41 protein-coding genes (1 of these 41 running past the window's edge) are annotated in these 57,671 nt (G+C 58.4%); 20 read left to right on the top strand and 21 right to left on the bottom strand.

What is annotated here, in order from left to right:
• Nucleotides 1–137 precede the first annotated feature (137 nt).
• Nucleotides 138–1,259: a PP2C family protein-serine/threonine phosphatase gene (locus tag ACVWZU_RS06540; RefSeq protein WP_011434461.1), complete on the bottom strand. Its 1,122-nt coding sequence runs from the start codon at nucleotides 1,257–1,259 to the stop codon at nucleotides 138–140.
• Nucleotides 1,260–1,701: 442 nt separating this feature from the next.
• Here ACVWZU_RS06540 and ACVWZU_RS06545 point away from each other — a divergent pair, with 442 nt between their 5' ends.
• The 11 genes from ACVWZU_RS06545 to rsgA all read left to right on the top strand — a co-directional run bounded on the left by ACVWZU_RS06545 (nucleotide 1,702) and on the right by rsgA (nucleotide 16,060).
• Nucleotides 1,702–3,456 carry a hypothetical protein gene (locus ACVWZU_RS06545; RefSeq protein WP_457443987.1) on the top strand — a complete coding sequence of 585 codons (1,755 nt, stop codon included), beginning with the start codon at nucleotides 1,702–1,704 and terminating at the stop codon, nucleotides 3,454–3,456.
• Between the two features lie 93 nt (nucleotides 3,457–3,549).
• Nucleotides 3,550–4,590: an NADP(H)-dependent aldo-keto reductase gene (locus ACVWZU_RS06550; protein ID WP_457443989.1), complete on the top strand. Its 1,041-nt coding sequence runs from the start codon at nucleotides 3,550–3,552 to the stop codon at nucleotides 4,588–4,590.
• A gap of 174 nt (nucleotides 4,591–4,764) precedes the next feature.
• Nucleotides 4,765–6,507, top strand: a complete 1,743-nt coding sequence (locus ACVWZU_RS06555; protein WP_457443991.1) for an S-layer homology domain-containing protein — start codon at nucleotides 4,765–4,767, stop codon at nucleotides 6,505–6,507.
• A 134-nt stretch (nucleotides 6,508–6,641) separates the two neighbouring features.
• The gene (locus ACVWZU_RS06560; protein ID WP_457443993.1) at nucleotides 6,642–7,568 is read left to right on the top strand and encodes a hypothetical protein; all 927 of its coding nucleotides are present in this window, start codon (nucleotides 6,642–6,644) and stop codon (nucleotides 7,566–7,568) included.
• A 66-nt stretch (nucleotides 7,569–7,634) separates the two neighbouring features.
• Nucleotides 7,635–8,855: a DUF445 domain-containing protein gene (locus tag ACVWZU_RS06565; RefSeq protein WP_414374087.1), complete on the top strand. Its 1,221-nt coding sequence runs from the start codon at nucleotides 7,635–7,637 to the stop codon at nucleotides 8,853–8,855.
• 40 nt (nucleotides 8,856–8,895) lie between these two features.
• On the top strand, nucleotides 8,896–10,557 hold the full coding sequence (locus ACVWZU_RS06570; RefSeq protein ID WP_457443995.1) for a bifunctional metallophosphatase/5'-nucleotidase: 1,662 nt from the start codon (nucleotides 8,896–8,898) through the stop codon (nucleotides 10,555–10,557).
• 156 nt (nucleotides 10,558–10,713) lie between these two features.
• Nucleotides 10,714–11,451, top strand: a complete 738-nt coding sequence (gene grpE, locus ACVWZU_RS06575; protein ID WP_414407151.1) for a nucleotide exchange factor GrpE — start codon at nucleotides 10,714–10,716, stop codon at nucleotides 11,449–11,451.
• A gap of 179 nt (nucleotides 11,452–11,630) precedes the next feature.
• On the top strand, nucleotides 11,631–13,439 hold the full coding sequence (gene dnaK, locus ACVWZU_RS06580; protein WP_414329166.1) for a molecular chaperone DnaK: 1,809 nt from the start codon (nucleotides 11,631–11,633) through the stop codon (nucleotides 13,437–13,439).
• A 130-nt stretch (nucleotides 13,440–13,569) separates the two neighbouring features.
• Nucleotides 13,570–14,754 carry a molecular chaperone DnaJ gene (gene dnaJ, locus ACVWZU_RS06585; protein ID WP_414329167.1) on the top strand — a complete coding sequence of 395 codons (1,185 nt, stop codon included), beginning with the start codon at nucleotides 13,570–13,572 and terminating at the stop codon, nucleotides 14,752–14,754.
• Nucleotides 14,751–15,020 carry a sulfurtransferase TusA family protein gene (locus ACVWZU_RS06590; protein ID WP_414329168.1) on the top strand — a complete coding sequence of 90 codons (270 nt, stop codon included), beginning with the start codon at nucleotides 14,751–14,753 and terminating at the stop codon, nucleotides 15,018–15,020. Before dnaJ ends, ACVWZU_RS06590 begins: the two co-directional genes overlap by 4 nt.
• Nucleotides 15,017–16,060 (top strand): ribosome small subunit-dependent GTPase A, encoded by a 1,044-nt coding sequence (gene rsgA / locus ACVWZU_RS06595; RefSeq protein WP_457443997.1) that lies wholly within the window; start codon nucleotides 15,017–15,019, stop codon nucleotides 16,058–16,060. Before ACVWZU_RS06590 ends, rsgA begins: the two co-directional genes overlap by 4 nt.
• 237 nt (nucleotides 16,061–16,297) lie before the next feature.
• Here rsgA and ACVWZU_RS06600 read toward each other — a convergent pair whose 3' ends face one another.
• The 5 genes from ACVWZU_RS06600 to rpmH form a co-directional block, all read right to left on the bottom strand.
• On the bottom strand, nucleotides 16,298–16,879 hold the full coding sequence (locus ACVWZU_RS06600) for a Uma2 family endonuclease (protein ID WP_457443999.1): 582 nt from the start codon (nucleotides 16,877–16,879) through the stop codon (nucleotides 16,298–16,300).
• Between the two features lie 185 nt (nucleotides 16,880–17,064).
• On the bottom strand, nucleotides 17,065–17,646 hold the full coding sequence (locus ACVWZU_RS06605; RefSeq protein WP_011434474.1) for a Uma2 family endonuclease: 582 nt from the start codon (nucleotides 17,644–17,646) through the stop codon (nucleotides 17,065–17,067).
• 88 nt (nucleotides 17,647–17,734) lie between these two features.
• Nucleotides 17,735–21,319 (bottom strand): chromosome segregation protein SMC, encoded by a 3,585-nt coding sequence (smc, locus tag ACVWZU_RS06610; protein ID WP_457444034.1) that lies wholly within the window; start codon nucleotides 21,317–21,319, stop codon nucleotides 17,735–17,737.
• A gap of 83 nt (nucleotides 21,320–21,402) precedes the next feature.
• Nucleotides 21,403–21,804: a ribonuclease P protein component gene (gene rnpA, locus ACVWZU_RS06615; protein WP_414355543.1), complete on the bottom strand. Its 402-nt coding sequence runs from the start codon at nucleotides 21,802–21,804 to the stop codon at nucleotides 21,403–21,405.
• Between the two features lie 93 nt (nucleotides 21,805–21,897).
• A complete protein-coding gene (rpmH, locus tag ACVWZU_RS06620) occupies nucleotides 21,898–22,038 on the bottom strand; it encodes a 50S ribosomal protein L34 (protein ID WP_011434477.1) in 141 nt (46 codons plus the stop codon).
• 225 nt (nucleotides 22,039–22,263) lie between these two features.
• On the opposite strand from rpmH, the gene dnaA reads away from it, so the two are divergent.
• Both dnaA and ACVWZU_RS06630 read left to right on the top strand, forming a co-directional pair.
• Nucleotides 22,264–23,667, top strand: a complete 1,404-nt coding sequence (gene dnaA, locus ACVWZU_RS06625) for a chromosomal replication initiator protein DnaA (RefSeq protein ID WP_414382552.1) — start codon at nucleotides 22,264–22,266, stop codon at nucleotides 23,665–23,667.
• 155 nt (nucleotides 23,668–23,822) lie between these two features.
• On the top strand, nucleotides 23,823–24,506 hold the full coding sequence (locus ACVWZU_RS06630; protein ID WP_457444001.1) for a hypothetical protein: 684 nt from the start codon (nucleotides 23,823–23,825) through the stop codon (nucleotides 24,504–24,506).
• A gap of 125 nt (nucleotides 24,507–24,631) precedes the next feature.
• On the opposite strand, the gene ACVWZU_RS06635 is transcribed toward ACVWZU_RS06630, so the two are convergent.
• The 3 genes from ACVWZU_RS06635 to ACVWZU_RS06645 all read right to left on the bottom strand — a co-directional run bounded on the left by ACVWZU_RS06635 (nucleotide 24,632) and on the right by ACVWZU_RS06645 (nucleotide 28,495).
• On the bottom strand, nucleotides 24,632–25,453 hold the full coding sequence (locus tag ACVWZU_RS06635; RefSeq protein WP_414413167.1) for a class I SAM-dependent methyltransferase: 822 nt from the start codon (nucleotides 25,451–25,453) through the stop codon (nucleotides 24,632–24,634).
• A 107-nt stretch (nucleotides 25,454–25,560) separates the two neighbouring features.
• Nucleotides 25,561–27,483 (bottom strand): ATP-dependent zinc metalloprotease FtsH, encoded by a 1,923-nt coding sequence (gene ftsH / locus ACVWZU_RS06640; protein WP_457444003.1) that lies wholly within the window; start codon nucleotides 27,481–27,483, stop codon nucleotides 25,561–25,563.
• 136 nt (nucleotides 27,484–27,619) lie between these two features.
• Entirely contained in the window at nucleotides 27,620–28,495 is an 876-nt protein-coding gene (locus tag ACVWZU_RS06645; protein WP_457444005.1) for an SDR family NAD(P)-dependent oxidoreductase, read from the bottom strand.
• A gap of 226 nt (nucleotides 28,496–28,721) precedes the next feature.
• Between ACVWZU_RS06645 and ACVWZU_RS06650 the strand changes: the two genes are divergently transcribed.
• Nucleotides 28,722–29,309: a hypothetical protein gene (locus ACVWZU_RS06650; RefSeq protein ID WP_457395731.1), complete on the top strand. Its 588-nt coding sequence runs from the start codon at nucleotides 28,722–28,724 to the stop codon at nucleotides 29,307–29,309.
• Between the two features lie 22 nt (nucleotides 29,310–29,331).
• Here ACVWZU_RS06650 and ACVWZU_RS06655 read toward each other — a convergent pair whose 3' ends face one another.
• A complete protein-coding gene (locus tag ACVWZU_RS06655) occupies nucleotides 29,332–31,857 on the bottom strand; it encodes a DNA gyrase/topoisomerase IV subunit A (protein WP_457444036.1) in 2,526 nt (841 codons plus the stop codon).
• Between the two features lie 126 nt (nucleotides 31,858–31,983).
• On the opposite strand from ACVWZU_RS06655, the gene ACVWZU_RS06660 reads away from it, so the two are divergent.
• The gene (locus ACVWZU_RS06660) at nucleotides 31,984–33,006 is read left to right on the top strand and encodes an arsenic resistance protein (protein WP_457387856.1); all 1,023 of its coding nucleotides are present in this window, start codon (nucleotides 31,984–31,986) and stop codon (nucleotides 33,004–33,006) included.
• On the opposite strand, the gene ACVWZU_RS06665 is transcribed toward ACVWZU_RS06660, so the two are convergent.
• The 3 genes from ACVWZU_RS06665 to ACVWZU_RS06675 all read right to left on the bottom strand — a co-directional run bounded on the left by ACVWZU_RS06665 (nucleotide 33,003) and on the right by ACVWZU_RS06675 (nucleotide 36,964).
• A complete protein-coding gene (locus ACVWZU_RS06665; protein ID WP_457444007.1) occupies nucleotides 33,003–34,913 on the bottom strand; it encodes an ABC-F family ATP-binding cassette domain-containing protein in 1,911 nt (636 codons plus the stop codon). The genes ACVWZU_RS06660 and ACVWZU_RS06665 overlap by 4 nt on opposite strands.
• A gap of 140 nt (nucleotides 34,914–35,053) precedes the next feature.
• The gene (gene phnD / locus ACVWZU_RS06670; RefSeq protein ID WP_457403980.1) at nucleotides 35,054–36,058 is read right to left on the bottom strand and encodes a phosphate/phosphite/phosphonate ABC transporter substrate-binding protein; all 1,005 of its coding nucleotides are present in this window, start codon (nucleotides 36,056–36,058) and stop codon (nucleotides 35,054–35,056) included.
• A gap of 183 nt (nucleotides 36,059–36,241) precedes the next feature.
• On the bottom strand, nucleotides 36,242–36,964 hold the full coding sequence (locus tag ACVWZU_RS06675) for a hypothetical protein (protein WP_011431684.1): 723 nt from the start codon (nucleotides 36,962–36,964) through the stop codon (nucleotides 36,242–36,244).
• 270 nt (nucleotides 36,965–37,234) lie between these two features.
• Between ACVWZU_RS06675 and ACVWZU_RS06680 the strand changes: the two genes are divergently transcribed.
• Complete coding sequence (locus ACVWZU_RS06680; protein WP_457444009.1) at nucleotides 37,235–38,638, top strand: phosphoglucomutase/phosphomannomutase family protein; 1,404 nt, start codon at nucleotides 37,235–37,237, stop codon at nucleotides 38,636–38,638.
• A gap of 194 nt (nucleotides 38,639–38,832) precedes the next feature.
• Here ACVWZU_RS06680 and ACVWZU_RS06685 read toward each other — a convergent pair whose 3' ends face one another.
• On the bottom strand, nucleotides 38,833–39,672 hold the full coding sequence (locus ACVWZU_RS06685; protein WP_457444011.1) for a DUF7933 domain-containing protein: 840 nt from the start codon (nucleotides 39,670–39,672) through the stop codon (nucleotides 38,833–38,835).
• 291 nt (nucleotides 39,673–39,963) lie between these two features.
• The gene (locus ACVWZU_RS06690; RefSeq protein ID WP_457444013.1) at nucleotides 39,964–40,629 is read right to left on the bottom strand and encodes a hypothetical protein; all 666 of its coding nucleotides are present in this window, start codon (nucleotides 40,627–40,629) and stop codon (nucleotides 39,964–39,966) included.
• Between the two features lie 331 nt (nucleotides 40,630–40,960).
• Between ACVWZU_RS06690 and ACVWZU_RS06695 the strand changes: the two genes are divergently transcribed.
• Nucleotides 40,961–42,358, top strand: a complete 1,398-nt coding sequence (locus ACVWZU_RS06695) for a hypothetical protein (protein ID WP_457444015.1) — start codon at nucleotides 40,961–40,963, stop codon at nucleotides 42,356–42,358.
• Nucleotides 42,359–42,417: 59 nt separating this feature from the next.
• Here the strand turns inward: ACVWZU_RS06695 and ACVWZU_RS06700 are convergent, their stop codons facing one another.
• The 5 genes from ACVWZU_RS06700 to psaA all read right to left on the bottom strand — a co-directional run bounded on the left by ACVWZU_RS06700 (nucleotide 42,418) and on the right by psaA (nucleotide 50,541).
• Nucleotides 42,418–43,974, bottom strand: coding sequence for a phytoene desaturase family protein (locus tag ACVWZU_RS06700; RefSeq protein WP_099812798.1), 1,557 nt, complete (start codon nucleotides 43,972–43,974; stop codon nucleotides 42,418–42,420).
• Nucleotides 43,975–44,078: 104 nt separating this feature from the next.
• Nucleotides 44,079–45,272, bottom strand: coding sequence for an RNA-guided endonuclease InsQ/TnpB family protein (locus tag ACVWZU_RS06705; RefSeq protein ID WP_457444017.1), 1,194 nt, complete (start codon nucleotides 45,270–45,272; stop codon nucleotides 44,079–44,081).
• Entirely contained in the window at nucleotides 45,269–45,910 is a 642-nt protein-coding gene (locus ACVWZU_RS06710; RefSeq protein WP_414418193.1) for a Uma2 family endonuclease, read from the bottom strand. The genes ACVWZU_RS06705 and ACVWZU_RS06710 overlap by 4 nt, the downstream gene beginning before the upstream one ends.
• A 107-nt stretch (nucleotides 45,911–46,017) precedes the next feature.
• Nucleotides 46,018–48,252, bottom strand: coding sequence for a photosystem I core protein PsaB (gene psaB / locus ACVWZU_RS06715; protein WP_011431693.1), 2,235 nt, complete (start codon nucleotides 48,250–48,252; stop codon nucleotides 46,018–46,020).
• Nucleotides 48,253–48,273: 21 nt separating this feature from the next.
• Nucleotides 48,274–50,541, bottom strand: coding sequence for a photosystem I core protein PsaA (psaA, locus tag ACVWZU_RS06720; protein WP_457444019.1), 2,268 nt, complete (start codon nucleotides 50,539–50,541; stop codon nucleotides 48,274–48,276).
• A 327-nt stretch (nucleotides 50,542–50,868) separates the two neighbouring features.
• Between psaA and ureC the strand changes: the two genes are divergently transcribed.
• The 3 genes from ureC to ACVWZU_RS06735 all read left to right on the top strand — a co-directional run bounded on the left by ureC (nucleotide 50,869) and on the right by ACVWZU_RS06735 (nucleotide 55,061).
• Nucleotides 50,869–52,587: an urease subunit alpha gene (gene ureC / locus ACVWZU_RS06725; protein WP_414357699.1), complete on the top strand. Its 1,719-nt coding sequence runs from the start codon at nucleotides 50,869–50,871 to the stop codon at nucleotides 52,585–52,587.
• 62 nt (nucleotides 52,588–52,649) lie between these two features.
• The gene (locus tag ACVWZU_RS06730; RefSeq protein WP_457444022.1) at nucleotides 52,650–53,756 is read left to right on the top strand and encodes an ABC transporter ATP-binding protein; all 1,107 of its coding nucleotides are present in this window, start codon (nucleotides 52,650–52,652) and stop codon (nucleotides 53,754–53,756) included.
• A gap of 45 nt (nucleotides 53,757–53,801) precedes the next feature.
• On the top strand, nucleotides 53,802–55,061 hold the full coding sequence (locus ACVWZU_RS06735) for an ABC transporter substrate-binding protein (protein WP_457444024.1): 1,260 nt from the start codon (nucleotides 53,802–53,804) through the stop codon (nucleotides 55,059–55,061).
• A 3-nt stretch (nucleotides 55,062–55,064) separates the two neighbouring features.
• Here ACVWZU_RS06735 and ACVWZU_RS06740 read toward each other — a convergent pair whose 3' ends face one another.
• Nucleotides 55,065–57,671: the 3' portion of an ATP-binding protein gene (locus ACVWZU_RS06740; protein ID WP_457444026.1), read on the bottom strand. Its footprint extends 372 nt past the window's final position; the window shows 2,607 of its 2,979 coding nt (coding positions 373–2,979); its start codon lies beyond the right edge, outside the window; it ends in the stop codon at nucleotides 55,065–55,067.

The following is a 57,671-nucleotide window of genomic DNA, read 5'->3' on the forward strand; positions in this document are numbered from 1 at the left end:
CACATGGCCGACACTGCGTTTTTAAAGGGCGTCGGCTACGGTCGGCGCTATCCTTCCCTGCCCTGAAGGACGGGGCTTGCCGCGCCTTTTGGTCAGGGGATCGCCTCAAAGCAGCTTGCAATAGCCATAACTCACCTCTAACCAAAGCTGATCCGGAGCAGGGAGAAATCATCCTCAAAGTCCGTCCGCCCCTGAAAGGATTGGGCCTGATGGATCACCTGATCCAAACTATTGCCAGCGCCCTTGCTCAGCAGGGCTATCAAATTGTCCAGCCCCCAGATTTCTCTCTGGGGGTTTATGACTTCGTAAACTCCATCACTGAACAGGTAGAGATGGCTGTTCTCGGGGATCCGCACCTGATCCCTTTGAAAAGTGAGGTCGGGCAAAATGCCAATGGGCAAGTTGGCAGTCTTCAGCAGGAGCGAATCCTGACCCTGGATGAGCAGGGCAGGTGGGTGGCCGGCACTGGCAAAAGAGAGCAGACGGGATCCCGGCTGGTAAACCCCATACCAAAGGGTGAAGTACATCTCATGGTGGGATCCCATTTGAAAAGAGTGGTTGAGGGCGCGCAAGACCGCGTCCGGCTGGCGGGGATCGGCATCGGCCAAGCCTTGAGTGCGCAACTGGTTCATCACCGACACCGACAACAGAGCGGATCCCACCCCATGCCCCGACACATCCAGCAGATAGATGGCCAGGTGCTCCTCATCCAGCCAATGATAGTTAAACGAATCTCCCCCCAATTCCTGGGAGGGTAAAAAGCGCCACTCGAGGGTCACTTTGCAGTCGGGAAAATAGGCCGGCTCCGGCAGGAGAGAACGCACATAGCTGGCCGCCTCGGCCAATTCTGCCCGTAACCTGGCCGTTTGCTGCTGCAGGTCATAGCTGAGCTGGTGTAAGCGTAATCCGGCTCGCACACGTGCCCGCAACTCATTGGGGTCGATGGGCTTGCTTAGAAACTCATCTGCTCCGGCATCCAGGCCCTGGATGCGGTCTTCCACCTCAGTGCGGGCGGTGAGCAAAATAAAAAACGTCGTGGAAAACTTGGGATCGGCTTTGATGCGTCGGCAAACCTCCAGCCCATCCATGTCCGGCATCATCCAGTCACAGATGATCAGCCCCGGCACCAGCAGGTGGGCTTGCTCCAGCCCCTCGGAACCGTTGCTGGCCATCTCCACGGTGTAGCCCTGTCGTTCCAGGGATCGCTTCAACACCAGCCGAATTGTGGGATCGTCGTCAACAATCAAAATGGTCGTCATGACCGCTGCACCCCAATCCTGAAGTCAAAACGCATTCAAACCCAACTCCAGCCCGATATCCCATACCGATAGGCAGATCTTTCATCCTAGCTTAGGGGTTGCAGCAGGAAAACCGGCTCGGCAAGCAGTTCACGACAACGGGGAAGGCCTCAACAGCTTCATCCATCGGAGCTGAAGGTGCGTATCGATTTGTGGATCCTCAAAACCGTGGTTGCACGCTACCCAAAAGCTAACCGTTTCCAGATACTGGTGGCGGGAGACAATTCGAGGCAGATTCTGGGCAGATTCTTCTTGAGAGACTTTCATTGGATACAGAGATACAGATCACACTCATCCATCCTTCGCCGACTTAGAGTGAACGTTAAGATTCAATAGCCTTTACCGCATGAGCACATCTCCCCCATCCTTATCCCCTTCCGCCGTTCAGGATTCGCGGGCGAGCTTGCCTCCGGGACCTAGCGAAGCTCACAGGGGAGAAATTCGGCTGGAGGACTTGGACGAGAAGCAATTGTTGGCCTCCCTATCGTCGGTGGTGTTAAACCCGGCAGCTTGGAGTTGCTTCAGCGTCAGTGAAACCAGCCGCCTGCTACGCCCCCTGCAAATCTGCCCTGACTTGACGGGAACTCTTGTTCTCTCCCCAGGGGCCACTGCCGAAGTGGTCTATAAGTTCCTGCTGAGCGATGGTCGGATCGGGACTATGAAGGGGCTGATCTCCATCGAAGACTTCCGCAGCGAGCGGCTGCGCTCCGTTTACGATCAGCTTCACATCGAAAAGATTATACCGGTCTTCACCGAGTCGGTTGTGGTGCAAATCATCGACCATTTGAAACCGATTTTTGCCCGTGACTTGGATGAGCTGCTTTGGCAAGAAAGTTTTTACTTTACCCCTCAAGATCTGCGCCAGCAGGAGTTCTTGTTGCGCGGCCTACGGCCCGAGGCGATCCCACGCAGCTTTCGGCCTCACCTGCAAAGGGTCTACACCCAGATTATGAGGGTGTGTCGCAGCTTGCCCAACATCGCCTTCCAACTGTGTCTGCGAGCCTACCTGGAGTACAACGAGGTCAAGAACAGGCATCTGCTGGCGCTTCTGCTCAGCAAGTATTTTTACACGCTCTACCGCATCGGCGGGCTGGACGGTTGGGAAAGTGGGGATCCGGTGGAGCTGGGATCCCTGCGCTCCTCCAATCGGCAGGCTCGACTCCAGGCTCTTGCTCGCCTTCTAACCCTGGACAACGACAGCGACGCTCCCCTGGTGGGGATTGGGGGCACCGGGCCGGGGGGCAGCTATTTCAGCGGGGAACGGGAGCCTGCCGGCGTTGAGATGGTGAGCTCAGAAGAGATTGAAAAGCTGCGGCAAGATGTGGAGGTGGCCCGCGGCCAGATCGCCGAGGCCCAGCAATTGGTGGCCCAATATCAGGAGGAGAAAAAACAGGAACTGCTCAACCGCCTTCAGGATCCGGGAAAGTTTCTTCTCTTCAGCATTCATCAGTTTTTTGACACCCTCTTCGGATCCCTGCCCGGGGAGGTGAAAAGCGAGTACGGGGCAGTTTGGGTGCCGCGCACCTCCTACTTGGATGAGAAGGAGCGAGACAAGCTGACAGAGCATTTGCGCCACATCACCAGCGAAGCTTATTTGGTCAGCGTTCCCTCTGCCGAGGCCACCCTCATCGGCTATTGGCGAGTTTTGGCGGATTCCTTCTACAACCAATGGGTTTTGAATCAGTATAAGCAATTGCAGAGCTATGGGGTGGATTTGGAGCAACAGGGCATCCAGATTCTGGAACGAGAACGATTTCTGGATGAGGTTCAGTTGCGCTTTGCCGCCCGCCACCGAGAAATCGTCACCCAAAATGTGGAGAAGATCACCCAAATTGTGGTGGATAGCCTGGCCAAACGGGTGGCCCTCAACACCGGCCAGCAAAGTTTTCAGGCTATGCGGGCCAAGTTGACCACCGTTTTGGATATGGACATTTCCCGCAAAGACGTGGGGGAAGTCAAGCGGCTGATCGACTACTTTACGGATGTGTTTTTGGGCAAGCGGGAGGAGCTGCGCTCCCCCTATCCGGTGGGCACGATTTTGCAAGTCAAGGCGGCCATTGAGGCTCGCCCCCCCGATAGCCGCACCCGCATCGGTCTGGAAATTTTGGGTCAGCTCTACCGCGAGTACGTTCCTCTGCTGGGATCCGCACCGAAATAGGAACGGGGGCATAGCGGGGGATCCCGTAGGCCGACAGGTTTTGGGCACAATGGGGACTGGCGCGCTGTCTAGGGTTGGAGACGGAGATTCCCCATGCGCTACCGCCAGCTTGGCCACAGCCCTTTGCAAGTTTCCGAGATCTGCCTGGGCACCATGACCTTTGGGCAGCAGAATACTTTGTCTGAGGCTTTCGAACAGCTCGACTACGCGGTGGAGCACGGGATCAACTTCATCGATACCGCCGAGATGTACCCGGTGCCGGCGCGGGCGGAAACCCAGGGATCCACCGAGCGCTACATCGGCGAGTGGCTGCAACACCAACCGCGGCATCGCCTGATCCTGGCTACCAAGATCACCGGCCCTGGTCGGCCCTGGCATTGGATTCGCGGCGGATCCCTGTCCATCACCCGCGACAACCTCAAGCAGGCGGTGGCCGATAGCCTCAAACGCCTGAAGACCGACTACATCGACCTCTACCAGATCCACTGGCCGGATCGCTACGTGCCCCTGTTTGGGGGCGTTGCCTACGATCCCAGCCAGGAGCGGCCCACCGTTCCCATTGCCGAGCAGTTGCAGGCTCTGGCGGAATTGGTGCAAGAGGGTCTCATTCGCTACATCGGCCTGAGCAACGAAACCCCTTGGGGAGTATGCAAGTTCTGCCAGGTGGCCGAGCAACTGGGGTTGCCCAAGGTGGTCTCGATTCAGAATGCCTACAGCCTCATCAACCGCACGTTTGAAATGGGCCTGGCGGAAGTCTGCCGCCACGAGCAGGTGGGCTTGCTGGCCTACAGCCCGCTCGGATTTGGGCTGCTGACGGGCAAATATCTGGGGGGGGTGAAGCCGCCGGGATCCCGTTTGGCCTTGTTTGAAGGCTTTGGCCAGCGGTACCGCAAGCCGAATGTGGAAGAAGCGGTGGCCGCCTATGTGCAAATTGCCCGCCGGCACGGTCTGACACCGGCCCAGTTGGCTTTGGCCTTTGTGCGCAGCCGCTGGTTTGTCACCAGCACCATCATTGGGGCCACCAGCCTGACCCAACTCAAAGAGAACCTCAGTTGCCTGGATGTGGAGCTGTCCCCGCAGATCCTGGCGGAGATCGAAGCGGTTCACCAGCGCTACCCCAATCCTGCCCCTTAAGAGGTTGGCGAAACCGGTGGCCAAATAGAACTTTTCAGAAGGTTTCCTCGTCTGGATGTGCGGTTTGGATCATCCTCTCCTACACTTCTGTCCGGCCAACTTCCAGGGCCCCTCCCAACCGAGAGTGGGGATCCAAGACTGTAAATCCCGTACCCAGAACCTGAGGTGTGAACGATGCGTGAGCTTTCCCTTTGGCAGGGTTGGAAGACTGCGGCTTTGGTGATCAGTTGCAGCAGCTTGGCCTGGCTTGGGGATCCCGCTTGGGCCCAACTGTCCGATATCAGCACCTATTGGGGTGCCCAGTACATTGCTGGGTTGAATGAACGGCAGATCATCGGCGGCTTCCCGGATGGCACCTTTCGTCCCAATGAATCCATCACCCGTGCCCAATTTGCCGTTATTGTCACCAAGGCTTTTGGCCTAGATACCAACGTTCCTGTGCGCTCCTTTGCCGATCCCATTCCCAGTTGGGCGGCTCCCTCCATCGGCGCGGCGGCAGCGGCAGGGTTTGTTTCCGGCTTTCCGGACGGCACCTTTCGCCCCAACGATGTGCTCACCCGTGCGCAGGCCATCACTGTCCTGACCCGTGCCGCCACCAACAGTAGGCTCATCGAGGATCCCGGTCAAATTGACGCGATCCTATCCGCGTTCGGCGATGCCAATTTGGTTCCCAACTTTGCCCGCGCCCCCATCGCGACAGCAGTTCAGGAAGGGCTGTTGGTGCTCTACCCCAACCCCACCCAATTGAATGCCCAGGCGGTGGCCACGCGGGGGGAAGTGGCTGCTCTTACCTACCAAGCGCTGGCCAAGGTGGGCCAGGTGCCCAATTTGGATCCGCCGGTGGGGGCTGCCATTCCCGGCCCTGGGATCCGTACCGAGCTCCTTGCCCAGGTCACTCCTACGCCCGAACCCCTGACCACGCCGGACATTCCCATTGAGCCTCTGGTAGAAACGCTGCCCGCCGCTCCAGAGGTGAGAACCTTCTTCGCCCGCGAAGAGCTGGGATCCGTAAACCCAGGGGATACCGTTACCGTGTTTTTGCTGGGATCCCCAGGGGCGCAGGGATCGTTTTCCATCCCCGGCATTGCCTACAACCTGCCACTGCAGGAAACCCGCCCAGGGCAATACGAGGGCAGCTACACCTTCCGCAGCCAAGACCGGGCCTCAGAAGCGCCTGTTTTTGCCCGCTTGGAGCGGGATGGACTGGTAACCCTGGTGCAGCTGCCGGATAAGACCATCACCATCGGGCGGGTGACCGACACCACCTTCCCCACCATCAGCGAACTGGCCCCTCCCAACGGATCCCTAACCGACAACTCTCGCCCCTCCATCTCAGCCCGTTTCCAAGATGACCAAGGAATTGACCTGAATAGCTTTACCTTGCTGGTGAACAATGTGGATGTCACCGCCCAAGCCCAGCTCACCCGCACCGGCTTTACCTACACCCCAGCCGAGCCGCTGCCCACCAATCGGCCGACCTTGATCGCCGTCCAAATTGCCGATACCAGCGGCAACACCACCATCCAGCAGTGGTCTTTCCAGGTGCAGGCCGCCCAGCCCACTCCCACACCAACTCCAACACCCGCACCAACCCCAACCCCAACACCGACAGCAACACCCACTCCCACGCTGACTTCAACACCAACCCCAACACCGACAGCCACGCCCACACCGACCCCAACGCCGACTCCAGCTCTGACCCCAACGCCGGAAGCTACACCCACTCCCACTCCACAGCCTGGCGGAGAGCCTTCACCTTCTCCTTCTCCAGAAGGACGGTCTCCTGCAGAACCCAAGCCGGAGTCCAGCCCCGAGGCTCAGGAGAGTGAGGCTACAGAGTCTCCTAAGCCAGAATCCCCAGCCCCCCAGCCAGGGGATCCCGGCGGACCGACTCCTTCTCCTTCCCCCAGCCCCTAGGGAAAACTCGATCCAGACCCCGAACAGGCTCAATAGTGTTTTAAGAGCTTCCGATCCCTTAATACCTACTAAATCTAGTGGGCACAAGCGGGGCAGGATGTTAAGCTACTGCCAGTTGCGACCGGATGGGATCCATGAGCTCAACCTTGCAGCCGTTCCTGCATTTGTTGCAGAGGAGTTCCTTTTGGGGGGTGTTGATAGCCGGTGCCGTTACCCCAGTTGCTGCTCAGCAGTTCGAGTTCACCCCTCAGCCGGTGCCCCCCAGGGGGGATCCCGTCCCTACCTTGCCCTTGCTGAGCCCTCCGCCCTCCCCCAGCTCTGCCGCCCCACCGGCCCTACCGCCTGTACCTCAGGTGCCGCAAATGCCGCTGGATCCCACGGCTCCGGTTTTGGATCCGATCCCGGTGGTGCCCGTTCCAGTGGCCCCAGGTGGACAACTCCCCCAAGGCGAAGCCTATTCCTATCAACGTCGGCCCGACCTCAGCCCAGGTGGGGATCTCCCTGGAGCCACGCGGGGCGAGCTGCCTGCCGGCACCCGTATTCTCCTCACGGTCTACCGCCCCATCACTTTCCAGCCCTACCAGGCCATTAACGGCCACCTGGAAGTCTCCGAGCCGGTGGTGGATCGCTTTGGCCAGGTGGTGATCCCGGCAGGGAGTGTAGTGTGGGGCACTTTTGAGCCGGTTTACCGAGAACTGAAGTTGTCTGGCCGGGAGGCGGAGAGCGCCGATCCCCAAGAGCGGGTCGTCGGCAGCCGCTTTGTGGCCAACCGCCTCACCATCGGCTCTTCCACCTACTTGGTGAGAGGCCAATCTGCGCCGCTACCAGTCGGGTTGGATCGCAACGCCGATGTCGGCACAACTGTAGCCCGCGGGGCAGGCTATGGGGCAGCAGGTGGGTTGGCCTTGGGGATCCTCACGGGGGGATGGGGCTTTTTGCCGATCTTGGCCGGCAGCTTGGCCGGCGCTGCGGCAGGCAGTACCAATATTGACCGGGTGGTGACGCTACAGCCCAATACGCTGGTGGAGCTGGAACTGACCGATAGCCTGATCATCCAATAACTGGTCAACGCTCTCTTGCGCTGGGGCAGGTCAGTAGAGTAGAAGAGAGCACCCTCAATTGCTTCCATGGCCTTCTGGATCTACGTTGTGCCCCCGCTGGCCGGGCTGGTGATCGGCTATTTCACTAACGACATTGCCATCAAAATGCTGTTCCGGCCCTACCGCCCCTATCGGGTTTTCGGCTGGCGCATCCCCTTCACCCCCGGTTTGATCCCGCAGAACCAACCCCGTCTGGCCAAGCAGATCGCCAAGACCATCATGGGATCCCTGCTCACGCCGGAGGAACTGCACAATCTGGCCCGTAAGCTGCTGCAAACCGAGCGCATGCAAGCTGGGATCCGCTGGCTGCTGGGGGTAGCTCTGGATCGGCTGCAAAACCCTGAGCAGCAGCAGCAAACCGCCCAGGTGTTGGCGCGCATTTTGGCCGATCTGTTTAACGAGTCGTTGCCCCGCCTGGTGAAGGTGCTGGCCCGTCAAGAAACCTTTTTGGAAGGGCCGATTAACCAACTGTTCGACCAGGTGTTGCTGGAGCTGCGTCTCAGTGCCGAGCAGGCCAAGCAGCTCTCGGAGTGGATCCTGAAGCAGGCGCTGCCCCCAAAGGTGTTGCGGCAGAACTTGGTGGACTTTCTCACCGATCGCAACATCGAATCCCTTGACGAGGAGTTTCGTGAACGAGCGACCGGCTCCTACTGGGTGGTGGCCAACTTGTTCGGCCTGAAAAATGCCCTGTTGCGCCTGCGCACCTATTGTCTAGAAGAGCCGGAAGGGGCAGAAGCCATCTTGGAAGATCTGCTCAAAGACATCAACGCCTCCCGCCGCCTGACCGAGATCCTGCAGAACCTCTCGCTGCAAAACCTGCCGGTTTCCGCCGTGCGTCAGTTGCGCCGTGCCCTCCGCGACGGGATCCAAGATTACCTGCGCAGCCAAGGGCCAGAGGTTATCAAAGGGCTGGGGGAGACCATCGATTGGGAAAAAGTGGCCAGCCTGGTGTTGGGACGCCTGCGCAACTCCAAGGCGTTGATCACCTCCATCGATCAGATCAGCGCCGACCTGGCTTTGGTCTTGGAGCGCTACCTAGAACGGGATCTCGAATCCCTGATGATGCAGGTGATCCCGGTGTTGAACCTGGATCAGGTCATTGCCGATAAAGTCAACGCCACCTCCCCTGCCGACCTGGAGCAGGCCATCCAGCAGATCGTGCGCCAAGAACTCCAGGCCATCGTCAACTTAGGCGGCCTCCTCGGCTTTTTGGTGGGCTGTGTGCAGGTGCTGTTCTTGCTGGGCTGACGAGTTTGGGTTGGGCTTTGACTTTGGCTATGATATGAGAATGCGATTAACAATTCTCCACACTTCGGATCTCCATGCCAACCTGCATCCCTGGAACTACTTCACCGGGATCCCTGCGGAGCACGGTTTAGCCAAGCTGGCCACCCTCATCAAGCGCGTGCGAGCAGCCAGTGAGGATCCCGTCCTGCTCATCGACAGCGGCGACACCATTCAGGGATCCCCCTTGGGCACCTACTATGCGCAAGTGGAGCGCGTCTCTCCCCACCCCTTGGCCCATGCTCTCAACGCCTTGGGCTACGACGCCTTTACCCCCGGCAACCACGACTTTAACTTTGGGCTGCAAGTTCTCCAGGATTTTATCGGCGATCTCCGCTGTCCGGTGCTCTGCACCAACATCCTCCGCCAGAATGGGGATCCCCTCTTCCAGCCCTACCTGATCCGGGAATTGGCCGGGGTTCGCGTTGGCTTGCTAGGGCTGACCACCCCCCGCATCGACACCTGGGAGCGCCCGGACTACATCTTGGGCCTACGCTTTGCCCCCTTGTTGGAGACCGCCCGCCACTACCTATCGCTGCTGCGACCTCAGGTGGATGTTTTGATCTTGATCCTGCACAGCGGCCCCAACCAATTGCCCCCCCTGCGCACCCCTGAGCACTGGCACAACCCGGATCGCTCCGGCTGGTACAGCAACAAAAGCCTGGCAGGGGAAAACGAACTGCTGGCGCTGGCCGAGCTGGACGGCATTGACGTCATCCTCTCCGGCCATACCCACCAGACCATTGCCGGTCTGGGGGGATCCCCAGCTCTAGTGGTGCAGCCCGGCTATTGGGGCAGCCACCTCTCCCAGGTATCCCTGGAGCTGGAGCGCCAGGGCAGCCGCTGGCAAATCATCAGCAAAAGCGCACAGCTCCTCTCCGCCGAAGGGATCCCTCCCGATCCCGAACTCTTGGCCTTGACAGAGCCCTATCATCAAGCCACCCTGCGCTACATCCGTCAGCCCATTGGCCAAGCCCGTTCTGCCTATAGCGGCGGTCTGGCAGCCCGTCTGGGGGCCAACCCTCTGGCAGAGCTGCTCCATCAGGCCCAATTGCAAGCAGTGCGGGAGGCAGGATTCCCCGCAGAGCTCTCCCTGGTCAACATCTGCAGCAGCGCCGGCCTGTCAGCAGGCCCCATCTCCCTGCAAGATGCCTACAGCCTCACCGTCTACGACAACACCCTCTGCGTTTTGGAGATCACCGGAGATATTCTGCGGCGCGCCCTGGAACAGACTGCCGGCTATTTTCGCCAGTTGGATCCCAATCACCTTCCCGCCGATCCTGCTGCCGTCGTGGCCCCCGAAGCCCGCGGCTACACCTTCGACCTCTACCACGGCATCGACTACTGCTTCGATCTCACCCGCCCCGTAGGAAAGCGCCTGGTGACCTTACAATTCCGCGGACAGCCGGTGGAACCAGCACAGACCTTTCGCCTGGCCATTAACCACTACCGAGCCGGCGGCGGCGGCGGTTACAGCATGTTCCAAGAAGCCCAAACCCTGTGGATCTCAGCCGATAGCATCCGCGACTTTCTGGTCTACTATATTCACACCCACTCCCCCATTCAACCCATCTACAGCCCCAACTGGCGCCTAATCCCCGACTTGGCCAAGATCTACTTCCCCGATTGCCTGGGCCGGCCACGGGAACATCTGCTGGTCGGCTAGGAAAGAAAAGATATTGACTTCAACTGGCTGAAAGAGAACCCGGTAGAATACGATCAACACAGAGCCTGGTTTGGCTGAGTGCAGCGGCGGTTTTGAAACTGCCAAACTGGGGATATCCGAGTCACTGCTCATTGCTCACACTTGCCGACATCGCCCATGACTGCCGAAGAGAAGCAACCGATGGCCCCAGAAGATACCTATCCTGAACTACAGGAAGAAGAGATCGACGTAGAGGCAGAGCTGGAGAAGCTGATTTTGGAAGATAGCGAAGCAGAAGCCGGTACCTCCTCCGGAGAAACCGCAGCTGAGCCTTCTCCAGATCCCGGTGAAGCTCTCAAGCAGCTCCAGCACGAGTTGGAAGTTGTCCGCCAGCAACTCAAAGAGAAAGAAGACGCCTACCTGCGCCTCTACGCCGATTTTGAAAACTACCGGCGGCGTACCCAGCGGGAAAAAGAAGAGTTCAGCCAAAAAGAACGGCAGAAATTTGTGCTGGAGATCTTGCCTGTTGTGGACAGCTTTGAGCGGGCTCAGCAGCAGCTGAAGCTGGAAACCGACCGCGAGCGGGAGTTGCACAACAGCTACCAGAGCGTCTACCGCCTGCTGGTGGAATGCCTGAAGAAGATGGGCGTCTCCCGCATGAAATCGGTGGGCCAGCCCTTCGACCCCAACCTGCACGAAGCCATAGCCCGTCAGCCCAGCCCAGACTATCCCGAGGATGTGGTAGCCATCGAATATCAGCCAGGTTACAAGTTGGGGGACTTGGTGATCCGTCATGCCATGGTAGCCGTCTCGGCGGGCAGCCCCAGCTCTGAACCATCCCCCCCAGCCCAAGCCACCATCGAAGCTGGTCCGGAAAACACGCCCGCCTCTCCCCAAAACCCCCAACCTTCCTAGCCGAACTTGCTCACTTGAACCTTGACAAACAGAGCCAGAGCAGTCTCAGAAACGCTACAGTAAAGCTACGGAGACGAAAGCACCGTCTGAAGGTTTCTGCGGGATTCTGGGCAGAATGCTTTTAAGATCCGTGGAATCGCGTTCTTGGGTTGAGACTTGGCGCACGGGGAGAGGGGGCTATGGGTAAAGTCATCGGGATTGACCTGGGAACCACCAACAGTTGCGTGGCGGTTTTGGAAGGTGGTCAGCCCGTTGTGATTACCAACGCCGAGGGAGGGCGCACTACCCCCAGCATTGTCGGCTTTGCCAAGAACAACACCCGCCTTGTAGGCCAACTGGCCAAGCGCCAGGCGGTTACCAATGCTGAAAACACCATCTTCAGCATCAAACGCTTCATTGGCCGCACCTTTGCCGAGACCGAAGATGAGCGGAGGCGGGTTCCCTACAAGGTCATCCCCGGTCGAGACAACATGGTGGAAGTGGCGGTGCAAGATCGCGCCTACACTCCGCAGGAGATCTCCGCCATGATCCTGCAAAAGCTGAAGGCCGATGCGGAGGCCTATCTGGGGGAGCCGGTGACCCAAGCCGTGATCACCGTTCCCGCCTACTTCACCGATGCCCAGCGGCAGGCCACCAAAGATGCGGGCACCATTGCCGGCCTGGAGGTGCTGCGCATCATCAACGAGCCGACAGCAGCCGCCCTGGCCTATGGCCTAGACAAACAAGATCAAGACCTACGCATTCTGGTTTTCGATTTGGGTGGCGGCACCTTCGATGTCTCGGTGCTGCAACTGGGCAGCGGCGTGTTTGAGGTGCAGGCGACTGCCGGCAACAACCACCTGGGGGGGGATGATTTCGACCAAAGAATTGTCGATTGGCTCATCCGTCAGTTTTTGGAGACGGAAGGGATCGACCTCTCGCGGGATCGCATGGCCCTGCAGCGGATGCGGGAGGCTGCTGAGAAGGCCAAAATTGAGCTGTCCAGCACCCAGGTTACACTCATTAACCTGCCTTTTATCACCGCCGACGATTCGGGGCCCAAGCACCTGGAAGTGGAGCTGACCCGCGGCAAGTTTGAGGAGTTGGTGCGGGATCTGGTGGAGGCCACCGTGGAGCCTACAGAACAGGCGCTGCGGGATGCTGGCCTCTCCCCTGCAGACATCGACCGCGTGCTGCTGGTGGGCGGCTCTACTCGTATTCCCGCTGTCCAGGAGAAAATTCGGCAAATCTTCAAAAAAAACCCAGATCGCTCCGTCAACCCGGACGAGGCGGTGGCCCTTGGCGCTGCCATCCAGGCAGGCGTGGTGGGTGGAGAAGTGAAAGATCTACTGCTGCTGGACGTGATCCCTCTCTCGATTGGGGTGGAAACGCTGGGGGGAGTCTTCACCCGCATCATCGAGCGCAACACCACCATTCCCACCAGTAAAACCCAGATTTTCTCCACTGCCACCGATGGCCAGAGTGTGGTGGAGATTCACGTCCTGCAGGGAGAGCGGGCCATGGCCAAAGACAACAAAACCTTGGGCCGCTTTCAGCTGACCGGGATCCCGCCGGCTCCCCGTGGGGTGCCCCAGATCGAGGTTTCTTTTGACATCGATGCCAACGGGATCTTGAAAGTCTCGGCCCGGGAAAAGGGGACAGGAATCGAGCAGAGCGTCAAGATCACCAACAACGGTGGCTTGAGCAGCAGCGAGATCGAGCGGATGCGCCGAGAAGCGGAGGCCTATGCCGAAGAAGATCAACGCCGGCGGCAGTTGGTGGAAGCCCGCAACCAGTCAGATAGCCTGCTCTACAACTACGACAAAACCCTGCAGGAGCATGGCAATCGTCTCAGCGAAGCTCGAATCCAGCGGGGGGCTCAGGTGGCGGGCACATTGAGGGCATTGCTGGCAAATGATAACGTAGACTTAGCAACTTTACGGAACGCAATGGAAGAGCTGCGGGCTGTCCTGCTGGAGATGGGTAGCGAGATCTATGGAGCTCGCTGAGGATTCTAGGCAACTGCTTGCTCTCCCCCAGCTCCGGTGCCTTGTAGGTCTGCTTCGGTTGTGCTGCCTGACAAGTTGCATCTCAAGTGTGTCTGATGTTTTGATCTTTAACCTCTTCTGAAGCGCTTCTATGGCTCGCGACTACTATGAAATCTTGGGGGTTAGCCGCGATAGCTCCAAAGAGGAGATCAAGCGCGCCTATCGACGGTTGGCTCGTAAGTACCACCCGGATGTCAACAAGGAGCCAGGCGCCGAGGAGCGCTTCAAAGAGATCAACCGTGCCTATGAGGTGCTCTCTGATAATGAGCTGAAAGCCCGCTACGATCGCTTTGGAGAAGCGGGTTTGAGTGGAGCTGCTGCGGCAGCAAGTGGATTCCAGGATTTTGCGGGGATGGGTGGCTTTGCCGACATTTTCGAGAGCTTTTTCACCAACTTTGCAGGGGCAGGAGCCAGCTATGCCCGCAGTCGCCAGGGGCCGGTACGGGGCGATGATCTGCGCTTTGACCTAAAACTGGAGTTTCTGGAAGCCATCTTCGGCGGCGAAAAGCAGATTCGCATCAGCCACTTGGAAGTCTGCAACGTCTGTGGAGGCAGCGGGGCCAAGCCCGGTACGGAGGTGAAAACTTGCCCCACCTGCGGGGGCGGCGGTCAGGTGCGGCGGGCAACCCGCACGCCGTTTGGCAACTTTACCCAGGTCTCGGTTTGTCCCACCTGTGGTGGCAGCGGTCAGGTGTTGGAAGAGCCCTGCTACAACTGCAATGGCGAGGGCTTGGCCCAAACCACGAAGAAACTGCGCATTAACATCCCAGCCGGCGTGGATAGTGGCACCCGTTTGCGGGTTTCCGGGGAAGGCGATGCCGGTCGACGCGGTGGCCCGCCCGGGGATCTCTACGTCTACCTATTCGTGGAACCGGATCCCGACTTCCAGCGAGATGGCCTGACCATTCTCTCGGAGGTGCGGGTGAGCTATTTGCAGGCCATCTTGGGGGCCAAGGTCTCTGTGCCCACCGTGGACTCGAAAGCCGGCCTGGAGGAGGAGGTGGAGCTGACCATCCCAGCCGGATCCCAGCCGGGTACAGTGCTGACCCTGGAGGGCAAGGGGGTACCTCGCATTGGCAACCCGATGTCTCGGGGCGACCACCAAATCACCTTGGTGGTGGAGATCCCCACCCGCATCAGCTCAGAAGAGCGGGAATTGCTCATGCGCCTGGCTGAGCTGCACGGAGAACGCATCAACAAGCGGGATGGTTTCTTGGGCGGGTTGTTGCGGGGGCTGGCCCAGATGCCCGGCAACCGGGAGCGTGAGGAAGAATGACTGCAGAGGCTGTTTCGTCGGAAGAGGTCAAGTTTATCCTTGACCAGCGTGGGATCCCTTGCCCACTTAACTACGTGCGGGCGAAGCTGCGCCTGGAGCGCATGGCTCCTGGAGAACTGCTGGAGCTGTGGCTGGATGCGGGAGAACCTCTGGAGCAGGTGCCCAACAGTCTAGCCATGGCCGGGCATCGGATTGAGGGACAGGCAGCTTCCCCCGAAGGCCATTACATTCTCTGGGTGCGTCGCGGCACGCCTGCGTCGCCATGAGCCCGGTGAAACCAGAAGGAAAGGGGGATCCGGGATCCAGTTGTACCGGCTGGGTGCGCGCAGCGCAGGCCAACTTTTATCGCGTGCGGATCGATCCGAGTTTGGCCGCCCTTTTTCCCGAGATCCCGGCTCAGTTTCCGGCTCAAAAGCCCACCCCGGCGGAGATTCTCTGTACCTGTCGGGCCAAGCTGAAAAAAACGGGCCAGCAGGTGATGGTGGGGGACTGGGTGGAGGTGCGCTTGCCGCCTGCTGCCGCCGACCTCTGGCCGGAGCGGGGGGTGATCGAGGCGATCCTGCCGCGGCGCACTCAGCTGCCTCGACCCGCTATTGCCAACGCGACCCAAGTTCTGGTGGTGGTGGCCCTGGCCGAGCCCGACCCTGAGCCCAACGCCCTCAGTCGTCTGCTGGTGCAAGCCGAGGCCAGCCAACTGCGGGTTCAGGTGGTGTTGAACAAATGCGACTGCGTGGATCCAGAAGTGGCGACAACTTGGGTGGAGCGTCTGCAGAGGTGGGGATATGAGCCTCTGTTGGTCAGTGCCCACACCCAAGCTGGGATCCCCCAGTTGCAACAGTGCTGTCGAGATCAGATCTCGGTGGTGATGGGCCCTTCCGGGGTGGGCAAATCCAGCTTGCTCAATCGGCTGCTGCCGGACGTTCGGCTGGCTACTCAGGCCGTCTCCAGACGTTTGGGCTATGGTCGGCACACCACCCGCCATGTGGAGCTGTTTCCTTTGCCGGAAGGCGGTTGGATCGCCGATTCGCCGGGATTCAATGCTGGCGAAGGGATCCCGCCGGTGCATCCTTTGCAGTTGATACGGTGCTTCCCCGAAGTAAGGGATCGCTTGGGCGCCTGTCAGTTTCGCGATTGCCTGCACCATCGAGAGCCGGGCTGTGGGCTCCGAGATCTGGATTGGGAACGACGGACTTTTTACTTGCAGCTTTTGCAAGAAGTCCAGCAGGTGCAAAAGGCATCGGTGGGCCTTATCCAGCCTGGCCAAGATCCCAGTCTCGCCAGAATTGCGCGAAAGACCCCAATCTGAGGACTATAAGGACTATAGTCGTTTCAGGTTACGGTGAGACGCCTGGGCCACTGAGAAAAGCCTTCTGGCGTCCTGCATCCAACGTTTCAAGTATAGGCAAAGTGTCTTGGTTTGAATCGAAAACGCTGACGCGACGACGCAACCAACGTTGCAATCCTTGCTGCTCCGGCTTGCCGGTTCGATGAAGAGTATCAATATACAGGAATAAGGAATTGCCAATTTTAGAAAATCACCCTGTCAAGCAGACCAGATCTTGCGGATGGGCAAGGTGAAGCCCGGCAGCACGTCCTCTCCCGATAAGGTTTCCGGATCTTCGACCAATTGCGGCGCTTGCCCTTGTCGGTAGATCATCACCCGCTTGGCCTTGGGATCCAGCAGCCACCCCAGCCGGCAGCCGTTGTCCATGTATTCTTGCATCTTGGCCTGAGTTTGAATCCAAGAGTCGGTGGGCGAGAGGATCTCCACCACAAAATCGGGGCACAAGGGCAAAAATCCTTGACGGACTGAGGGATCCAAAGCTTCCCACTTTTCAATCGGGATCCAGGCCAAATCAGGGGAGCGGTCGCTGCCTGAAGGCAAGGAAAATCCGGTGGAAGAATCAAAGCTTTTCCCTCGGCCCGATTGCCGGTTCCAAACATAAACTTCCCCGGCAATTTCGAAGTTGAGGTTGCCCGTTTCCCCACCGGTTGGAGACATGATGACCAGTTCTCCTTGGGCAGTACGCTCCAGCTTCAGCTCAGGATTGGCCGCACAAAGCCGGATAAAATCTGCTCGGCTGAGGGTTATCAGGGGAGATAGATTCAGAGTCAGAGCAGCCATGGTAGTGTGACTCCGCCTGTTTTTGGCCTATCGCTCAACATTTTTACTGCAGCTGTTTCCAAGGTTGGGAGAGTTCTGCAATTGCGTGGGATCCCTGTCATGCAAGAGATCCATCAGAGTTGGCTGGGTTAAGGGTGTGGAAAAAAGCTGTATCAGGGATCGTAAATCCGTGAAAGCTACTCATATCAAGCCGACCAGATCTTGCGGATGGGCAAGGTGAAGCCCGGCAGCACGTCCTCTCCCGATAAGGTTTCCGGATCTTCGACCAATTCCGGCGCTTGCCCTTGTCGGTAGATCATCACCCGCTTGGCCTTGGGATCCAGCAGCCACCCCAGCCGGCAGCCGTTGTCCATGTATTCTTGCATCTTGGCCTGAGTTTGGATCCAAGAATCGGTGGGCGAGAGGATCTCCACCACAAAATCGGGGCACAAGGGCAAAAATCCTTGACGGACTGAGGGATCCAAAGCTTCCCACTTTTCAATCGGGATCCAGGCCAAATCAGGGGAGCGGTCGCTGCCTGAAGGCAAGGAAAATCCGGTGGAAGAATCAAAGCTTTTCCCTCGGCCCGATTGCCGATTCCAAAGGGTTAAGTCTGTGGTGATTTCGGCATTCCAGTGGCCGGTTTCCCCGCCGGTTGGAGACATGATAACCAATTCTCCTTGAGCGGTACGCTCCAGCTTCAGGTCAGGATTGGCGGCACAAAGCCGAATAAAATCTGCTCGGCTCAGGGTTGTCAGGGGGGATAGATTCAGAGTCAGAGCAACCATGGCAGGCGTTTGGACACTCCTAAACCATTCTTAGAATGAGTCTAATGGGACCTCAGGATTTGCCCTCTGCTCTTAACCAAGCCACATCTTAACTGGGGTGAGGGGCGGGTTTGGTCAGGCCGATCACCTGAGTGTATGCACCGCGGGCCTGGGTTACACCAATGGTGTGCTCAGCTTTTTCGATCATGGGGCGGCGTAAACTGACCACCAAAAACTGCGCCTGACGAGATTGCTGCCAGATCATATTGGCCAATTTTTCCACATTGGCCCCGTCCAAAAACATATCTACTTCATCAAAGGCGTAAAAGCTGGAAGGGCGGAATCGCTGCAGAGCAAAAATAAAGCTGAGGGCTGTCAAGGATTTTTCTCCTCCCGACATGGCGCTGAGACGGCGCACCGGCTTACCTTTGGGGTGGGCCACCAAGGTTAGACCGCCTGCGAAGGGATCCTCTGGGTTTTCCAATTCCAAATGACCATCCCCATCGGAAAGTTGGGCAAAGATGGTTTGAAAATGGCCGTTGACGGCATGAAAGGCATCCAAGAAGGCTTGCCGACGCAGGGTGGAAAAGTTCTCGATGCGCAGCAACAACTCGGTGCGCTCTTGGTGCAGGGTTTCCAGTTTGGCGCTGAGATCCCGCAGGCGAGCTTGGGTCTGTTCGTATTCGGCAATGGCCAGCATGTTTACCGGCTCCAGGGATCGCAATTGCTCTTCGATTTTGCGTTTTTGCCGCTGCAGCTCGTCTAAGGTCAGGGTGGCGGGCAAGTCGGGCAGCGGATCCGGCAGCTCTTGAACCACCGCTTGCAGTTGGGTTTGCAGTTGGGCCAGCAGAGCCTCTTTTTCCTGTTGTTGGGTGAGGGCGTTGTAGCGTTCCCACTCCAGGCGTTGGATTTGCTGTTGTTGGGCCCGCAATTGGAATTCTTGCCGATCCCGCTCTTGGCGCAGGTGGGAAAGTCGGGCCTCGATCTGGCTTATCTGTTGCCGTTGCTCGGCAAGGTGTTGCTGGATGTGACCAAGGGTGGCTTGGGCTTGGACGATTTGCTCCTGCAGATGGGCTTGGCGCTGTTCGCTCTCCTGCAGGCGCTCCTGGTGGTGCTGGATTTGGGCCTGTTTCAGGTGTTGTTGGCCGGAGTTCTCCTGCTGTTGCCGCTCCAGTTGGGCCAGTTGCTGCTGCAGCTCTGCCAAGCGACTTTCCTGCTGCTGCACCGTCTGCTGCAGTTGCTGCCAATGTTGGTTCACCGGGGATCCCTCCAGTTGGCTGAGCTTGAGGGCGAGATCGGCTAGGCGCTGTTGCAAGGGATCCCAACGCAGTTGAATCTGCTGGAGCCGCTGCTGGATCTGGTGGCTTTCGCTTTGCCTTTGCGCCAGGGATCCCTGCAGGTGTTGCAGGCGGGCCTGTTGCTTTTGGCAATCGGCTTGGTGACGCTCCAGATATTGCTGGGCTTGTAAGGCGTCCTGGCGGGCGAGCAGCAGGGCTTGGGCCAGTTGTTTTTCGCGGGCTTGGGCTGCTTGTAGGCGCAGGGTGAGGGCGGCCAGCAGTTCCTCCAGCTCGGCCAAGCGGGAGCGCAAGGCTTCTTCTTCCGATGGCGATAGCGAGACGGAGCCCTTGTGTCCGCCGGCAGAAAAGTGGATCCCAGCTCGCTGGGGGGCGCTGCCGCCGGTGATGGCGCCCGAAGTTTCCAACAGCTCCCCTTCCAGAGTAACCATGCGGTGCTTGCCGATGTGGGGCTGGGCCAGCTCTAGGCTTTGGAAAACCAGGGTGGAGCCGAACACAAAGCCGAAAACATCCCGGTAGCGCTCTTCAAAACGCACCAAACGAATGGCGTAGTCGATCAGGCCGTCCAATTTCAGGGGGCTGGGGGGGCGGGTGGGCTGGAGCTTATTCAAGGGCAAAAAGGTGGCGCGTCCGGCTTTTTCCCGTTTCAAAAAGTTGACAGCGCTCACGGCCACGGTGTCATCCTCCACCACCACAAAGTGCAGCCGGTTGCCTGCTGCAACCTCCAGGGCCAGTTGATACTGGGGATCCACCTGCCCCAACTGGGCCACCAACCCCAAAACCCCCGGCAGACGGGCACTCAGGATGGCTTGGGTCGCCCGGGATCCCTGGGACTCTTGCAACACTTGGCGGCGGGTTTCCCATTTGTCCAGTTGCCGCTGCTTGGCGTGCAGCTCGGCGGCCAGGCGCTCGTGGGTGGCGCGATCCAGCTCCAGGCCGGCCTGCAGTTGCGCCAGCTCTTGGGCCAAAGTTTGAACCTGAGCTTCCGACTGTCGGCAAGTGTGTTCCAGCTCGGCGGTGAGGGCCAGGTGGGATCCCAGCCACGCCTCGATCTGGGCAATCTCCGCTTGGATCTCTTGGCTTTGTCGTTCCAGTTGCCGTTGTCGCTCTTGCAGGCGAATTTGCTCCTGTTGGAGAGGCTCCTGTTCAGCGCGGAGTTCCTCAATGTGGCGGGTGAGGTAGCGCTGCTGTTTCACCCAGGCATCAGCGGATTGGGCTAGGGCGCGCAGCTGTTCGCGGCTCTGTTCCAAGCTAATTTGGGCTTTCTGAACCTGGGCCTGCAGGGATCCCTGGGCTTGGGCCAGTTGCTCTTGTTGGCTGTGCAGGTGTTCCAGCTCCGCCTGCAGATGCTGCTGTTGGGCTTGGCACTCCTGATGTAGGCGCTGCGCTTGCTGGATCTCCTCCTGCCAGGCTGCGATCTGTCGGCTGACCTGTTGCCGCTGTGCTTCGGCGGCGGCGATTTGGGCTTGCAGGTGCAGGTATTCCTCCTCTCCAAGAGCATGGATGCGGCTTTGCAACTCGGCCAGGGCGGCTTCGGCCTGTTGCAAATGATCGTTCAAGGTCTGCACCTGAGCAGTGGCCTGCTCCTGAGTTTCCAGAAACCGCTGAATGGCCGCCTGGGTTTCTTCCACTTGGGCCTGCAAATGCCGCCAAAGCAACACCTGTTGCTGCTGCTCCAGCGTTTGCAACTGCAGCCGCAGTTGCTGATAGTGTTGGGCCTTTTCGCTCTCTCTGAGCAGCCGCTCTCCTTGAGCTTGCCATTCCTGTTCGATGAGCCGAAAGCGCTCAATTTGTTCCCGTACCGCCTCCAGCTTGCTGTTGGCCTGGGCGATCTTGCGGTCGAAGGTGGCCACCCCCGCCAATTCGTCGATGATCTGCCGCCGTTCCTTGGGGTGCATGGAAATGATGCTGGTGACATCCCCCTGTAAAACGACGTTGTAGCCGTTGGGGTAGATGTGCATCGCCTCCAGTTGTTCGTGCAGCTCGCTCAGGGTACAGGGCACATCGTTGATGTAGAAAGTGCTGGTGTAGGGGAGAGAATCCGTCCCGCTATCGCGAGTGGGATCCTCAGCCTTTCCGGGCTTGACCCGCAGCCGGCGACTGACTTTCCATTCCCTGGGCTGGCCATCTTCTCCTGGCCCCAGCTCAAAGGTGACAGAAACATGGGTTTCCACCTGCCGATTGCCGTTGAGGCTGCCGGAATGCACCAGATCCAAAAGCCTCTCTGCCCGCATCCCCCGCGAGGACGATAACCCCAGCGCAAACAGGATCCCATCCAGGATGTTGGACTTGCCGGAGCCATTGGGGCCGGAAATGACCGTAAAGCCCGGCAGCAGGGGCAACGAGGTGGTGCTGCCAAACGACTTAAATCGGGTCAGCTCAATCCGCTTGATGTACATCACACCCCACATCTAGCGTGGCCACCAGCATATGATGGCAACAGGCTAGCATGGGTAGCAAAAACCTGTGCAGCTCAAGTTTCTTAGGACGGCTTGGCATCTGAGTCTGCACCTGTTGAGTCTACATCTGTGCCGACGAGCAGGTCGGCCTTTTGGAGAAGACGATGCACCTCTGCCCTCAGCTCCGGCCATCGGTAGGTCAGTAAGTTTGCCTTGGAGATGAACAGCAGCCGGTATCCGGGTTTCAGGTTTGGGCACAGAGGGCGCAAGATTTCTCGCAACTGGCGGCGCAGCCGATTCCGTTTTACGGCAGATTTGCTCACCTTTCTGCCGATCACCAGTCCCACCTGGCTAGGGATCCCTTCGCACCCTGCGGGCATCGGCTGAAACAGCAGGGTCAAGCCTGCACCGGAACGACGTTGGCCCCCCTGGTAGAGCGCCTGAAAAGCTCGTCGATCCCGCAATCGATGAGGAGCCGGCAACATTGGGCACCGAGGAGAGTCTGCCCCAGAAGTCAGCGAGTTTTGGGCTGCAACGCTCCAAAAAACCAAGACAAATCAAATCTCTGACCAAAGGGCTTAGGAAACCGCCAGGCGATAACGCCCCTTGGCCCGCCGTCGCCGCAAGACCTGACGCCCAGTTGCCGTTCGCATTCTGGCCCGAAACCCAGAAACCCGAATGCGTCTGCGATTGGTGCCACGAAGGGTACGCTGAGTCATGGTGAGAAGCCAACTTATGAATCCAAGATCATTTGCCAGAGCTGACCAGACCGAAATTAGCCCGCTTGAAACTGATCGCAGACGCTTAATCTTAGCAGACTCAATGGAAAATTGCTAGATTGGCCACCCCGCGCCGAGCAGTTAAATTGGGAATCCCGAAGCTCCTGTCGAGGAAGCCGCCGCTGTTTCCTCTGGGCTTCTGCTGTGTCGCTCTGAGTGTGTGGTGTGGATATTTCCCTGGATCAGCTCTGGGATGAAGCCCTGTGTCATCTGCAGGTGCAGCTCAGCCGCCCAACCTTCGAGGCTTGGATCAAAACGGCGCGGGCTGAATCGTTGGTGGACAACCGCCTCACCATCTGTACCCCCAGCGAATGGGCACGGGGCTGGCTGCAAAAGCACTACGCTTCCACCATCACCGAGGTGGTGCAGCGGGTAGCCGGGATCCCTTTGCAGGTGGAGTTTTCCGTTTCCCCCCACGCTTCTGTCGAGGCAGAACCCCCTTCAAGGGCGATTTCCCCAACATCGGGCAGAGCCGGCAGCTTACCTGCCTCCACCACCCTAGGACTGGAAGTCGGCGGCAGCCTGCCCATGCGGGCGCCGGATCTCAACCCCAAGTATTCCTTCTCGCGGTTTGTGGTTGGCCCCAACAACCGCATGGCTCACGCTGCAGCTCTGGCTGTGGCCGACAAGCCTGGGCGCGCCTACAACCCCCTGTTTCTCTGCGGTGGGGTGGGTCTGGGCAAAACCCACCTGATGCAGGCCATTGGCCACTACCAACTGGAGGCCAATTCACGCGCCAAGGTCTTCTACGTGTCCACCGAACGGTTTACCAACGATTTAATCGATGCCATCCGGCGAGACAGCATGCAGTCTTTCCGGGAGCACTATCGGGATGTGGATATTTTATTGGTGGATGATGTTCAATTTATCGAAGGCAAAGAGTACACCCAAGAGGAGTTTTTTCACACCTTTAATACGCTGCACGAGTCCGGCAAACAGATCGTACTGGCCGCCGACCGCTCTCCTCATCTGATCCCGCGTCTGCAGGAGCGGCTTTGTTCTCGTTTCTCCATGGGTTTGATTGCGGAAATTCAATCGCCGGATATCGAAACCCGCATGGCCATTCTCAAGAAGAAAGCCGAGTACGAGGGGATGAACCTGCCCGCCGACGTGATCGAGTACATTGCCACCACCTACACCAGCAACATCCGCGAGCTGGAAGGTGCCCTGATCCGCGCCGTCGCCTATGTTTCCATTTCTGGCTTGCCGATGAGCGTGGAGACGATTCAGCCCATCCTCAATCCCCCCAGCGAGCCGAAAGAGATCACCGCCGACATGATTACCGATGTGGTCTGTGAAGAATTCGGCATCGACCGAGACAGTTTACTGGGATCCTCCCGCAAGCGCGACATCAGCCAAGCACGGCAAATTGCCATGTTCTTGATGCGCCACTACACCAACCTCAGCTTGCCCAAAATTGGCGACTACTTTGGGGGAAAAGATCACACCACCGTCCTCTATAGCTGTGAGAAAGTCAGTCAGCTACAGCGGCAAAGTCTGCAATTTGAACGGCAACTGCAAAAATTGGTCGAGCGCTTGCGGGTGGTTGCCAACAGCCGGAGCAGCTAGGCTTTCTGTTGTCGTTGAGCCGTCTTTGAGGTGTTGTTGCCGCCCTTTGGCTCTGCCCGTCTGCGTGGAGAATCCCTCGGAAAGCGGCTACAGTAGGGACGCGATGCATGGGGTTGCAGGCGGTGAGACAGTCTGGCAAAGGGCTTCCCCTGGGTATGCTGCTCCTCTGGGCTGGACTGGTGCCTGAGCGGCCGGTTTGGGCCAATTCCCAGCAAGCCCCTATTCCAGATCCGGTGCCGGCCACCCTCTCAGCCGCTTTGGATTTGGGCTTGGATAGCCAACTTTTGGAAGGCAGCCCCGTGTTGCGCCGCTGGCTGCAAAACCCGCCCCATCTCCTGGAAGAAATCCGCAACACCCCTGTCTTGCCCACCCGCTTGCAGGCCGGTTTCGAGTCCTCTTCTCACTGGCGAATCAGCCTACAAGACTTGCGTCTGGGAGATCGCCTCACCCTCAGTGGTGACTATCGCCAATCTTCCGAACATCCCGAAGTGCGCCAGTACGGGTCGGAGATGCGCTACTTTCTGGCCCCCCTGGGATCCCGTTTTAATCTGGCGCCACAACTGGGGTATCGGGCTTTGGAACAAAAGAACCGCAGCCTCAGTGGAGTTAGCTATGGGGCTTTTGCTGTTTTGGCCTTGGCTCCCGGAGCTGCAGATTTGACCGGTAGCTACAGTTGGGTTGCCCCCCAGGAGCCCGAAGAAGGACAGGCCACCCTGGCGGAGATCACCGCTGCCTATGCCATTAGCCCTTCTTTTCGTCTTTCTGCTCGCTATAGCCTGCGCAACTCGACCTTGGATCGGGAGTTTAGCTTTGGCGTTGGGCTGGAGTGGATCCCATAGAGTGCGCCCTCACTCCTAGTCTCTCTCTTGGTGGAAGAGGGGAGCCAGGGATCGGCATGACTTGGATTGGGGTAATGGCTCCGACATCGACTCGATGGCCACTGCACAACTTAACCCGGCCAAGATCAGAGGCGCACCGCCCGCACAAAGGCCACCCAACCCAAGCTGAGATAACGCTCCAACTGCAGCCCCACCTGTTGAAGGTGCTCGCGCAACTGGGTTTCTGAGAAAAAATGAAGGCCGGTGGCTTCCAGCCATTGCTGCACCATCTGCCCCCATCCCTGGACCTGCTGGCTGTGCATCGAGACAAAGGCTCCTCCCGGTCTCAACACACGGGCAATTTCCCGCAAACAGGGATCCAAAGGCACTTCGTTCAAGGTGGCCCCACTGATCACCGCCCCAAAAGTTCCAGAGGCGAGGGGAAGCTGTTCAGCCCGAGCCCGCATCAGGCTGTAGTGCTGCCAGTGGGGCTGCGCTTGTTGAGCGGCTTCCGCCAATACCCCTGCTGCATTGTCCAGGCCGATCACCGTCCGTTGTGGATCCTTGGCCAGGAGCAAGCGGCTCCAGTACCCCCCGGCAGTGCCCAAATCCAAGATGGGATCCCCCTCCCCCACCAACTCGGCCAGCAGTTGACTCTCCCGCTCGCTGCCAAAGCTCTCTCCCGTCAGCAGCGACAGGGCCCAGGGCCGCCAGAGGCGATCGTAGCCCCAGGCAAACCCAGGCAGATGGGCAATGGCTTGGGCCGGCGTGAGATGCAGGTCCGATGAGCTGCCGATAAAATCCACAGCCCCAGAAGCGGTGATGGGGTAAATTTGGCCACAACTGGGACAATAAACCCGATCTGCCACGGATCCCTGTTCCCGCCCTGGTGATTGGGTCAACCCTTCCCGACCGCAGCTCAGGCAGCGATAGAGGTGAACCGGCAAAGCAGAGAGCGAAGAGAGCATGCGACAGCCCAACGCAACCCAAAACTCGCGAGGAAAAGGGGGCAGTTGCCGGGATCCAGCCCCAACAACCCCCCCAGTTGTCTATCTGGCAATGGAGATGGGATCCCTTAGACCAGCTTTGGACTCCGTACCGCTTCCGGGAATGGACTGGGCAGGCCGACCTTCTCCGGGATGGGCACATACTCTGAGACAATCGCCCGGAATTCGTCGCCATCCAGGGTTTCCCGTTCCACCAAGGTATCGGCCAATCGATCCAGCAGAGGGCGGTGCTCCAGCAAAATCTGCTTGGCTTTCTGGTAACAGCTCTCCAGGATCTGCCGCACCTGGCGGTCGATCTTGGCGGCCACATCCTCCGAGTACTCGACGCGGTTCATCCAGCCGCCGCCCAAGAATACCTCGTTGTTGGGGGGATCCAGCATCAAGGGCCCCAGCTCAGACATGCCAAAGCGGGTCACCATCTGCCGCACCAGATTCGTGTTCTGCTGCAGGTCGTTGCTGGCTCCGGTGGTCACTTCCGAGTAGCCGAAGACGATCTCTTCGGCCGCCCGACCGCCAAAGCCCACCACCACCCGATCCAGCAGCCAAGCGCGGCTGTACATGCCGGAGTCGATCTGCTCCTCGTTGGGCAGTTGCTGGGCAAAGCCACCTGCGCCGCCGGAACGGGGGATGATGGTCACCTTGTTCAAGGGATCCGCGTGGGGCAAAAGTGTCATCAACAGGGCATGGCCACACTCGTGGTAGGCGATCAGGCGCTTGCTCTTGCCGTCCAACAGCGGGGGCTTGGTCAGGCCGATGGTGATGCGGTCGATGGCATCGTCAATGTCTTGGTTGGTGATGGCCATGCGCTGACGGCGGGCCGCCAAAATGGCCGCTTCATTGAGCAGGTTGGCCAGATCCGCGCCGGCAAAGCCAGGGGTACGGCGGGCAATCGCCTCCAGGCTGACCTCTTCCGCCAGCTTCTTGTTGCGGGCATGCACCCGCAAGATCTCGTAGCGCCCCTTAAAGCTAGGCCGATCCACCGTAATCTGGCGGTCGAAGCGCCCCGGACGCAAGAGAGCGGCATCCAACACATCAGGGCGGTTGGTGGCGGCAATCACGATAATGCCGGTGTTGCCCTCAAAGCCGTCCATCTCCGTGAGCAACTGGTTCAGGGTTTGCTCGCGTTCGTCGTTGCCACCGCCGATGCCAGCCCCCCGCTGCCGGCCCACCGCGTCGATCTCGTCGATGAAGACGATGCAAGGCGCATTCTCCTTGGCCTTCTTGAAGAGATCCCGCACGCGAGAGGCGCCCACCCCGACAAACATTTCCACAAACTCAGAGCCGGACAGGCTAAAGAAAGGCACTCCTGCCTCGCCGGCAATGGCCTTGGCCAGAAGGGTTTTGCCCGTCCCCGGCGGCCCCACCAACAACACGCCTTTGGGGATCTTGGCCCCAACAGCGGTGAAGCGCTCCGGCTTCTTCAAGAAGGTAACCACCTCTTGCAATTCTTCTTTGGCTTCTTCAATCCCGGCCACATCGTCGAACTTAACGCCGGTTTTGGCTTCCATCTGAAAGCGGGCCCGCGATTTGCCGAAGTTCATTGCCTGCCCAGGGCCGCCCGCTCCAGCACCGGCACGCCGCAGGAAAAAGAACAACCCCCCCAACAGCAACAGCGGGATCACCAGGTTGCCCAGAAGCGCCCAAAAGGCGCTGCCATTGCGGGTGGGTACCACTGCCACTTCGATCCCCTGCTCGGTGAGGCGGTCCACCAGTTGCGGTACGGTGTTGGGCAGCAGGTTCACTCGGTAGCGGGTGGAATGCTGGGTCTGGGGATCCACAGCCGTAACTTCAGCTACCAGATTGTTGTCCGTGAGGCGCACATCCGTAACCCGCCCCTCCTCGACGTAGCGCAAAAAGCGATCGTAGGTGAGGGCCGAGGCCAAAGCTGCATGGGCGGGTGCAGGCTGCAGCACCAGGCCGGATCCCTGCCAGAGACAAAAGCCCAGCAGGAGGGCGATCAGCCAGCGCTGGGGAGATAGAGGCTTGTTCATAGGGAAGAGAACGCTCGGTTATTAAAAGTCCTTTAACAAACTTAACCTGTCCCTCCTGGAAGGCACAACCCTACCCCCGCAAGGATGAGCTCCTGAGGGATCCCTGCCCCATCCGATGCCCGCCACAAGCCTGCAGTTAGGCCGAGCCGGGGGATCCCAGACCATCCAGCCCATAGACGCGCCGCCACATGGAGTCAGCCAGAGCAGCGGGCATGAGCCGCATCAGCCCCAACGCCACCTTACCCCCCGTGAAAGCGGTGTAGCGGTCGGAAGGGTGAGGATCGGTCATCGCCCTCAGGATCGGCTCCACCACCTTCTCCACCGGCCAGGCCATTTTGCTGAACGAGCTGGCCAGATCGGCGGTCTTGTCCAAGATCGCCTTGTAGGGGCCATTGGGGTTGACAACGGCAGCAAAGGTTTCTTCCGCCACGCGGCCAAACTCGGTGGCTACCGGCCCCGGCTCGATCAAGATGACCTTGATGCCGAAGGGGGCCACCTCCACCCGCAACGCATCGCTGAGGGCCTCCACAGCAAACTTGGTGGCGTTGTAAACGCCGCTGAAAGGCATGGACATCTGGCCGGCCACCGAGCTGAGGTTGAGGATGCGGCCACTGCCCCGTTCCCGCATTTGGGGCAAGAGGGCACGGGTGAGAGCATGCAGGCCAAACACATTCACCTCAAACTGGTGCCGCATGGCCGCCACATCCACCTCTTCCACCGGCCCCATCTGGCCATAGCCGGCGTTGTTCACCAGGATATCCACCCGGCCAAAGTGATCCAGAGCCTTTTGGGCCAGCGCCTCCACCTGGGCCGTATCGGCCATGTCGGTGGGCACCACCAGCGCCTCCGCTCCCCGACTTTCCACCAAGTCCTTGACGTTTCGCAGCAGCCCCTCCCGACGGGCCGCCAGCACCAAGCGAGCCCCGCGTTTGGCCGCCTCCAGAGCGACGGCTTCCCCAATTCCAGCAGAGGCACCGGTAATCAGCACCACCTGATTTGCAAGTGAAGGCATGGTTTCTTTGATCCAAACTCTCCACCATCCTAGAAGAACGACCGGGATCCCTGGAGAGGGGCAGCTCCGTCTTCCGAACTTCTGGATTCGGCATCCGCTATCATGGCTACATTGGGTAAACCCAGAAAACAGCCGGGACAAAGCCCGATAGACAGGTCTCTGCTTGGGCTGAAGTCCTATGGTGCTTTGATTTAAAGTAGAGAGTTGTGTATAGGGTGCAGCGACTGTGAAGTACTTCTGCAGGCGAGTTGGCCGAGGTCGATCTCTCTCCCCGGAAGAGCGTTGGGTTGTTACTGAGGTTCGATTGGCTCAATTGCTCAGGGCAGCGGAAGCCAACCTCAAGGCCAACTCTGAGCTGCGGCAGCAGCAGCAGGAGCAGCAAAAGCAACTGGAAGCCGAGCGCCGCCACAGCGAAGCCCTAAGAGACTCGACCGCCGATTTGCGCACCAGCGTGATGGAGCTGCGGGAAGGACAGGCCCTTTGGCAGAGCCATGTGGAAGAGCTGCGCTCTTGTCTGCGGGAGCTGCTCAAGGAACAAAGCGAACTGGTGCAGATTGTTGCCCAGCAGCAGCACATCCTGAAGGATTGTCAGGAAGTCATCCGCGCCATGCTGGAGCAAATGCGAGATGACCACCGAGACTTCCGCTCTGCCATCAGCATTTTGCTGGAGGAGCTGCACCAAACCGTGCGCTGTTTGGTTATCAGGTCAGGTGGCACCCTACCCAAGCCCGTTCGCCATCCCGAAGTGCCGGAGACGGATCCCGGCTCCCCGCCGACCGATTCGGCCTCGCCTGGGGAAGGCTCTTCGTCCTAGGGATCTTCTGCTCCCCCAAGAGCTATCCCACATCGCCTTCCGGCAGCCACTGCGGCCAGAACAGGCGCAACTCCCTGACCCGCTCCCCTTTGACCAGGAGGGATCCGCCCCCGGAGCGGCTTTGCAGCGGGATCTCGGCAGGAGAGAAGGAGTACACTCGTTCGGACTCCGTGAGCACATCCAGTTGCAGATGGGGATGCTGCTCCAGCTCGGGGGGGAGACCCACCAAGCTCGCCAAGCCATCTCCCCGGTCGGAGAAGTGAAAGGCCGGCACGCCCACTTGACCCCGCTCCAGGATGGGGATCTCGCTCAGGGGCAAGCGCTTCAGGTGGCCCAACCGGCTGGCCAGAACCAGGATCCCTTGCGGGGGCAGCAGCGCCATACCTGCAATCTGTTCGGCGCGCCCCAAACGCAGGGCCGGCGATCCCATAGCCGCTCGACCCATCAGGGGAATCTGTTGGACATCCAGCCGCAGCACCCGTCCCCCTGAAGTAGCCAGGACGACGCTGTAGCCTTGGTGGCCGGGATCCCAAAGGGCTGCCCAGCCCAGCTCATCTCCCTCTTTTAGCTTTAGGACAGTGGATCCCCGTTGGGTAAGGCCCATCAACTCTGCCAGGGCCAGCCGCTTGATCCGCCCCTGCCGGCTGAGCACCACCAAACTTGCCTTGCCCGGATCCGGAGCCAACGTGAAGGTGGCAACCATCGGCTCGGGGTTGGGGAGAAGGGTAACCAGAGGCACCCCCCGTGAGGACCCAGTGCTGAGGGGGATCCCTGCGATGGGCACGGTAAAAGCTTTGCCGCCGGCGGTGAGCACCAAGATTTCCTGCTCCAGCGTGACGCATTCCAGGCCGACCAGCACATCTTCCCCCAGTTCCCGTTGCGCCGGGTTGCTGCGGGAGCGACGGCTAGGCAGAGGCAGGCGGCGCACATAGCCCTTGCGGGTGAATTGCAGCAAGAAGTGGGTCTCTTCCGTCTCTTCGCCGCTGGGGATTTGGGCCACTTCCGCTTCCAGCTCCGAGGCCGAGAGGATCTGGGTGCGCCGGGGATCCCCGAAGGTCTTTTTCAGGTGTCGCAGCTCTTTTTTCAAATAATTCAAGAGCTTGCGGCGGTCGCTGAGTAGCCCCTGCAGTTCTTCGATGCGGGTCTGCAACTGGGCGTGTTCCTGGTGCAGCCGTTCCCGCTCCAATCCCGTCAGGCGACGCAGAGGCATGGCCAAAATCGTCTCTGCCTGCTGGGGGGTACAGCCCAGGCGAGTTTGCAATTGGGCTTTGGCCGTGGTGCCATCGGGCGCTTGCCGCAGCAGCTCGATCACCCCCTCCAGATCCGCCAACGCCAGCAACATTCCTGCCACCTCTTCCGCCTTGCGCTGCACCTGCTGCAACTCGGCACGGAACATCCGGTTGAGGGTGGCCTCGCGAAATTGCAAGAAGTGTTGCAGGATGTCCTTGAGGCTGAGCTGCCGCGGTTCCCCGTTCACCAAAGCCAGCAGGATGGCTCCAAAGTTGCTTTGCAAAGGGGTGAGCTTATACAACTGCTGCAAAACCGCCTGCGGGTTGGCTTCTCGCTTCAGCTCCACCACCACGCGAATGCCGCTGCGATCCGACTCATCCCGCAGATCGGCGATGCCGCTGATGCGGTCTTGGTTGGCCAGCTCGGCCACTTTTTCGATCCAGGCGGCTTTGTTCACCTGATAGGGAAACTCGCTGATGACTAGAGCAGGCCGCCGGTGGCGTCCTTTGCCCGGCTGGATCTCCTCGAAGCGGGCCACCCCCCGTAGAGTGATGGAGCCGCGCCCGGTGAGGTAGGCTTCGCGGATCCCTTGGGTGTCTAAGATTTGGCCGCCGGTGGGAAAATCCGGCCCTGGGATCCACCGCAACAGTTCCTCAGGGCTGAGGTCGGGATGGTCGATCAAAGCCAACAGGCCATCCACCACTTCCCCCAGGTTGTGGGGTGGGATATTGGTGGCCATGCCCACGGCAATGCCGGCAGAGCCGTTGAGCAGCAAAATGGGCAAGCGGGCCGGGAGAACGGTGGGCTCCGCCTGGGATCCGTCGAAATTGGGCATGAAATCGACGATCTCTTCCGACACCTGCTCCAGAAGCGCTGTGTGGCTCAGCTCCGCCAGCCGGCACTCCGTGTAGCGCATGGCCGCCGGCGGGTCATCATCCACCGAGCCGAAGTTGCCGTGCCCCGCCACCAGGGGATAGCGGCTGGAAAAGTCTTGCACCATGCGCACCAGCGCGTCATAGACCGCCTGATCCCCGTGGGGGTGATATTTCCCCAGCACATCCCCCACCACCCGTGCGCATTTGCGGTAGGGGCGATCCGGCGTCAGGCCCAGCTCATGCATGGCGTAGAGGATGCGGCGGTGTACCGGCTTGAGGCCATCCCGCACATCCGGCAAGGCCCGCCCCACGATCACGCTCATGGCGTATTCCAGGTAGGAGCGCTGCATCTCCCCCTGCAAATCGGTTACAATCACCCGACCCAGACGGGATCCCCCATTCGATCCCAATCCCAGTCCGTCGAGAGTCAGTTGCTGAGTCATGGCACAAAGGAGCGGAACGCTTTCCAGGTTACTGTAGCCGTTTCTCTGGTTCTTGCGAGGTGGGATCCCACACTGACAGGGGCTGAGAGACTGGAAATGCTGCTCACTATCCATCGAGTTGTATCCATGCGTTTCTCTGAAAGAGCTCAACCTTTGCTCGTTGTGGTATCGATCGGCGTGGGTCTGGCCCTCACAGGATGGCCAAACTCTGTCCAAATCTTAAGAGGCTGGGTACAACCTCTGTTGGCTTTGCTGCTTTATCTCACTTTCCTGGGCATTCCACTCGCATCTGGGGGAAAGGTTTTTTTTCAGAAACTTGAGCAGGTTAATCGCGCTTCTAAAGCTGTATTGGCAGTGGCGTTGGCCAGTTTGTCGATCAACTTTCTGTGGACTCCGATTTTTGCCTGGGGATTGGGGGCTGTTTTTTTATCGGATCTGCCAGATTTGTGGGTTGGCCTGCTCATGTTGATGGTAACTCCTTGTACGGATTGGTATTTGGTTTTTACAGGGATAGCGGGTGGAAATGTGGTTTTAGCAACGGCCCTGTTGCCTGTTAATTTGGTTCTGCAAGTTTTGCTTTTGCCAGTTTATCTTTTGCTTTTGGCAGGAGATTTAGTCGAATTAAATGTTGAAATTTTATTGTCAGGCTTGTTTTGGATCCTTTTCTTGCCTTTGCTGGCAGCAGCACTCACACAATACTCCATTCGGCAAATCAAAACGGAACGTGGAGAGAGGGGATCCCTTGAAAGCTATCAAGACCGGATTAGCATCATGCAGATTGTGGCTTTGAATCTAGCGATAGTTTTTATTTTTGCCACTGAAGGAAGCATTCTCGCTGAGAATCCAGCCCTACTTTTCAAGCTTCTGCCTCCCATTCTGGTTTTTTTCGCCGTCAACTTCCTCTTGGCTTACCAGGTCAGCCGCTGGCTGGGTTTGGCTTATGAGGAGTGGGTCTGTTTGACCTGTACAACCTTGGCTCGCAATTCTCCGCTTGCTTTGGCCATTGCTGCTTCTGCTTTTCCGCAGCGTCCGTTGATCCTTCTGGCTTTGGTGATCGGCCCCCTGATCGAGCTGCCGGTTTTGACGATTGTTGCCCAGATGCTGTTGCAAATTCGACAGAAGAGATGCTGGAAGCAGGCTCGACGCTAGTTGAGGTGGCGCTCGGCCAATTCTAGCCAACGGGCGGTCCCGGAGTCGATGGCGGCGGTTAAGTCTGCCAGTTTCTGGGCTAACTTTTGCACTTCGCTGTAGCCGCTGGGAGGGTTGCGATAAAGGATCTGCTCAATTTCAGCTTTTTCTGCCTCCATCTGCGGAATTTGGCTTTCAAGCTGCTCATATTCCCGTTTTTCTTTGAAGGAGAGTTTTCTGCTTTGTGGGATCCTATCAAGCTCTTTTTCAGGCTGGGGAATGAGAGGGACAGACTCAGGGCGGGCGGATTTGATCTCACTCTCTTGGCGCTGCTTATGCTCCAGATAAACAGAATAGTTGCCAGGATATTGCCGGATTTGGCCGGATCCCTCAAAGGCGAAGATGCGATTCACGGTGCGATCCAAAAAATAGCGGTCATGAGACACCACGATCACACAACCATTGAATTCTTCCAGATAGTCTTCCAATACTGCCAAGGTTTGCACATCCAGATCATTGGTGGGCTCATCCAAAATCAACACATTCGGCGCTTGCATCAACACCCTCAACAAAAACAAGCGGCGGCGCTCACCACCGGAAAGTTTGTGGAGTGGGGCATATTGTTGATTGGGGGGAAAGAGAAAGCGCTCCAACATTTGCGATGCGGTGATCGTCTCCCCATCGGCAGTTTTCACCAGCTCTGCCACTTCTTTGAGGTACTCGATCACCCGTTGGTCGGGGTTGAGGCTGAGATCGTCAGAGTGTTGGTCGAAGTAGCCAATGTGGATGGTGGGGCCAATCTCCACTCGGCCCGCATCTGGAGCCAATTTGCCGATGATGATATTCATCAAAGTCGATTTTCCCGCCCCATTGGGGCCAATAATGCCCACCCGATCATCGGGGGCAAAGGTATAGGTAAAGTCTTGAATGAGGAGTTGGTCGCCGTAGGATTTGTGGATCCCTTCTAGCTCGATCACCTTTTTGCCGATGCGACGCCCGGCGGTCGCAATATCCACTTGTCCCAGAGCTTGCTTGAATTCTTGATTTTGTAGGTCTTCGATGCGCTGTTTGCGGGCTTTTTGCTTGGTGCTGCGGGCTTTGGCGCCTCGTTTGAGCCATTCCAATTCCCGCCGTAAGAGATTGGCATACTTGCGTTGGGATCCCTTTTCGACCGCTTCAGCAGCCGCTTTTTTCTCCAGGTAGTAAGAGTAGTTGCCGCTGTAGGCATACAGATCGCCGCGATCAATTTCCAGAATGCGCTGGGTAACCCGATCCAAAAAATAGCGGTCGTGGGTGATCAGCAGCACTGCCCCAGCAAAACGATTCAAATAATCTTGCAACCATTCCACCGATTCGGCATCCAAGTGGTTGGTGGGCTCATCCATCAGTAGAGCATCTGGCTCTGCCAAGAGGGCTGACGCAATGGCAATCCGCTTACGGTATCCCCCCGACAAATCGCCAACGCGGGCCTGAAAGTCTGCAATGCCCAAACGGCTGAGAATGGTTTTGGCCTGGGTTTCCAGATCCCAAGCGGATTCCACCTCGATACGCTCGCTAATACTGGCCAACTGGGATAACAGACTGGGATCCCCACCTTGATGGGCCAAGCGATGGGAAAGCTCCTCGTAGGCTCGGATCAGGCGCATTTTTTCTCCGGCAGCCGCAAACACCTGCTCCAGCACCGTATGCTCGGGATCCATCTCTGGCTGTTGGGGTAGGTAGATTATCCTCGCCCCAGAACTGACCCAGAGGTCGCCCCCATCGATGGGTTCTAGGCCAGCGATCATCTTGAGCAGTGTGGATTTTCCGGAACCGTTGGTGCCGATGATGCCGACTTTATCGCCTTCTTCTAGGCTGAAACTGGCATTCCTCAGGAGTTCCTTGATGCCAAAATCTTTGCGAACGGAGTTGAGGGTGAACAGGGCCATGGGGGATCAGGATGCTGGGATCTGCAGGATAGGTCTGCAACGATGATACTGTCCGGCTCGATCCTGACTGTTGCAGGACAACAAAAAGGGATCCCCGATCGAGAAGGGATCCCATAAGTGAAAGATCTGCTGGAGAGGATTTAGAGCTTGTACTCCACGCCGCTGGCTTTATCAATAGTGCGGATCACTTCCCAATACTCTTTGTAAGTGATGGTAATGAACTGCTCCCCACCACTCTTGCCAAACTCTTCCGCTAGCTTGGTGCCTTCCCACTTAAAGGTGAAGAAAGCCTCTTTCACTTTTTCCGCCACTTCTGGGTGGAGGTTGTAGACAACTCCATAGGCTGTGGTGGGGAAAGTTTGAGATTTGTAGATGGTGCGAATTTTGCTGGGATCAATCGTGCCCCGCTTGGCCATGCGGGTCATCACGGAGTTGGCAATAGCCGCCGCCTCGTAGTCACCGTTAAACACACCCAAGATAGAGTTCTCGTGGTTGCCTGAGAAGACAGTTTGGTAGTCAACCCCGGGCTCCATGCCAAATTCCCCTTTCAGCAGCGCCGAAGGAGCCTTAAAGCCAGAGTTGGAGGTTTCGCTAGTGAAAGCCAATTGCCGACCGCGCAGATCTTCGATGGATTGGATATCGCTATCGGCAGGAACGATGATCTCCATTTCGTAGCCGAAGCTGCCATCCAAGCTGGCCATCATAGCAAAAGGACGGAAGCCCACCGCATTCACCGCCAAAGGGACAGAGCCGGTGTTAAAGCCGGTCACATGCAAACGGCCCGCCCGCATCGCTTCCAACTGAGCAGCATTGGACTGCACTGGGAAGTATTCCACCTTCTTGCCGGTTACCTCTGCCAAGTGATCGAGAAACTCAGCCCAAACGTTCTTGTAAACTGAGGGATCCTCAACGGGGGTGTAGGCAAAGATCAGGGTATCCGGATTGATCCACTCGTTCGGATCTTCCGGCACATCGGCAATCAAATCGCCATCGCGGTCGCAGAAGCGCACATCCATCTCCGGCGGACGGGGGCAATCTTTGGCCTGGGCATGCACCAGTCCAGACAGGGCTACAGAAGCACCGGCCACGGTGGCAACTAGCCCCACGAGCAAAGAGCGACGGCCTGCCAAGAAAGTTTTCATCATAGTGTCTATTGACTCCTCAATGAGGGCTTAGTGTTTCTTCAAGGAACAGATAGAAAATAGCAGGCTAGAGTTAACTTTTTGTTAAGCGAAGATTAAGAAAAGGTAATCTCCACTCAAAATCCGCAGAATTTCAGAGAGGGATCCCAGTGATTGCTACTGATACGCTGGGTTTACCCGTAGAACTCACTCCCAGGCCCGAATGGCCGAAATGGCCACCAGCAAGCTACCAAAACCGACAACACCCGCCAAAAATGCCCCAAAGTGCCCTTCGGTTTCGGGTAGCTCGTGCTTCAGCACTTGAAAGATTAAAACCCCCGCTACAAAGGCAATGCTGGCGGCTAAGGCTATCTCCGGCAAAATGGCCCTTTGCCCCATCAGCCAACCGACAAAAAGGGATCCGATCAACAGCCAACGCCCTTGGTGCTGAAATAAGTGGGGATGATGCTCAAATAGATCTTTACAGACGATGCTGAGGTGGATAGCCAAAGCGATGGTCAGCAACAGGCAACTGAGCCATTCTTGCACCGTGTGTCTTAGCAAATAACCCAGAATTACGCTGTAGAGCGTAAAGAAACCAATGTGAACGGAAAATATCCTTGGATGCAGCAATGCCTCTTGCTTGGAAGATTGGGCCAGCCCCTCCAACCCATATACCGTAACAATGCCCAGCAACATGAGCAGATGAATGTGTTCAATCAAATAGCCCAACACAGGCACTTCTAGGGGCATCAAGTGTTGTTGCAGCTCCGTCACTTCCGCCAAAAAAGCCGTGAACACATAGGCCAGAGAAATCCCTCCACCCAGAGAGAGCCAGTAGCGCTGCGGAATGTTGTGCAGGAGTTGCTGTAGCCGCCGGGTGAAGAAGATCACCCCAATCAAGGTCAGCAGAAGGAGTAGGCTGAACATCTTGGCACCACAACTTGCAGAACTGTACCCACGTAAATACGCGGAGGAACTCCCTCGCAGATACCTTGGGCCGTCAGGCTGGGAGCTGGATTGATGAACCCTGCAAGAGAAACTCCTCTCTTATTACCCCCGCTCCAGCTGAGAATGCAGCCCATTTTGCCTGAGAGTGGGCTGAGAAACCGCAGATCAACCGCTTTTTCGTCCTCCTTGAAACCATTGACCTTGGCATCATGCTATGAGTTGATGCGACGGGATCCGATACATCAAGCCATGCCCACCCCCCCTATTCACTTTGGCACCGACGGCTGGCGAGCCGTGATTGCCGATGCCTTTACTTTCCAAAACTTGACCGTTGCAGCCCAGGCCAGCGCCCAAGTGTTGGCCCGCACCTACCCCGGCGAAGGGATCCTGATTGGCTACGACAACCGCTTTCTCTCGGAGCGCTTTGCCGCCCACGTTGCTGAGGTGGTGGCCCGCCTGGGGATCCCAGTTTACCTCTCCACCTGTGTGGCCCCAACGCCGGCCTTTAGCTGGGGTGCCAAGGAGCGGGGCTGTCACGGCGCTTTGGTGATCACCGCCAGCCACAACCCCCCCCACTATTCCGGCCTCAAGGTCAAGGGGGGATTTGGCGGATCCGTGCCGCCGGAAGTTACCGCCGCCATCGAGCAGGAGCTGCAAAGCCTCCAGCCTCTTGGATCCCACAAGGCCCCCATCCACACCTGGGATCCCTGGCCCGGCTACCTGGCCCAGCTCAGCCGCTTTGTGGATCTGGAAAAGCTCAAAGGATCCCCGGCCAAGATCTGGGTGGATGTCATGTTTGGCTCTGGCGCCGGTGGCCTCAAGCGCCTACTGGGGGAGAAGGTGATTGAATTGCAGGCCCACCGGGATCCCTTGTTTGGGGGATTTCCCCCCGAGCCCTTGCCGCAAAACCTGCAGGCTTCTGCTCAGATCATCGCGGCGGATCCCGCCCCCTTGAAAATGGGATTGGTCTTTGATGGGGATGCCGACCGCATTGCGGCTCTCGATGGGCAAGGCCATTTCCTCAGCCCGCAGATCCTCATTCCCATCTTGATCGACCACTTGGCGGGGCAACGCGGCTTACGGGGCGAGATTGTCAAAACCATCAGCGGCTCTGAGCTGTTTGTTAAAGTTGCACAGCACTATGGCCTACCGGTTACGGAAATGCCGGTGGGCTTTAAGTACATCGCCGAGCGCATGATGAGCACAGAGGTGCTCTTGGGTGGAGAGGAATCGGGCGGCATCGGCTACTTGGGCCACATTCCCGAGCGGGATGCCCTGCTTTCGGCCCTGTATCTCATCGAAGCGGTTACGGAAACCGGCCAAGATCTCAGCACCATCTACCGGGCTTTGCAGGAACGGGAAGGGTTCACCTCTGTTTACCTGCGCCGCGATCTCCACCTCGCCGATCAAAATCAACAAACTGAGTTATTCAAACGGCTACAGATGGATCCCCCGGCTGAGATTTTGGGGCAGCAGGTGATCAAACATTTTGATCGCGACGGCCACAAATTCGTCCTCGCCGATGGAAGTTGGGTGATGATTCGCGGCAGCGGCACCGAGCCTTTGCTGCGGCTGTACTCGGAAGCCAAAACCCCGGAAGAAGTGAATCGCCTGCTGGATTGGGCAGCCGGCTTGAACAGCACAACAGCTTAATATCCCAGATAATCTTTTGCGCAAAGCTGGATCCCTTTGACTCTTGAGTGCAGAGACTGAGAGGCTGCCAAACTGCGGCAGCCTACAGGGTTGGCCTCTCCCCCCAAGCTCTGCTGAGCAGCATAGGAATGCTCACAGCTTGACCCATCTGCCTCACTTTTACTTGGGTCAAGGGTAAGAACTCTACTTAAAAGTTACGGTGTAAAAGTTACCATAGCTGTACCAGAAGTCGCTGGCGGCGCGCCATTGCTCAAGAGAGTAACTGGAGGGTTGGTGTAGTTCGCAACCATGGGGGTAATTTGTTCGACCGATACAGAAACTACGCAGGAGGCGCCTGCGGCTAGGCTTCCGCCCGCGAGAGAAATCGTGGTCGTACTACCAAGTGCTGTCAGCGTACCACCGCAGGTGTTTGAGTTAACTTCTGGATTCGTAATTTGTAACCCTGTGGGCAAAATGTCGATGAAACTGAGGCCGGTTATGGGAACAGTTGCAGTGTTCGTAATTGTGAAGACAACAGCCACGATGTTGCCGTTTGTAGTCGAGTTAGGAACAAACTGCTTAGTAAACCCTGGAGGAGTAGCTAGGATCACGAAGAGATCGACAGGTGCGCTTGGAACAGGAGGAGCCTGGTTACTGGTCAGAGTTACGGCAGGGTTAGTGTAGGTACCCACGCTTGCAGCAACAACCTGAACAGTCACTGCACAAGTTGCATTGGCAGCCAGTTTTCCATCGCTTAGAGTGATTAGGGCCCCGCCTAGAGGCGCATTAGGTGTGCCGTCACAGGTATTATTGAGGTTGGACGGATTGGCAACAAGCAACCCTGCAGGCAGGCTGTCTGCAAAGTTGAGGCCAGTCAGTTCGATGCCAGAGTTGTTGGTGATTGAAAAACTTAAAGTAACAGGAACACCTGCTGAAGTTGTGGAAGGACTGAAGCTCTTAGTAAACGTCGGGGCAGCCAGGGGGCCTGGAGGCAGGCCAACGATGCTGGGAGAGGGATTGGGAGTGGGCAGGGGCGGGATCGTCGGCGCCGACACAGGAGGGGGCACAAGAGGGCTGGGTTGACCTGGGGGAACAGATCCAATCGGAGGAGTGGATGGCAGCCCTACCCCCGTTCCTCCAGGTTCTGTATTCGGGTTTTGCACAGGGATGATTGGCCCTGGCAGCGAGCTGATTGGATTCCCCTCTTTAGTTTGTTGACAAGCTGTTAGCAAGCCCAAGCACAAGCAAGCCAAAACCCCAGCTACTTTTCCCGTTTTCATTCCCTCATCCTCCTGCCATTCAACTCTCTCGTGGCACAAACCCAAACAGCCTTACTCAGCTCCAGCTTAGGTGGCTTGGGCGCGCGCTTCCAGCCTCAGAGCTTGACCAAATGAATCTCGAATGACCACGATCACCAAAACTCTTTCCCCCGCAGCAACGTTGTTGTTGTAGGCGGCTAGATCCGCCGGGAAGGTGAAGCCGTTGGTAAGCGTGATCCCGTTGATTCGGTCGTCGTAGCTATTGCCTCTGCCTATCAGCGTATTTCTAAACTGCTCAATTGCCGTCGGCAAAAAGATGCTGGTAATATCCGTGCCGCGACTGATGTTAAAAAACTGAACCTCTACGCTCCTGATCACTCCTGGAGCAAGTAAGCCGCGCAAGGTGATAGTTACAAAGGCGGATCCCACTGGCGGAATGCCAGAAAGCAGCAAAAGATTAAACTCCCCAGCTGGAGCTGGCCGCAAGCTAGGCGGATCCGGTAGGTCGGGCTGGATGGGCGGCGGGGTGATGGGGGCGAAATCCGGACCAGGGCGGAAGGTGATAGGCGTGAGATTGGGGGCAATCGTGGGGGCAACGGCCACAGGAGGAGGCGTGGCACCGCTAGAAGCCAGTAGAGGCGGCACCCCGCTGGTGGTCTCGCTACTGCAGCCGGTAATTAGCGCAACCGAAGCACAGGTTGCCCAAAGAGAGAGGCCGCCACGGCCAAGGGCTGAGCCAAAACGTCGTCTCATCGAAAAATCTCCACTCACTCACACCACAGCAAACGTCTTAGGCAGCGTCCAGCAGGGATCCAACTCGAGTCTGCAAAACAGGTTTTTGCCCCTGGGCTCCCGTTTGATAAGGGGGGATTGCCTGCTGTTAGTTCTACTGCATCCTAGAGCGTTGTCAAGCGAGCGGCAGAGCAAATGCAAGAAATTGTTCTGGAAATGGCCCATCCCCTAGATATGGGGTATCATAGCCTCGAGCAGGGGTGGCCAGCTTACCTGTAGCGTTAGGGGTTGGGTGCCTTCTCCCCATTTTGTGTGGATTTGCCCAGATTTAAGGTGTGTGAGGAAGTGCCGTATGAACTTCAAAGGTCGCTCGTTGGCGGTTTTGTGTGGAGTCTTGCTGCTAGGCGGCTGCGGAGAAGTTAATGAGTCTCCGACCTTGCCTGGGCCCGTCCAGGTAGATCCGGCTGCCTTTGTCTCGGCCCAAGAGTATCGCTTTACCCCCGGCTCGGTGCTGGAGACCACCAGCCTCCGCTTGGACTATGTCAATCCGAGGTTTGACAACGGGATCCCTGTGCGCACCAACCCCCTCCAAGGCAGCGGTGAAGCTCGCATCGCCAATGTTGAAGCCCGCATCTTGCCTGTGAACGAGATCCCAGCCAGTGACTTGACGATTGACTCCACCCTTCGCTCCAGCACCCTGGCCGTCCAAATTGGGCGAACCACACCGCTGGTGAATCTCATTGCCTTTGGCCCCAACGACGGCAGACTATCTACGCAATTTAGTATCGCCGGGCTGGTTGCAGTTTCAACCCTCCCCAACGACCAGCGCATTCGAGTGAACACAACCTTTAGAGCCGCCAGGGAAGGTACTGTCTTGACTCTCACCGTGCGCCGAATCTTGGTGAATAGGAATGGCAACCAAGTTGTCCTAGAGGGAGATTCTTCTCTCATTGTCCGCACCACGGGGGTACTCTATGAAGATCCTGGCCCAGGTGGCAACCCGTCAGCAGGAAGCTTCGTGAACCCAACAGAAGGAGTATCTGCCATTCTCCAGACAGGTAGTTTCTCCGCGAGCTTTGTGGTGCGGCAGCGGGGGGTTGCGGGCGATGGCACTCCCGAGGACGCCTTGGCTCTCTTTGCCCGCCTAAACTTCCGTCCCAACCAGGCGGAGATTGTCTATCGTCCTGCCCAGGTGGGTACGCAGTCGGTACTGTTTGCTCCGGATCCGACTCGACTGAACATCTTGCCCAATCAGTTGGTTCGCATCCGCCGCCTGTTGAACGGTCGTGTTCAAGCGGAGTTTGATCCGGCCAACACCAGCACAGTTCTCAACTTTGTGCAGGTCAGCCCTCCACCGCGACCTTTCCCCACCCCAATTCCTCAGTTACCTGTCCCTACTCCTGGACCGGGTGCTCCAACAGCCTTTGACTACTTTTTCTCATTACGAACTGAAAGGGAAGAAGGCGGGGGTACTCCAGTTGTTTTGCAGGGCATCGTGCCTGCAACGGGGGATTTCGTCTTCCGCACCTTGGCCGGAGCACAGTTATCAGGGCCGTTTAACCGGCTTGATATTGGTGGGGGAACACAAAGAGGAAATCTGAACCTTGTCTTCGATTCAACGACCTCTGCTGAGCGCATTTCCGGCCAGTGGTTCATAGAACAGGAGTTCCCTACTAACAACCTTGAAGCTAGAGAAGGGGCCATTTTGATCATCCGTGGGTTCTTTGAGGGAACTGAGGTGCGGCTGTAACCCAGGCAACCCGTTTGATCCCAGAGCAGGGATCCGCTCTGGCTTGGCCTTTTCGTCGGTCAGAGCTTGGGTAGATCGCTGAGCACCACCTGTGCGCAGTTGTGGCCAGGGATCCCGGTCACTCCGCCTCCTGGGTGCGCCCCTGAGCCGCAGAGGTAAAGGCCGGGAATGGGGGATCGATAGTCGGCCAGGCCGGAGATGGGCCGCAGGTTGTAGCTTTGATCCGGCGTCATTTCCCCGTGAAAAATGCTGCCCCCCACAAGGCCGAAGCGGGCCTCCAGATCCACGGGCGACAACATCTGCCGTGCGATCACGGCGTTTTTAATGTTGGGGGCAAATTGGGCAATTTTGTCGATTACCCGATCGGCAAATTCTTCCCGCAGGCCATCGTTCCAGTCTCGCCCTTTGGGTTGGTAAGGCACAAACTGGCAGAAGCAGGAGAGAATGTGCTTGCCTGGGGGAGCCATCGTCGGGTCGGTGGGGGATTGGCTGTAGATCTCGATAAACGGATCCCGGGAAGGGATCCCGTACTTGCAGTCATCCCAAGCCCGCTCCAGATAGGCCACCGAGGGAGCAATGTCTACCGTGGCGGAACTGACCACTTCTGGGGGCACTTCAGCAGGGGCCGCCGTGTAGCGGGGCAGTTCCTCCAGGGCCAAGTTGAGCTTGTACACCGGGCCTGAGGTGCGGTAGTGCCGTTCTAGCCGGTCACGCAAGTCTGGGGGCAAAGAGGAGCAGAGTCGCAAAAAGGTGATTTGGGGATGGGCATTGGAGAGAACCGCCCGCGCCCGCACGGTTTCCCCCGATTCGAGGATAACCCCAGCGGCCTGCCCACTCTCCATCAAGATCTCCGCCACTGGAGCAGACGTGCGGATCTCCACCCCTAAGTCCAGAGCTGCCTTGGCCATCGCTTGGGTAATGGATCCCATCCCACCGCGCACATAGCCCCAGACCCCACGCGAGCCAATAGCCCGACCTACCGCATGGACTAGCCAAATGTAGGGCGTACCCGGAGTCATCGGCCCGGCAGAGGTGCCGATCAAAGATTGGGGAGCCATCGCCGCCTTGACTTGCTCCGACTCGAAGAACTCATCCAAGAGATCGGTGGTCGAGAGGAGCATGATGCGGCGGAAATCGTCTTCATAGCCAGCAGCTGCAAAGCGATCCGCCAGTTGCCCCAGTGAAATCGGCGGCTGCATTAAGGTTGGCTCCACCACCTCGTTCACCCGATCCCAAAACTCCTCCCAGCGGTCGTAGGCTTCCGCATCTTTGCGAGAAAACTTGGCAATTTCCGCCTTGCTCTTGGCACGGTTATCGGCATACAGGAAGAGGTGCTGCCCATCCGGGAAAGGCATGAAGTAGGAAGGTTGCTTGGCGTAGACCTCAAAGCCATAGTCCGGCAGGCGCAGATCGCGAATGATCTCCGGTCGCAGCAAACTACAGGAATAGGAAGCCACCGACACGCGAAAGCCCGGGTGAATTTCTTCTGTAATGGCAGCCCCACCAACGGTGTGATAGCGCTCCAGCACCAGCACTTTTTGCCCGGCCTTGGCCAAATAGCAAGCGCTCACCAGCCCGTTGTGCCCGGCCCCAATCACCACCGCGTCGTAGCTCATCGACAATCCTTCTGCAAACGCTTCTCCACCCACAATACTCCTGCCAGCCAAGACTCGATCTGCCGGCAAGGGATCCCTGCCTTAACCGATGGAAAAAACGTAAACTACCCGACCCTGACTGCTTCGCAGTACAGGGCGGGCTTTCGGTAGCCCTGCAGTTGGCAAGCCAACCACGGGCCTCTAGGCTGGTTTACGACAGCCCCAAGCTTGGCAATCATGTTGGCCCCATTCCAGTCCGCATCCCCTTCCCATCCACAGTGCCCACACTTGAACTGCTTCCCACTGCGATAGGATTGCGTAGGATCGGGATGGACGTGCAAACACCGGTGGCAGGTCTGCGACGTGTAGGCAGGCGGCACCAGAATCAAAGCAACCCCTGCACGCAGAGCCTTGTATTCCAGAAACTGCCTCAGCTGGTAGAACGCCCAACTGTTGGCCCTGCGCCGTTCAGCTTTGCTGCGTGGCTGTTGATTGAGCCTTTCCCGGATCCCTGTCAGGTCTTCCAGAGCAATAGCGCTGTTGGTAGCTTTTGCCTTAGAGACAATAGCTTTGGAGATGCGATGATTGACCCACGTTTGAAAGCGTCTTTCCTTGCCAGACAGCCGTTGCAACAGTTCTCTGCATCTGCGCCGCGAACTGCGTGTGCCCTTACTGGCTTTGCGTTGGAGTACCGCCCTCAACCGGGAGTAGCGCTCTCGGACTCTGCTCAACTGCTGTCCATTCCAGTTGTCCCCCTCTGACGTATGGGCAATATCTGTCCTCCCCAAGTCCACCCCGATCACCTTGTCGGTATCTTGTTGCTTGGGTGGTTTTTTCTCTACGCAAATCTGGATGTAGTAGGAGCCGTCTCTGCGCTTGACCAGAGTGGCGGATTTGGGATTGGAGCCTGCCAACTGTTCTCTCTGGTAACGGCCAATCGCCAGCTCAAAGCGCTCTCGACCCTCCACTGTGGTCAGCGACACCGTCCAGTCTTTCTCGCGAAACGAAAAGATACGGGCATCGTAGGTCGCAAAGCCTCTCTTGAACGCTTTGACGGGGCGGTTTTTCTGTCGGGCAACCTTGCGGGCACCGGCCAGCCGTCTGCAGACCTGCTGAGCCAAGTTACTGGACAAGCCGAACCGGGCACGGATTTCGCGGTAGCACAGAGATTGAAGTTTAACGGCGTTGGTGACTTTCTCGGGCGTGTTTTGGTTGACCCAGTTCAACGCCTGCACAAAGGCATCCAAGGTCGCGTCCAACTTTGCGGCCTGCGACTGGGACACCTTGAGCTTACAGGAGACGGTCAGGACTTGGGTCATGGTTCTATCGTAACTTCCGCATTCCTCCCGACACTGACCCTACGGGTACAGTGCGGGGCTCCTGCGATTTCTAGCTGATCCAGACTCAACTCTCCAGCCAGGATCCCTGGGATCCCAACTTTTTCCTTGGGGGTGTAAGCCTCTCTTTTTTGGTAAACTCCCGACTCTATTGGCAAGCTGTACGTCTCTAGGCAGTTCTCTTGCAAGTTCAAGATCCAGTAGTTGGGGATCCCGGCTTTGGCGTAGAGTCCGAGTTTGACTTCCCGATCATAGGTAAGGGAAGAATCAGCCACTTCGATGATGAGATAGATGTCTTCGGGCTGAGGATGCCGAGAGCGGTACTCATCCTGCTGAAAGCGCACAATGGCAAAGTCGGGCTCTGGCTCGTGATTGGGGGGCAGTTGGACCGGATCCTGGGTGCGCACAATAGCTTGCTCCTGCACAAGGCCCACCAACAGTCGGTACAGGCGGCTACAGTAGGCGGCGTGCCTCTCCCCTTTCGTCATCTTTTGAACTAGGAGCCCGTCAATCAGCTCCAACTGATTGGGCTCTTCAATCTGTCCAGACTCAATCAGTCGATGAAACTCCTCAAAGGTATATCGCCTGATATAGGGATCCAATCGGGCGGCTAGAGTCATCGACCAAACTCATCAGACCCTAAACTTCATATCACCACTCTACCAACTCACAAAAAAGGGATCCCTGGACCAGCCGAGGGATCCCTATTCAGCAGGTTATGGGCTTGCTACCCCGACTGAGAGGCTGTCGAGGCGATAACAAAGGCCGCGTAGGTCAGCACGTAACCCACCGTGAAGTGGGCCAGACCCACCAGACGACCTTGGACAATCGACATGGCCACCGGCTTGTCTTTCCAGCGGATCAGCTTGGCCAAGGGAGTGCGCTCATGCGCCCACACCAAGGTCTCGATCAGCTCTTGCCAGTAGCCGCGCCAGGAGATCAGGAACATGAACCCAGTTGCCCACACCAGGTGGCCGAACAGGAACATCCAGGCCCAAACCGCCAGGTTATTCATCCCGTAGGGGTTGTAGCCGTTGATCAACTGGGCGGAGTTGGCCCAGAGGTAATCCCGCAGCCAGCCCATCAGGTAGGTGGAGTTCTCGTTGAACTGGGCAGTGTTGCCGCTCCAAACCCCAAGCTGCTTCCAGTGCCAGTAGAAGGTAACCCAGCCGATGGTGTTCAGCATCCAGAACATGGCCAGGTAGAAGGCATCCCAGGCGGAGATGTCGCAGGTGCCGCCTCGACCCGGGCCGTCGCAGGGGAAGCTGTAGCCAAAGTCCTTCTTGTCCGGCATCAGCTTAGAGCCGCGGGCATCCAACGCCCCCTTGACCAAGATCAAGGTGGTGGTGTGCAAGCCCAGCGCAATGGCGTGGTGCACCAGGAAGTCACCCGGGCCAATGGGCAGGAACAGGGATCCATTGGGATCGTTGATGGCCTGCAGCCAGCCCGGCAGCCACACGTTGCCGTAGTTGGGCCAAGCGGTAGAAGCAAGGCTGTCGGGGTTGGACAACAACACATCCATGCCGTAGATCATCTTGCCGTGAGAGGCCTGGATGAACTGAGCAAACACCGGCTCGATCAGGATCTGCTTCTCGGGCGTGCCAAAGGCTTGCATGACATCGTTGTGGACGTACAGCCCCAGCGTGTGGAAGCCCAAGAACAGCGATACCCAGCTGAGGTGGGAGATGATCGCTTCTTTGTGATCCAGCACCCGCGCCAGCACGTTGTTCTTGTTGGCCTCAGGATCATAGTCCCGCACCAGGAAGATGGCCCCGTGGGCAAACGCCCCCACCATCAAGAAGCCAGCAATGTACTGGTGATGGGTGTAGAGAGCCGCCTCCGTGGTGTGATCCATGGACATGAACACGTAGGGGTTAAGAGCGTACATGTGCTGCGCCACCAGCGAGGTCACCACCCCCAGACAGGCCAAGGCCAGAGCCAACTGGAAGTGCAGGGAGTTGTTGACCGTGTCGTAGAGACCTTTGTGGCCTTCTCCCAGCAGGCCTCCGAAGGGAGTGCCCTTGGGGGGGTTGTGGGCGCCAAGGATCTCCCGGATGCTATGGCCAATGCCCCAGTTGGTGCGGTACATGTGGCCGGCCACGATGAAGATCACCGCGATGGCCAGGTGGTGGTGGGCCATGTCCGTCAGCCACAGGGACTGGGTGTTGGGGTTAAAGCCACCCAAGAAAGTGAGGATGGCCGTGCCCGCCCCTTCTGCCGTGCCCCAGACATGGTTGGCCGTGTCCGGGTTCTGGGCATACACCCCCCAGTTGAGGGTAAAGAAGGGCTTCAGACCTGCCGGGTGGGGCAGAGTGGTAAGGAAGTTGTCCCAGCCTACGTGCTGCCCGCGGGACTCGGGGATGGCGACGTGTACCAGGTGACCAGTCCAAGCCAGGGAACTGACCCCAAACAAGCCGGCCAGGTGGTGGTTGAGACGGGCTTCAGCGTTCTTGAACCAGCTCAGGCTAGGCCGGAAGCGGGGCTGCAGGTGCAGCCAGCCGGCAAACAGAAACACCGCCGCCAACAACAACAGGCCAATGGCACCGGCGTAGAGATCGCCGTTGGTGCGCAGGCCAATGGTGTTGAACCAGTAGTACAGGCCAGAGTAGGCCGCGTTGACGGGGCCGCCGCCCCCCGGTTGGGTAAAGGCTTCCACCGCTGCCTTGCCAAAGTGGGGATCCCAGATGGCGTGGGCGATGGGGGTGACACCCGTGGGGTTGGCTACCCATTGCTCATAGTTGCCTTGCCAGGCGATGTGGAAGACGTTGCCGGAGGCCCACAGGAAGATGATTGCCAGATGGCCAAAGTGGGTGGCGAACAGCTTTTGGTAAAGCCGCTCCTCCGTCATGCCATCGTGGGTCTCGAAGTCGTGGGCGGTGGCAATGCCATACCACAGCCGACGCGTGGTGGGATCGCTGGCCAGGTCTTGGCTGAATTGGGGAAAACGAGTTGCAGTTGTCATGATTCTCTCTTCCTCCTTGCCTTAGCCGAGTGCGCCGAACCGTGCCAGGAAGAACGCCCAGGTGGTGACGATCCCTCCCAACAGGTAGTGGGCCACACCGACCGCCCGACCCTGAATGATGCTCAGAGCGCGGGGTTGAATGGCCGGAGCGACTTTTAGCTTGTTGTGGGCCCAAACGATGGACTCAATCAGCTCCTGCCAGTAGCCGCGACCGCTGAACAGGAACATCAGGCTGAAGGCCCAGACAAAGTGAGCGCCCAAGAAGAGCAGCCCATAAGCCGACAGAGCCGAGCCGTAGGAGTTGATCACCTGCACCGATTGCGCCCACAGGAAGTCCCGCAACCAGCCGTTGATGTTAATGGCGCTGGCCGCAAAGTTGCCGCCGGTGATGTGCTCAATCGTGCCATCGGCGTTGACGGTGCCCCAGATGTCGCTCTGCATCTTCCAACTGAAGTGGAAGATCACGATGGAGATGCAGTTGTACATCCAGAACAGCCCCAGGAACACGTGATCCCAGCCGGAGACCTGGCAGGTGCCGCCGCGGCCCGGGCCATCGCAGGGGAAGCGGAAGCCCAATTTGCCTTTGTCCGGGATCAACCGGGAAGAGCGGGCAAACAACACCCCCTTGAGCAGGATCAGCACCGTAATGTGGATGGTCATGGCGTGGATGTGGTGCACCATGAAGTCCGCCGTGCCCAGCACCATGGGCATCATGGACACCTTGCCACCCACAGCCACCACGTCGCCGCCAAAGATGGGGCTAACCGAGGCGCCCACATAGGGAGCGGTGCTGGCAATGGCCGAAGTGTGCAGCGACTGAATCCACTGGGCGAAGATGGGCTGCAGTTGGATGCCGGTGTCCGAGAACATGTCCTGCGGACGGCCCAGGGCTTGCATCGTGTCGTTGTGGACGTAGAAGCCAAAGGCGTGGAAGCCCAAGAACAGACACACCCAGTTCAGGTGGCTGATGATGGCATCCCGGTGGCGCAATACCCGATCCAACACGTTGTTGCGGTTCACCGCCGGGTCGTAGTCCCGCACCATGTAAATGGCCCCGTGGGCAGCACCCCCCACCACGAAGAAGCCGCCTATCCACATGTGGTGGGTAAACAGGGAGATCTGGGTGGCGTAGTCGATGCCCATGTAGGGGTAGGGGTTCATGGCGTACATGTGCTGGGCCACGATGATGCTCAGGGATCCCACCATGGCCAGGTTGATGGCCAGTTGGGCGTGCCAAGAGGTGGTGAGCACTTCGTAGAGGCCCTTGTGGCCTTCGCCGGTGAAGGGGCCTTTGTGGGCTTCCAGGATCTCTTTAATGGAGTGGCCGATGCCCCAGTTGGTGCGGTACATGTGGCCGGCCACGATAAAGAGCACGGCAATGGCCAAGTGGTGGTGGGCTTGATCGGTTAGCCAGAGGGCGCCCGTTTGCGGATCCAGGCCACCCTTGAAGGTGAGGAACTCCGCGTATTTGCCCCAATCCAAGGTAAAGAAGGGCACCACCCCGCTGAAGATGCCCCAATCCACGCTGGGGAACATCTCCTTCATCAAGGCGGGCTTGAGGATGAACTCGTGGGGCAAAGGCACCTGATCCGCCGGCACGCCCGCATCCAACATCTTGTTGATGGGAATGGCCACGTGGATTTGGTGGCCAGCCCAGGCCAAAGAACCCAGCCCCAGCAGGCCCGCTAGGTGGTGGTTGAGCATCGATTCCACATTTTGGAACCACTCCAGCTTGGGAGCCCGCTTGTGGTAGTGGAACCAGCCGGCGAACAGGCACAGCCCGGCCATCACCAAGCCACCAATAGCGGTGCAGAGGAGTTGGAACTCGTTGGTGATGCCGGCAGCTCGCCAGAGGTGAAATAGACCAGAAGTAATGCGGATCCCTTCGAAGCCGCCGCCCACATCCCCATTCAGGATCTCTTGGCCGAAGATGGGCCAGACCACTTGGGCGCTGGGCTTGACGTTGATCGGATCCGCCAGCCAAGCAGAATAGTTGGAGAACTGAGCTCCGTGGTAGTACATGCCGCTCAGCCAGACGAAAACCACTGCCAAGTGGCCGAAGTGAGCGGAAAAGATCTTACGAGAGACGTCTTCTAAGTCGCTGGTGTGACTGTCGAAGTCATGAGCAAGAGCATGGAGGTTCCAGATCCAGGTCGTGGTCTTGGGGCCACGGGATAGGCTGCGGTCGAAGTGGCCCGGCTTGGCCCATTTCTCAAATGAGGTGGGAACCGGATCCACATCAACCGACACCTTGACCTTCGGCTCTCGCTCCTTTGGCGTAGTTGTCATCAAGAACTCCTCTCTTGCGACAAGGAACGAAGCATCCCTACCCCTTGGCAGAAGATTCCCCCAGGGCAGGACTTACCTGGCATTATAGGTCAGGGTTTGTGAGCCCTCAGTTGCTTCACAATAATTAAACGAGGGATCCCTTGTCCCATCGAGGCTGGAGTCGATTGGCAATTGTTCTTTCGATCATAGATGTAAATATATGTAACGAATTTTCAGCCAACCCAATCCGTTCTCAGGAAGGGTTGGAACTGAACAATAGACAGCAAGGGATCCCCTGGGTGGGGATGTGTGGTAAAACCCTGGCAGCCCTTTTGCAGATACCACCCTATGACCCTAGAGATTCCCCGTCGCCAATACGTCAGCAACTACGGCCCCACCGTAGGGGATCGGGTGCGCCTGGCGGATACCGAACTGATCATCGAGGTGGAGGAGGATTTCACCACCTACGGCGAGGAGATTAAGTTTGGGGGCGGCAAAACCATCCGCGATGGCATGGGGCAATCGCCGACGGCCACCCGCGCCAACGGGGCCTTGGATCTGGTGATCACCAACGCCCTGATCCTGGACTGGTGGGGCATTGTCAAGGCGGATGTGGGCATTCGCGATGGCTACATTGTCGGCATTGGCAAAGCCGGCAACCCCAACATCCAAGCGGGGGTGACGCCGGGCATGGTGGTTGGCCCCAGCACTGAGGTGATTGCCGGGGAAAACCTGATCCTGACAGCGGGCGGGATCGATGCCCATGTGCATTTCATCTGTCCGCAGCTGTGCGAGTTTGCCATCGCCTCGGGAGTGACCACCCTCTTGGGGGGCGGAACTGGGCCGGCCACAGGCAGCAACGCCACCACCTGCACCCCTGGAGCTTGGAACTTGGGCAAGATGTTGCAGGCGGCGGAGGGGTTCCCCGTCAATTTGGGCTTCTTTGGCAAGGGAAACGCGGCTTTTCCCGCAGCTTTGCGGGAACAGGTGGAAGCGGGGGCCTGCGGACTCAAGATCCATGAAGATTGGGGATCCACGCCGGCGGTGATCGACAGCTGTTTGCAAGTCTCGGATGAGTACGACGTCCAAACCCTCATCCACACCGATACTTTAAATGAATCGGCTTTTGTGGAAGATACCATCGCCGCCATCAATGGCCGCACCATTCACACCTTCCACACCGAAGGGGCCGGGGGTGGGCATGCCCCCGACATCATCCGCATTGCCTCCGAGCCCAACGTGCTGCCCAGCTCCACCAATCCCACCCGCCCCTTTACCCGCAACACCATCGAAGAGCATCTGGACATGCTGATGGTGTGTCACCACCTGAGCAAGAATGTGCCGGAGGATATTGCTTTTGCCGAAAGCCGCATTCGCCCCCAAACCATTGCCGCCGAAGACATCTTGCATGACATGGGGGTGTTCAGCATCATCTCTTCCGACTCGCAGGCCATGGGCCGGGTGGGGGAGGTAATCATCCGCACTTGGCAGACGGCTCACAAGATGAAGGTGCAGCGGGGGCCTTTGCCACAAGACAGCAGCCGCAACGACAACTTCCGGGCCAAGCGTTACGTAGCCAAGTACACCATCTGCCCCGCCATCGCCCAGGGCCTCAGCCACGTCATCGGGTCGGTGGAGGTGGGAAAGCTGGCGGATCTGTGTCTATGGAAGCCGGCCTTTTTTGGGGTTAAGCCGGAAATCGTCCTGAAGGGGGGCCTGATTGCCTACGCCCAAATGGGGGATCCCAATGCTTCCATTCCGACCCCGCAGCCGGTGTACCCTCGCCCCATGTTCGGCAGCTTTGGCCGCGCCTTGACCGAGACCAGCCTCCTCTTTGTCTCCCAGGCTGCCCTAGACCTGGGGATCCCGGAAAAACTGGGGATCCAGCGCCGGGCCGTAGCGGTGAAAAATTGCCGCGAGATCGGCAAAGCGGATTTGAAACTCAATACCGCCACTCCCCACATTGAGGTGAACCCGGAGACCTATGAAGTGCGGGCCGATGGAGAATTGCTCACCTGCGAGCCGGCAGAGGTGCTGCCCATGGCGCAGCGGTATTTTCTGTTCTAATTTGGGTGTTCTAATTTGGGAGAGCTTGAGAGCTCCTTGGGAGGTTGACCGGTAACTCAAGCATGGGCCACCTTGTTCTCCGCCACCTCAGCAAGCGCTTCCACAAGGGAGGGATCCCTGTCCTCAGGGATTTGTCTTTGAGCGTGGAGGCAGGGGAGATCTTCGCCCTGCTGGGGCCGTCGGGCTGCGGCAAGTCCACCACCCTCAATCTCATCGCCGGCCTGCTGGAACCGGATCCCTTGCCCTATCCGGGGGAAATTTGGCTGGACGGGATCCCCCTCAACCCTCTGCCGCCGGAACGGCGCGGCGTGACTTTGCTGTCCCAACACAGCCGCCTGTTTCCCCACCTGAGCGTGGGGGAGAATGTTGCTTTTGGCCTGAAAATGCGGGGCATTCCCCGGGCAGAGCGGGAGGCTGCCGCCTGGCGCATGTTGGAGCGGGTGCAATTGCCCGGATTGGCTCAGCGTCGGCCTAGCCAGCTTTCTGGCGGACAAGCGCAGCGGGTGGCCCTGGCGCGGGCTTTGGTGATTCGGCCCAAGGTGCTGCTGTTGGATGAACCTTTATCGGCCCTGGATGCCAACCTGCGCCAAGAGATGCAGGCCCTCATCCTGGAGCTGCAGGCGGAAACAGGGGTGACGACGGTGCTGGTTACCCACGATCAAGCAGAAGCCACAGCCATGGCCCAACGCATCGGCCTGATGTTTGAGGGGCAGCTACACCAGGTGGGATCCCCTGTGGAGTTCTATCAGCAGCCGCGCTCCGAGCGCATTGCCCGCTTTTTTGGCGGGGTCAATTTTTTCGACGCGCAGGCGGAGGGTCACCAGCTTCGCCTCAACAACGGGATCCTCTTGAAAAGCGCCGCGCCACTCCAAGGTCAGGTGCGGCTGACGGTGCGCCCGGAACAGGTGCAGGTGTTTCCCCATCCGCCCGGCTTGGCCGACAATGTTTTCTCCGCTCAAGTGATGGCGGAACGCTTTGCGGGCACCCAGCGACGGCTGACCTTGCAAGCCCCTTGGGGCAGTCTGCAGGCTTGGGTGGCTCCCCATCAGGTGTTTGCGCCGGGGCAGGCAGTGTGGATCCATTTGCCGCCAGAGGCTCTGTGGCCTGTGGGGGTTGGCGGGGATCCCTCACCCCCAGCCCCTTTCCCCAAGGAAGAGGGGAGAGTTTAAGTTGAATCTGAAACCTGAAAGTTGGATGGGGATGGTGGCAAGGCTATGCAACCCAAAAGCGTTTTCTGGAAGCGGCGGCAGGTGTTGGCCGGCCTGGGATCCCTGGGGGCTTGGGTGTTGAGTCAAGGCTCTCCGTTTGCCCAGAATGCCCCCCAGAACACGGTGGATCTGGGATCCCTGAGCTGGGCGGATATTCTGGAGCGGGCGCGGGGCAGCTCTGTCAACTGGGCCATGTGGAGCGGCAGCGAGGCCATCAACGGCTTTGTGGATGGCTGGGTGAAAAGCCAGTTGCAGGAGCGTTATGGCATTCGCTTGAACCGGATCCCGCTCACGGATACTGTTGAAGCAGTCAACAAGGTGATTGGGGAGGTGCAGGCCGGTCTGCGCAGCGGCGGCAGCATCGATCTCATCTGGATCAATGGCAACAACTTCCGCACCCTCAAGCAGGGGAATTTGCTCTTCGGCCCTTTTGCTGAGAAATTGCCCAGCTTGCCCTTCTACGATCCCGCCGATATTGCAACGGATTTTGGCCTGCCCACCGAGGGCTATTCTGCACCCTACACCGGCAACTACTTTTTAATGGCCTATGATGCCGAGCGGGTACCCAATCCCCCCCAGAGCCACGCCGAACTGTTGGCTTGGGCAGAGGCCAATCCAGGGCGATTTACCTACGTGGCCCCGCCGGATTTTCATGGCAGCCGCTTTTTGTTGAGCGCCTTCTACGGTGTGACCGGGGGCTATGCTCAGTACAGCGGGCCGGACTTCGATGCCGATCTCTGGGCGCGACAATCCCCTGCCCTGGTGGAATACCTGAGAAAGCTGGATCCCTTCCTGTGGAGACAGGGCCAAACCTACCCGCCCACCTTTGCCCGCCTGGCGGAGCTTTTTGCCAACGGCGAAGTGTGGCTCATCCCCACCTTTATCGATCAGGTGATCTTACGCAAGGGCAACGGCCAATTTCCCCCCAGCACCACCCCCTATGGGATCCCGGGCACCAGCTTGATCGATCCCTCGTTTACAGCCATTCCCATTAATGCGGCCAATCCTTGGGGGGCGATGGTCCTGGCAGAGGTCTTGGCCAGCCCGGAGGGGCAGCTGGAAAAGTTCAAGCCGGAGGTCTGGGGGGATCTGCCGCTCATCGATGTCAGCCGGTTGTCTGCCGACTACCAAACAGCTTTTGCCCAACTGGAGGCTGCTGCCGGGATCCCCATTCAAGAGGCCATTGCTGGGGCAGTGCCCATCGTGAACTCCGAATACACGGTGCAACTGGAGGCCCTCTGGCAGCAACAAGTCTTGCCGGGATAGGGGTCACCCAGCCTCTCTCTCTTGGGGATCCGACATTGCGGGCAATGGCGGAGCAGGATCCTCACCTTGGGGCAACCAAACTTGGAAATGCGTCCATCCATCCGAGCTGTTGACGGAGATATTCCCCCCCATGTGCTCCACCAGTTGCTTCACCAAAGCCAGCCCCAGGCCGGTGCCGCCGTGCTTCCAGCGATCCGATTGCGGGATCCGGTAGAACTTCTCGAAGATGCGGGGCAGCTCTGCTGTTGGGATCTCGCTGCTGTTGCTGCAGACGAAGAGGATCCCCTCTCCTTCTGAGACAACCCGCAGGTGGATGGATCCCTCAGGGGCCGTGTACTTGATGGCGTTGTGCAGCAGCTCGCGCAGAATGCGCCCCAAGCAGGTGGGGTCGGCCCAAAGCGAGGGGATCCCTGCCTCCAGGTGCAGTTGCAGGTGTTGATGTTTGGCTTGGGCCAAAGGCTGAGCCCCGGCCAGCAAATCTTGTAAATACCGCGGCAGAAAAATATTCTCTGGTTGCAGCAGATACGTCCCGGCTTCCAGCCGTCGCATATCCAGCAGGTCGTTGATGAGCTCGATTTGCCGGTTGCATTCTTTCAGGGCAATGGTGAAGTAATGCCGCTGTTTCTCGGGGTTATCGCGGGTCATTTGCAGCATTTGCAAGGCCATGCGCACATTGGTCATGGGGGTGCGCAGCTCGTGGGAGACGGTGCTGAGGAAATCATCCTTCAGCAGATTCAGCCGCTCCAATTCCTTCACCTGCGCTTGGGCTGCTTGGTACAAACGGGCTTGGCGGATGGCCAGGGCACATAGGTTGGCCACCTGATAGGCCAGTTGAATCTCGTCTTCGGAAAACTCTTGCTCCGGCAGCCGCTCCAACAGCAAAGCTCCCAGCCGCTTCTCTTTGTCCCAAAGGGTGCAGGCCAGCAGCCGCACCCAGCGTCCTTCCTTCCGACAACAGCAGTGGATTTCCCATTTCTGCTGTGAGGAAGAATGGGACTGCAGCAGGCGCAAGAACTCCGGGTCACTGGCGTAGTCTGGCCCATGCAAGGGATCCGCCCTGTCGCCCTGAGCTGCATCAGAAGAGAGAAGGGGGGAGTAGCAGTAGCCGGGGATCCAGGTTGACCCATCTTCTAAAAGCAGCAGGATTTGGCAGCAGGTCAGGCTTAGCGCTTCGGCAAGGGCTCTGACCACTTCTTCAAGAATTTCCCCCTCGTTTAGGCTGACCACCATCCGGCTGCTGAGGGCGCGCAGCACCCCCTCAAAATACAAGGCCTGCTGCAGCTTGGCCGTGCGCAGCTCCACCTGGGCTTCTAGCTCCCGGTTGAGGGCCTGCAACTGCTGTTCTGCCCGTTTCTGCTCGGTGATCTCCCGCCCCACCGATAGGATCTCCACCAGGCGGCCTCGGCTGTCGAAAATGCCCTGATCTACCCAGCTAATCCAGCGGGACTGGCCGTTTTCTCCGGGATACTCCCGCTCGCTGCAGTAGAAAGGATGCTCAGGCGTGAGAGCAGCAAAAGCTTGCAACACCTTAGCCTGCTCTTCTTCCGGCAGCCGATCCCGCCAAGGTTGGCCCACCACCTCCTCTGCCCGCCGACCGAAGAAGCGCAAATAGGCAGGATTGACATAGGTGATGCAGGTATCGGGCCGAAAGCGACAAATGAGCTCCGTCTGCTGTTCCACCACGGCGCGGTATTCTTGCTGCTGCTGCCAGAGACGATCCAGCAGGGCCTGCTGAGCTGCTGCCGCCTGCTGCCAGGCTTTGGTTAGCGTCTGCACCTCCTGGATGGGGCCGGGATCCAAAGGAGGCCAGGGCTGGAAACCGCTGTGTATAAATTGCTCGGCTACTTGGGTGAGGCGGCGCAGGGGACGGGAGAGAGCTTCGCCGAGGAGGATCCCTGTCCCCAGCATGCTCAGCAATAGCCCACCCCCCAGCAGCGCAGCCTGTTGGGCGCCCCGATGGACTTCGGCCAGAAGGGTTGCCTCTGGGATCCCATGCACAAAATAAAAGCCCAGCCTCCCTTTACTCTGGAGGGACTCCACCTCCGCCCAGTAGGGGATCCCGCCAACCACGAGGCGCAGCGAATCTTGGGAAGAGGCCGTCCCCCAGGAGCCCACCTGCTCTTGCACGGCCACCAGCAGCGGATGGGGAGCAGGCCCCGCCGTACTGGCCACCACTTGCCCCTCTTCGTCCAGCAGAAAGCTCACCCCCACAGCAGAGCTGCCTTGTACTCGTTCCAGAAAAGCCTGAAGCTGCTGAATGGACAGGGAAGCCAATAAGCTGCCGTAAACCCGCCCCCCCGAGTCGGTCAGGGATAGGGACGTCAGGATCAGCCGCTCTGGATCCTGGGCAGGAAGCTCCGCAAAAAATCGGGTTACCACCCAAGTGTCGCGGATCCCTTCCGACTGCAGGAGCTGGGGAAACCAGAACAACCGCCTCAAATCCACAAAGCCTAACTGCCTCCTCAGGCCAGTGGGATCCCCTGTCTCTGGATCCCGTTGGCGGCCCTGGGCGGATCCCGGCAAGAGGCCGGGGGTGTGGTAAGTCCAGATCGACCCATCGGCGTGACGGCGGGCGATCACAAACCCCCCTTGAGCCGAGACAAAGCCGAC

It is taken from the genome of Thermostichus sp. MS-CIW-26 (genome assembly GCF_054059115.1).

What these genes read in the sequence shown, in the direction of transcription:
- ACVWZU_RS06590 (WP_414329168.1), top strand. Translation starts at nt 14,751, where the DNA reads ATGACTGCAGAGGCTGTTTCGTCGGAAGAGGTCAAGTTTATCCTTGAC.
- ACVWZU_RS06690 (WP_457444013.1), bottom strand. Translation starts at nt 40,629, where the DNA reads ATGAGACGACGTTTTGGCTCAGCCCTTGGCCGTGGCGGCCTCTCTCTT.
- ACVWZU_RS06540 (WP_011434461.1), bottom strand. Translation starts at nt 1,259, where the DNA reads ATGACGACCATTTTGATTGTTGACGACGATCCCACAATTCGGCTGGTG.
- ureC (WP_414357699.1), top strand. Translation starts at nt 50,869, where the DNA reads ATGACCCTAGAGATTCCCCGTCGCCAATACGTCAGCAACTACGGCCCC.
- ACVWZU_RS06605 (WP_011434474.1), bottom strand. Translation starts at nt 17,646, where the DNA reads ATGGTTGCTCTGACTCTGAATCTATCCCCCCTGACAACCCTGAGCCGA.
- phnD (WP_457403980.1), bottom strand. Translation starts at nt 36,058, where the DNA reads ATGATGAAAACTTTCTTGGCAGGCCGTCGCTCTTTGCTCGTGGGGCTA.
- ACVWZU_RS06565 (WP_414374087.1), top strand. Translation starts at nt 7,635, where the DNA reads ATGGCCTTCTGGATCTACGTTGTGCCCCCGCTGGCCGGGCTGGTGATC.
- ACVWZU_RS06665 (WP_457444007.1), bottom strand. Translation starts at nt 34,913, where the DNA reads ATGGCCCTGTTCACCCTCAACTCCGTTCGCAAAGATTTTGGCATCAAG.
- ACVWZU_RS06635 (WP_414413167.1), bottom strand. Translation starts at nt 25,453, where the DNA reads ATGCTCTCTTCGCTCTCTGCTTTGCCGGTTCACCTCTATCGCTGCCTG.
- dnaK (WP_414329166.1), top strand. Translation starts at nt 11,631, where the DNA reads ATGGGTAAAGTCATCGGGATTGACCTGGGAACCACCAACAGTTGCGTG.
- ftsH (WP_457444003.1), bottom strand. Translation starts at nt 27,483, where the DNA reads ATGAACAAGCCTCTATCTCCCCAGCGCTGGCTGATCGCCCTCCTGCTG.
- ACVWZU_RS06730 (WP_457444022.1), top strand. Translation starts at nt 52,650, where the DNA reads ATGGGCCACCTTGTTCTCCGCCACCTCAGCAAGCGCTTCCACAAGGGA.
- smc (WP_457444034.1), bottom strand. Translation starts at nt 21,319, where the DNA reads ATGTACATCAAGCGGATTGAGCTGACCCGATTTAAGTCGTTTGGCAGC.
- psaA (WP_457444019.1), bottom strand. Translation starts at nt 50,541, where the DNA reads ATGACAACTACGCCAAAGGAGCGAGAGCCGAAGGTCAAGGTGTCGGTT.
- rsgA (WP_457443997.1), top strand. Translation starts at nt 15,017, where the DNA reads ATGAGCCCGGTGAAACCAGAAGGAAAGGGGGATCCGGGATCCAGTTGT.
- ACVWZU_RS06600 (WP_457443999.1), bottom strand. Translation starts at nt 16,879, where the DNA reads ATGGCTGCTCTGACTCTGAATCTATCTCCCCTGATAACCCTCAGCCGA.
- rpmH (WP_011434477.1), bottom strand. Translation starts at nt 22,038, where the DNA reads ATGACTCAGCGTACCCTTCGTGGCACCAATCGCAGACGCATTCGGGTT.
- grpE (WP_414407151.1), top strand. Translation starts at nt 10,714, where the DNA reads ATGACTGCCGAAGAGAAGCAACCGATGGCCCCAGAAGATACCTATCCT.
- ACVWZU_RS06660 (WP_457387856.1), top strand. Translation starts at nt 31,984, where the DNA reads ATGCGTTTCTCTGAAAGAGCTCAACCTTTGCTCGTTGTGGTATCGATC.
- ACVWZU_RS06555 (WP_457443991.1), top strand. Translation starts at nt 4,765, where the DNA reads ATGCGTGAGCTTTCCCTTTGGCAGGGTTGGAAGACTGCGGCTTTGGTG.
- dnaJ (WP_414329167.1), top strand. Translation starts at nt 13,570, where the DNA reads ATGGCTCGCGACTACTATGAAATCTTGGGGGTTAGCCGCGATAGCTCC.
- ACVWZU_RS06705 (WP_457444017.1), bottom strand. Translation starts at nt 45,272, where the DNA reads ATGACCCAAGTCCTGACCGTCTCCTGTAAGCTCAAGGTGTCCCAGTCG.
- ACVWZU_RS06550 (WP_457443989.1), top strand. Translation starts at nt 3,550, where the DNA reads ATGCGCTACCGCCAGCTTGGCCACAGCCCTTTGCAAGTTTCCGAGATC.
- ACVWZU_RS06710 (WP_414418193.1), bottom strand. Translation starts at nt 45,910, where the DNA reads ATGACTCTAGCCGCCCGATTGGATCCCTATATCAGGCGATATACCTTT.
- ACVWZU_RS06570 (WP_457443995.1), top strand. Translation starts at nt 8,896, where the DNA reads ATGCGATTAACAATTCTCCACACTTCGGATCTCCATGCCAACCTGCAT.
- ACVWZU_RS06695 (WP_457444015.1), top strand. Translation starts at nt 40,961, where the DNA reads ATGAACTTCAAAGGTCGCTCGTTGGCGGTTTTGTGTGGAGTCTTGCTG.
- ACVWZU_RS06630 (WP_457444001.1), top strand. Translation starts at nt 23,823, where the DNA reads ATGCTGCTCCTCTGGGCTGGACTGGTGCCTGAGCGGCCGGTTTGGGCC.
- ACVWZU_RS06700 (WP_099812798.1), bottom strand. Translation starts at nt 43,974, where the DNA reads ATGAGCTACGACGCGGTGGTGATTGGGGCCGGGCACAACGGGCTGGTG.
- psaB (WP_011431693.1), bottom strand. Translation starts at nt 48,252, where the DNA reads ATGACAACTGCAACTCGTTTTCCCCAATTCAGCCAAGACCTGGCCAGC.
- ACVWZU_RS06560 (WP_457443993.1), top strand. Translation starts at nt 6,642, where the DNA reads ATGAGCTCAACCTTGCAGCCGTTCCTGCATTTGTTGCAGAGGAGTTCC.
- ACVWZU_RS06675 (WP_011431684.1), bottom strand. Translation starts at nt 36,964, where the DNA reads ATGTTCAGCCTACTCCTTCTGCTGACCTTGATTGGGGTGATCTTCTTC.
- ACVWZU_RS06680 (WP_457444009.1), top strand. Translation starts at nt 37,235, where the DNA reads ATGCCCACCCCCCCTATTCACTTTGGCACCGACGGCTGGCGAGCCGTG.
- ACVWZU_RS06735 (WP_457444024.1), top strand. Translation starts at nt 53,802, where the DNA reads ATGCAACCCAAAAGCGTTTTCTGGAAGCGGCGGCAGGTGTTGGCCGGC.
- ACVWZU_RS06645 (WP_457444005.1), bottom strand. Translation starts at nt 28,495, where the DNA reads ATGCCTTCACTTGCAAATCAGGTGGTGCTGATTACCGGTGCCTCTGCT.
- ACVWZU_RS06655 (WP_457444036.1), bottom strand. Translation starts at nt 31,857, where the DNA reads ATGACTCAGCAACTGACTCTCGACGGACTGGGATTGGGATCGAATGGG.
- rnpA (WP_414355543.1), bottom strand. Translation starts at nt 21,804, where the DNA reads ATGTTGCCGGCTCCTCATCGATTGCGGGATCGACGAGCTTTTCAGGCG.